The 57,671-nt window shown below is 59.7% G+C and carries 46 protein-coding genes and 1 pseudogene (2 of these 47 running past the window's edge); 28 read left to right on the top strand and 19 right to left on the bottom strand.

Features of this window, described 5'->3' with window-relative positions:
• On the bottom strand, nt 1-513 hold the start of the coding sequence (trpE, locus tag XX99_RS04605; RefSeq protein ID WP_050058218.1) for an anthranilate synthase component I. It extends 981 nt beyond the left edge of the window; only the first 513 of its 1,494 coding nucleotides appear in the window; it begins with the start codon at nt 511-513; its stop codon lies off the left edge, out of view.
• A 300-nt stretch (nt 514-813) separates the two neighbouring features.
• On the opposite strand from trpE, the gene XX99_RS04600 reads away from it, so the two are divergent.
• Both XX99_RS04600 and XX99_RS04595 read left to right on the top strand, forming a co-directional pair.
• Nucleotides 814-1,425, top strand: a complete 612-nt coding sequence (locus XX99_RS04600; protein ID WP_050058217.1) for a hypothetical protein — start codon at nt 814-816, stop codon at nt 1,423-1,425.
• Between the two features lie 186 nt (nt 1,426-1,611).
• Entirely contained in the window at nt 1,612-2,877 is a 1,266-nt protein-coding gene (locus tag XX99_RS04595; RefSeq protein ID WP_050058216.1) for a Glu/Leu/Phe/Val family dehydrogenase, read from the top strand.
• Between the two features lie 199 nt (nt 2,878-3,076).
• Here XX99_RS04595 and XX99_RS04590 read toward each other — a convergent pair whose 3' ends face one another.
• Nucleotides 3,077-4,114, bottom strand: coding sequence for a glycosyltransferase (locus tag XX99_RS04590; RefSeq protein WP_331386715.1), 1,038 nt, complete (start codon nt 4,112-4,114; stop codon nt 3,077-3,079).
• Between XX99_RS04590 and XX99_RS28485 the strand changes: the two genes are divergently transcribed.
• Both XX99_RS28485 and pgsA read left to right on the top strand, forming a co-directional pair.
• Nucleotides 4,073-4,567, top strand: coding sequence for a hypothetical protein (locus tag XX99_RS28485; RefSeq protein WP_331386714.1), 495 nt, complete (start codon nt 4,073-4,075; stop codon nt 4,565-4,567). The two genes, XX99_RS04590 and XX99_RS28485, sit on opposite strands and share 42 nt — an antisense overlap.
• 171 nt (nt 4,568-4,738) lie before the next feature.
• Entirely contained in the window at nt 4,739-5,404 is a 666-nt protein-coding gene (pgsA, locus tag XX99_RS04585; protein ID WP_050058412.1) for a CDP-diacylglycerol--glycerol-3-phosphate 3-phosphatidyltransferase, read from the top strand.
• Nucleotides 5,405-5,487: 83 nt separating this feature from the next.
• On the opposite strand, the gene XX99_RS04580 is transcribed toward pgsA, so the two are convergent.
• The 4 genes from XX99_RS04580 to aroE form a co-directional block, all read right to left on the bottom strand.
• Nucleotides 5,488-5,808, bottom strand: a complete 321-nt coding sequence (locus XX99_RS04580; RefSeq protein ID WP_050058214.1) for a VOC family protein — start codon at nt 5,806-5,808, stop codon at nt 5,488-5,490.
• Between the two features lie 262 nt (nt 5,809-6,070).
• Nucleotides 6,071-6,841, bottom strand: coding sequence for a GvpL/GvpF family gas vesicle protein (locus tag XX99_RS04575; RefSeq protein ID WP_050058213.1), 771 nt, complete (start codon nt 6,839-6,841; stop codon nt 6,071-6,073).
• 357 nt (nt 6,842-7,198) lie between these two features.
• Nucleotides 7,199-7,795, bottom strand: coding sequence for a hypothetical protein (locus XX99_RS04570; RefSeq protein WP_050058212.1), 597 nt, complete (start codon nt 7,793-7,795; stop codon nt 7,199-7,201).
• 79 nt (nt 7,796-7,874) lie between these two features.
• Nucleotides 7,875-9,485: a shikimate dehydrogenase gene (gene aroE / locus XX99_RS04565; protein WP_082125253.1), complete on the bottom strand. Its 1,611-nt coding sequence runs from the start codon at nt 9,483-9,485 to the stop codon at nt 7,875-7,877.
• A gap of 127 nt (nt 9,486-9,612) precedes the next feature.
• On the opposite strand from aroE, the gene XX99_RS04560 reads away from it, so the two are divergent.
• Both XX99_RS04560 and XX99_RS04555 read left to right on the top strand, forming a co-directional pair.
• Nucleotides 9,613-11,664, top strand: coding sequence for a M3 family metallopeptidase (locus XX99_RS04560; protein ID WP_050058211.1), 2,052 nt, complete (start codon nt 9,613-9,615; stop codon nt 11,662-11,664).
• A 12-nt stretch (nt 11,665-11,676) separates the two neighbouring features.
• Complete coding sequence (locus XX99_RS04555) at nt 11,677-12,501, top strand: SDR family NAD(P)-dependent oxidoreductase (RefSeq protein ID WP_050058210.1); 825 nt, start codon at nt 11,677-11,679, stop codon at nt 12,499-12,501.
• Nucleotides 12,502-12,512: 11 nt separating this feature from the next.
• On the opposite strand, the gene XX99_RS04550 is transcribed toward XX99_RS04555, so the two are convergent.
• Complete coding sequence (locus XX99_RS04550) at nt 12,513-14,180, bottom strand: alginate lyase family protein (RefSeq protein WP_184085142.1); 1,668 nt, start codon at nt 14,178-14,180, stop codon at nt 12,513-12,515.
• A 217-nt stretch (nt 14,181-14,397) separates the two neighbouring features.
• Here XX99_RS04550 and XX99_RS04545 point away from each other — a divergent pair, with 217 nt between their 5' ends.
• The gene (locus XX99_RS04545) at nt 14,398-16,644 is read left to right on the top strand and encodes a beta-glucosidase family protein (protein WP_231581152.1); all 2,247 of its coding nucleotides are present in this window, start codon (nt 14,398-14,400) and stop codon (nt 16,642-16,644) included.
• A gap of 63 nt (nt 16,645-16,707) precedes the next feature.
• On the opposite strand, the gene XX99_RS04540 is transcribed toward XX99_RS04545, so the two are convergent.
• A complete protein-coding gene (locus XX99_RS04540; protein ID WP_050058207.1) occupies nt 16,708-16,908 on the bottom strand; it encodes a hypothetical protein in 201 nt (66 codons plus the stop codon).
• 219 nt (nt 16,909-17,127) lie between these two features.
• On the opposite strand from XX99_RS04540, the gene XX99_RS04535 reads away from it, so the two are divergent.
• The 8 genes from XX99_RS04535 (at nt 17,128) to XX99_RS04500 (ending at nt 28,439) form a co-directional block, all read left to right on the top strand.
• Complete coding sequence (locus XX99_RS04535; protein WP_050058206.1) at nt 17,128-17,751, top strand: hypothetical protein; 624 nt, start codon at nt 17,128-17,130, stop codon at nt 17,749-17,751.
• A 1-nt stretch (nt 17,752) separates the two neighbouring features.
• Nucleotides 17,753-18,226 carry a FixH family protein gene (locus XX99_RS04530; RefSeq protein WP_050058205.1) on the top strand — a complete coding sequence of 158 codons (474 nt, stop codon included), beginning with the start codon at nt 17,753-17,755 and terminating at the stop codon, nt 18,224-18,226.
• 5 nt (nt 18,227-18,231) lie between these two features.
• Nucleotides 18,232-19,737: a 4Fe-4S binding protein gene (locus XX99_RS04525; protein WP_197081828.1), complete on the top strand. Its 1,506-nt coding sequence runs from the start codon at nt 18,232-18,234 to the stop codon at nt 19,735-19,737.
• Between the two features lie 20 nt (nt 19,738-19,757).
• Nucleotides 19,758-20,342, top strand: a complete 585-nt coding sequence (locus tag XX99_RS04520; protein WP_050058204.1) for a hypothetical protein — start codon at nt 19,758-19,760, stop codon at nt 20,340-20,342.
• A 76-nt stretch (nt 20,343-20,418) separates the two neighbouring features.
• A complete protein-coding gene (locus XX99_RS04515; RefSeq protein ID WP_184085144.1) occupies nt 20,419-23,949 on the top strand; it encodes a CRTAC1 family protein in 3,531 nt (1,176 codons plus the stop codon).
• A complete protein-coding gene (locus tag XX99_RS04510) occupies nt 23,946-25,742 on the top strand; it encodes a CRTAC1 family protein (protein WP_050058202.1) in 1,797 nt (598 codons plus the stop codon). The genes XX99_RS04515 and XX99_RS04510 overlap by 4 nt, the downstream gene beginning before the upstream one ends.
• A complete protein-coding gene (locus XX99_RS04505) occupies nt 25,739-26,605 on the top strand; it encodes an RnfABCDGE type electron transport complex subunit D (RefSeq protein WP_050058201.1) in 867 nt (288 codons plus the stop codon). Before XX99_RS04510 ends, XX99_RS04505 begins: the two co-directional genes overlap by 4 nt.
• Before the next feature lie 157 nt (nt 26,606-26,762).
• Nucleotides 26,763-28,439 (top strand): CRTAC1 family protein, encoded by a 1,677-nt coding sequence (locus tag XX99_RS04500; protein ID WP_156185794.1) that lies wholly within the window; start codon nt 26,763-26,765, stop codon nt 28,437-28,439.
• Here XX99_RS04500 and XX99_RS04495 read toward each other — a convergent pair.
• The 9 genes and pseudogenes from XX99_RS04495 to tsaD form a co-directional block, all read right to left on the bottom strand.
• Nucleotides 28,411-29,847: an NAD(P)/FAD-dependent oxidoreductase gene (locus XX99_RS04495; RefSeq protein WP_231581151.1), complete on the bottom strand. Its 1,437-nt coding sequence runs from the start codon at nt 29,845-29,847 to the stop codon at nt 28,411-28,413. The two genes, XX99_RS04500 and XX99_RS04495, sit on opposite strands and share 29 nt — an antisense overlap.
• A 42-nt stretch (nt 29,848-29,889) precedes the next feature.
• A pseudogene (locus XX99_RS28525) lies at nt 29,890-29,970 on the bottom strand (NAD(P)-binding protein); the annotation flags it as partial.
• Nucleotides 29,971-29,990: 20 nt separating this feature from the next.
• Nucleotides 29,991-30,953 (bottom strand): hypothetical protein, encoded by a 963-nt coding sequence (locus tag XX99_RS04485; RefSeq protein ID WP_197081827.1) that lies wholly within the window; start codon nt 30,951-30,953, stop codon nt 29,991-29,993.
• 8 nt (nt 30,954-30,961) lie between these two features.
• Nucleotides 30,962-32,281, bottom strand: coding sequence for an asparagine synthase-related protein (locus tag XX99_RS04480; protein WP_050058197.1), 1,320 nt, complete (start codon nt 32,279-32,281; stop codon nt 30,962-30,964).
• 229 nt (nt 32,282-32,510) lie between these two features.
• A complete protein-coding gene (locus XX99_RS04475; RefSeq protein WP_050058196.1) occupies nt 32,511-33,914 on the bottom strand; it encodes an NAD(P)/FAD-dependent oxidoreductase in 1,404 nt (467 codons plus the stop codon).
• Between the two features lie 157 nt (nt 33,915-34,071).
• A complete protein-coding gene (locus tag XX99_RS04470; protein WP_184085146.1) occupies nt 34,072-35,487 on the bottom strand; it encodes a DUF3300 domain-containing protein in 1,416 nt (471 codons plus the stop codon).
• A 305-nt stretch (nt 35,488-35,792) separates the two neighbouring features.
• A complete protein-coding gene (locus tag XX99_RS04465; RefSeq protein WP_050058194.1) occupies nt 35,793-35,993 on the bottom strand; it encodes a hypothetical protein in 201 nt (66 codons plus the stop codon).
• Between the two features lie 57 nt (nt 35,994-36,050).
• Nucleotides 36,051-36,983, bottom strand: a complete 933-nt coding sequence (gene trxB, locus XX99_RS04460) for a thioredoxin-disulfide reductase (RefSeq protein ID WP_050058193.1) — start codon at nt 36,981-36,983, stop codon at nt 36,051-36,053.
• Between the two features lie 416 nt (nt 36,984-37,399).
• Nucleotides 37,400-38,599, bottom strand: coding sequence for a tRNA (adenosine(37)-N6)-threonylcarbamoyltransferase complex transferase subunit TsaD (tsaD, locus tag XX99_RS04455; RefSeq protein WP_231581149.1), 1,200 nt, complete (start codon nt 38,597-38,599; stop codon nt 37,400-37,402).
• 51 nt (nt 38,600-38,650) lie between these two features.
• Here tsaD and XX99_RS04450 point away from each other — a divergent pair, with 51 nt between their 5' ends.
• On the top strand, nt 38,651-40,048 hold the full coding sequence (locus XX99_RS04450) for a CCA tRNA nucleotidyltransferase (RefSeq protein WP_050058192.1): 1,398 nt from the start codon (nt 38,651-38,653) through the stop codon (nt 40,046-40,048).
• A gap of 174 nt (nt 40,049-40,222) precedes the next feature.
• Here the strand turns inward: XX99_RS04450 and XX99_RS04445 are convergent, their stop codons facing one another.
• The gene (locus tag XX99_RS04445; protein ID WP_050058191.1) at nt 40,223-41,101 is read right to left on the bottom strand and encodes a hypothetical protein; all 879 of its coding nucleotides are present in this window, start codon (nt 41,099-41,101) and stop codon (nt 40,223-40,225) included.
• A gap of 300 nt (nt 41,102-41,401) precedes the next feature.
• The gene (locus XX99_RS04440) at nt 41,402-42,013 is read right to left on the bottom strand and encodes a superoxide dismutase (RefSeq protein ID WP_050058190.1); all 612 of its coding nucleotides are present in this window, start codon (nt 42,011-42,013) and stop codon (nt 41,402-41,404) included.
• Nucleotides 42,014-42,409: 396 nt separating this feature from the next.
• Here XX99_RS04440 and XX99_RS04435 point away from each other — a divergent pair, with 396 nt between their 5' ends.
• From XX99_RS04435 to XX99_RS04380, 12 genes are all read left to right on the top strand, one after another.
• A complete protein-coding gene (locus XX99_RS04435; protein ID WP_231581147.1) occupies nt 42,410-43,801 on the top strand; it encodes a glucoamylase family protein in 1,392 nt (463 codons plus the stop codon).
• 282 nt (nt 43,802-44,083) lie between these two features.
• Nucleotides 44,084-46,510 (top strand): glycoside hydrolase family 15 protein, encoded by a 2,427-nt coding sequence (locus tag XX99_RS04430; RefSeq protein WP_050058189.1) that lies wholly within the window; start codon nt 44,084-44,086, stop codon nt 46,508-46,510.
• Nucleotides 46,511-46,615: 105 nt separating this feature from the next.
• The gene (gene tkt, locus XX99_RS04425; RefSeq protein WP_050058188.1) at nt 46,616-48,634 is read left to right on the top strand and encodes a transketolase; all 2,019 of its coding nucleotides are present in this window, start codon (nt 46,616-46,618) and stop codon (nt 48,632-48,634) included.
• 4 nt (nt 48,635-48,638) lie between these two features.
• Nucleotides 48,639-49,109, top strand: a complete 471-nt coding sequence (gene rpiB / locus XX99_RS04420) for a ribose 5-phosphate isomerase B (RefSeq protein WP_050058187.1) — start codon at nt 48,639-48,641, stop codon at nt 49,107-49,109.
• Nucleotides 49,110-49,165: 56 nt separating this feature from the next.
• On the top strand, nt 49,166-49,789 hold the full coding sequence (locus tag XX99_RS04415) for an HAD family hydrolase (protein ID WP_050058186.1): 624 nt from the start codon (nt 49,166-49,168) through the stop codon (nt 49,787-49,789).
• A 130-nt stretch (nt 49,790-49,919) separates the two neighbouring features.
• Nucleotides 49,920-51,461: a glucose-6-phosphate dehydrogenase gene (gene zwf / locus XX99_RS04410; RefSeq protein WP_050058185.1), complete on the top strand. Its 1,542-nt coding sequence runs from the start codon at nt 49,920-49,922 to the stop codon at nt 51,459-51,461.
• Between the two features lie 9 nt (nt 51,462-51,470).
• Complete coding sequence (gene pgl / locus XX99_RS04405; RefSeq protein ID WP_050058184.1) at nt 51,471-52,268, top strand: 6-phosphogluconolactonase; 798 nt, start codon at nt 51,471-51,473, stop codon at nt 52,266-52,268.
• Complete coding sequence (glk, locus tag XX99_RS04400) at nt 52,265-53,287, top strand: glucokinase (RefSeq protein WP_050058183.1); 1,023 nt, start codon at nt 52,265-52,267, stop codon at nt 53,285-53,287. Before pgl ends, glk begins: the two co-directional genes overlap by 4 nt.
• Nucleotides 53,288-53,355: 68 nt before the next feature.
• Nucleotides 53,356-53,712 (top strand): copper resistance CopC family protein, encoded by a 357-nt coding sequence (locus XX99_RS04395; RefSeq protein ID WP_050058182.1) that lies wholly within the window; start codon nt 53,356-53,358, stop codon nt 53,710-53,712.
• Between the two features lie 15 nt (nt 53,713-53,727).
• Nucleotides 53,728-55,347, top strand: coding sequence for a copper resistance D family protein (locus XX99_RS04390; RefSeq protein WP_050058181.1), 1,620 nt, complete (start codon nt 53,728-53,730; stop codon nt 55,345-55,347).
• Between the two features lie 442 nt (nt 55,348-55,789).
• Nucleotides 55,790-57,310 carry a metallophosphoesterase gene (locus XX99_RS04385; RefSeq protein ID WP_050058180.1) on the top strand — a complete coding sequence of 507 codons (1,521 nt, stop codon included), beginning with the start codon at nt 55,790-55,792 and terminating at the stop codon, nt 57,308-57,310.
• A 103-nt stretch (nt 57,311-57,413) separates the two neighbouring features.
• Nucleotides 57,414-57,671, top strand: the 5' portion of a protein-coding gene (locus XX99_RS04380) for a M1 family metallopeptidase (RefSeq protein WP_050058179.1). Its footprint extends 2,340 nt past the window's final position; 258 of the gene's 2,598 nt are visible here — the first part of the coding sequence; the start codon lies at nt 57,414-57,416; the stop codon falls past the right edge of the window.

Here is a 57,671-nt window from a genome sequence, read left to right as displayed (position 1 = left end):
GATCTCTTTCTTGACGTGATCGAAGGCCAATACTTCGTTGAAGAACATGAGCGATGCATCGGGCATGCCGAGGTCGTCCTTGGTCTCTTCGGGCAGCTCCTCGATCTGGCGCACCACGTCATAGGCGAAGAAGCCGACCGCCCCGGCCGTGAACGGCGGTAACCCGGAGAGCCTGGCCGGCGTGTGACCTTCGATCTCTTCTTTCCACAGCGCAAAGATATCGCCCTCGACCTTCCGCGTCTTGCCGCCCTCGGTGATTTCAATCGACGATCCGCGGGACACCATCTTGCGATAGGGGCGGATGCCGATGAAGGTATAGCGGCCCACGTTTTCGCCGCCCTCGACCGATTCGAGGATGAAGCACTCTGGCTCATCGGCGGCCAGCCGCAGGAAGGCGGTGACCGGCGTCTCCAGATCGGCGGTGAGCGTCCGATAGAGCGGAACCAGAGAGTGGGTACGGGCCAGTTTCAGGAATTGTGCGCGCGCGGGAAGAGCTGTGGCATTCGATTGCATGACTTAGCTCATGGTAAACCGCACGGCGGACTTAATTTTCGCCTCACGAAAATCAGAAGCCGCCGCGAGCCATCGAAATCCGTGGGGAGCAAATGCCACCTTCGTACCAGAGACGATAACCCCTTTGGATGCTCCGCGATCTTGCGGACGCTGAATTTTGGAGCCTATACTCGGTGAGTTTGGCTGGATTCTATCTGGAAGAAGAGGGTCGAGCCGCAGCTTTCAGGCGAATGCAGGGCTTATCCGCCGGTCTGTCACGACGAGCGGATGGGTGAATGAGAGACGCTTCACGAGACGTTGATGTTTTGGGATCGCTTCATGCTACTTACCTACTCGAAGGGCAACTGGGGCAGACCCATTCATGGTCATGCACGACGAGTAACCTATCAAAAGGCGCCTACTATGCTTCGGCACAAACGAATTGCGATATCAGCTTTCCTTGCTTGTTTCTATTGCGTTGTTGCTCTGGCTCAGGATCAACATTCACTGACACCGGAAGGATTCAGCTTTGATGGGGCTTGGTCATGCGAGGGAAAGTTTCCATCAAACGGAGCAACTCATACATCGAAATATACTGGGCGCACCTTTGAATCAGGTGCGTGGGTAGAGCTGGATGAGGTAGATATTCAGCCCAAGGGTTATGTCGGTCACTACGTATGGCAATTTGACAAGAAGAACAATCAAATAGTCTCCATCGATGCCAACCGTTCAGGCTACACGGTATATACGAGTCCAGGCTGGAACGGCAACAAGCTGACATTCACTAGCACCGCCGCAAGTTCTTCCCCCGAAACAGTGAGTAGGTTTATTTTCGAGACCAAAGACGCGGATCAATTTACGGTGACCTATGAAATGAGCCGCAATATGAGTTTTGTGCCAGGGGACTCCCTTATTTGCCATAAGGCCAAATAGGAGCGCTCCTTGCGAGTGATTCGCAACCGAGGCATCCGGCTCATGGGGCAGCACAAATGAGCTATGGCTGTTGTGGTGGTATAGGAACATTCGGCCGATCCGGGCTGCATACTCGCGAGGCAGAATGGGTCCCGGGAGCTTGACGGAAAGACGACCCGAGAGCGGGCGAAGGAGTAAACGAATTTTATGGCAACCATTTCACTCGAGCAGGAGATTAATCCCTGGGAAGCACAGGCTGCTCGATTCGACTTTGCGGCAAGAAAACTTAATTTGGATGAGGGCTTGTGGCGCGTGTTGCGCTATCCCTCGCGGGAAATCATCGTTCACTTTCCGGTGACGATGGATGACGGCCGGATCGAGATGTTTACCGGCTTTCGCGTGCTGCACTCGCAGGCCCGCGGACCGGGCAAGGGCGGCATCCGCTATACGCCGGAGGTCACGCTCGACGAAGTGCGGGCGCTGGCCAGCTGGATGACCTGGAAGTGCGCGGTCGTGAACATTCCCTTCGGCGGAGCCAAAGGCGGAGTGATCTGCGACCCCAAGAAGATGTCGCAGGGCGAGTTGGAGCGCATGACCCGTCGCTACACCGCCGAGATCATCGAGTTCATTGGGCCGGAAAAAGACGTTCCCGCGCCCGACGTAAATACCAACGAGCAGGTGATGGCATGGATCATGGATACCTACTCCATGCACATGCGCCAGACTGTGACCAGTGTGGTGACCGGCAAGCCGCTCAACATCGGAGGATCGCGCGGACGCCGTGAGGCCACCGGCCGCGGCATCAGCGTGGTCTGCGATGAGGCGCTCAAGCATCTGCACATTCAGCGCGAAGGCTGCAGGGTCATCATTCAGGGTTTCGGCAACGTCGGCTCCAACGCGGCGAAGCTGATGGCCGACAAGGGATACAAGATCATCGGCATCGCCGAATACGATGGCGGCCTGGTCAATCCCAACGGCATCGATGTCTGCGCCTTGATCGACTATCGCCAGCGTAACGGCTCGGTCCTCGGATTCAAAGGCGCCGAGGCTGCAGATCCAGTCGAGATGCTCACCCAAGAGTGCGAAATTCTGATTCCGGCGGCTACGGAGAACGTCATCACCAGCCGCAATGCCGAGCGGATACAGGCCCGCATCGTCTGCGAAGGCGCGAACGGCCCCACCACTGCCGTGGCCGATGAAATCCTCGCCGACAAGCGGGTCTTCATCATCCCCGACATTCTGGCCAACGCCGGTGGCGTCACCGCTTCCTACTTCGAGTGGGTGCAGGATCGCCAGGGCTACTTCTGGAAAGAAGACAACGTCAACGAGCAGCTGGCTACGATTCTGGCCGAGAGCTTCGACGACGTGGTCCGCTACTCCGAAGCGCACGACGTCAACAACCGCATCGCGGCTTATATGCTGGCCATCGATCGCGTAGCCTTCACCATCAAGCAGCGCGGCATCTACGCGTAGCAGAATTCACGGTCCGGGAGAGGCCTTCTCCCGGACCGTGAATCTGGACTTTGACCCCGGAACGGTAAATTCAGGTTTCTAGAGCATTTTTTCTATTAATGTTTCCTTTTGGAGATTCGCTAAGTGCACCTTTTCTTAACGAAAAAGCTGCGTAAAGTGCCTGTCCTCGGTCTACACCTATAGAAAAATGCTCTAGTTTTTACCGTGCCGCCTCGAGTACCGGCGCCGGTGAAGCTGCGTGTGCTTGCCGGTCGGAGACCAGAGCTTCGATCAGTCGCGGCAACTCTCGGGAAGGATCGAGTGCGGCAAACTCCTCGGCAAGCTTCTTTGCGTTCGAGCGATACGACGGCTCCGCGAAAACCTTCTCGACCGCTTCTCGCACTTCTTCCGCCGTCGGGTTATCGGTGTGAAGATAAATGCCGCTCCCGGTCCACGCAATGCGCGCGCCATTCTCAGGCTTGTCTTCGAGCAGACCCGCAGCAATGATCGGTACTCCGAAGCTCAGCGACTGCGTCACCGTGCCGTAGCCGCCAAAGGTCACCACCGCATCCACATGGGGAAGGATCTCGCGGAAGTTGAGGAACGGTTCGGCCACCGTGTTCTTGCTCAGAGGCCCGGGAATGTTCTCGACAGGTTTGCCGCCGGTCGTCACCAGGATCAATACGTCGTCGCGGTCGCCGAGCGCCTGGATTGTCGGAGATACAAGCTGCCCCAGATCGCCGTTGGCGATCGTGCCCTGGCTGACCAGAACCACCTTCCGGCCGGCCTTTTTCGCCTCTGCCAGCTGCGGAGGCAAGGCGCCCGCACCCTCCGGCAGAAGCGCTCCAATAAAGTGCAGGTTCTCGTGTACTTCACGCAGCGGATACTCGAAGCTCGGCACGCAGGGCTGAAGGATCAGATCCGCAACCAGAGCCACTGATTCGAGAAGCGGTGCTGGCAGTTCGCGGGTTCCGAGGTTTTGAAGGACCTCATTGGCCATCTCTTCGACGGCATGGGTCACCGCCTCGTCGAACTGTTGCGCTATTTCGCGGTACTGCTTTCGCTGCTCTTCACTGGTAGCCGGCAGTAGCCCCGGACCGAACGGCGCTCCATCTTCGCGTTGCAGCGGAAGGCCAAGCACCCCGAGGTAGACGCTCGCTGGACGTGAAGAGCGCGGCCCGAGCAGCAGAGGGAGCACTCCGGAAAAGGCCGTGTCATGGATAACGACATCGGAGGGAAACTCTTCCAGGATGCTCATCAATCCACGGTATTGGGACGCCATCGGGCGAACGAAAGCCATGGTGAAGTCGTGACGCATCTTTTCCGGTCCGGGCGGATAGTTTTTCCTTTCCGGAAAGGCGGCATCGACATCCCGCAGGTCAAAATCGACGTCGGCGGGGAGCGGAAAAAACCTAAATCCGGCAGCCTCGATCTTCTCCCGAAAGAGCACGCCTGCGTAAAAACCGATTTCATGCCCCTTCTTCCGCAGGAGGTGCGCGGCAACCAGCAGTGGGTTAACGTGCCCGGTAGCCGGAAAGCATGCAAACAGTATCTTCATTCGGTTCCTTTTCTCATTAAAGCCACGCTGGGGGAGGGCGACTCACATCAGCACAATGCCCGGCGAGGAGAATTAATTCCCTCCTATCGAAGTTTTTATGTGAAATTGCAGACCTTGCCGTCACCAGAGCAGCAAATCGGAATCACACGTTAGCTGCTTATGCTCGTGCCACCAGGCCGGCGTTGCCCCGCGCGGGAGAGAAATTGGTCTCGCATCCGGTTGAGGTTTATCTCGTTGATGAAGCCGAGATGACAGCGGCTGGTGCATAATGGCCGTAAGGCCCGGTTCTGTCCGCCGCTTCCGGGGCTCTCGAGTCAGGATCCCGTGAATCTCCCCAACTCCATCACGATGAGCCGGATCTTTTCGGTGCCGCTGCTGATCTGGATGCTGTCGCCTCACTTTCCGCACGGCGGGTGGCACGGCGAGCAGGAAATCCTCACTTCCCTGTTCTTCATCCTGGTGTCGATCTCCGACGGCGTTGACGGCTATCTCGCCCGGCGGCGGGGCCAGATTACGACCATGGGCATGCTGCTCGATCCGCTGGCGGACAAGCTGCTCATCACCTCCGCCTACATCGCCCTGGTGCAGTACAACCCGCACGTCGTAAAGCCCTGGATTGCGGTCCTGGTGATCGGCAGGGAGTTCCTGGTGAGCGGCCTGCGATCGATTGCATCCACCGAGGGCTTCACCATCGCTGCCAGCGATTTAGGCAAGCTGAAGACGGTGATCCAGATCGTCTCGGTCGTCGCTGCCATCCTGGCGCACGGCTGGTACGAATGGCGCTTCGGCTGGTTCATCATGCCGGTCGACCTGATCGCTGTGGTTGGGATCTACTTCATGGCGCTGGTTTCGACCATCTCAGCGGTCGATTACTTCGTCGCCTTCTGGCGCAAGATTGAGAAGGCTTCCAGCGGCCGGCGGAAGCACGACAACGATTTTGTCCTCTCTCGCGGTAAAAAAGACCTGCCCGCAGCCAAGAACCTTACTTAGCTTCCGGCAAGATTCCGCTGGCCGGCTGCCTCATCACCGTGAGGCCCGATCCCGTGATGTTCGATCCCAAGAGGCCCCGATCCTCAGCCACGTTTCTCGGCGATGTTGTAAATGAGGCCGAACGGGTCTCGAATGTAGCAGCGTGGAATTGCGGGATCTTCGGCTTCGATGGTTGCGCCTGCCGCTAGCAGCGAATCCTTGGCCGCTTGTAGATCCGGAACGAAAAACTCGAAGACCGGCCCCAGGGCGGGCGCGCGATCGAGGTACAGCCGGAAGGCTCCGGCTTCAAGGCCGATCATGTTGGGCTGGCACATGAAGACCGTGAGGCCCAGCTGGCTCTCGTAAAAGCTGGCGGCGGCTTCAATGTCAGGAGTCTGGAGGAGAATGTCGCGCGATGCCGGCATGAGTTGGGATTCCTCGCCTGAGAGCGCTTTCACCTTCGCCCGCTGTCAAACGCATCGCCCAGCAGACCTCTCGAAGAAATCTCGAATTTTTGTAGAAGGGATTTCGAGCTTCTCTGCGTCTTTTTCTACCCTGAACCGCGTCTGTTGTGTGAGAGGTTCGCTCGGGCAACTCTTCCAGAGATCTCCCGAATCGGCCCTCCTGAAGGAAGCCCCGGTGGTTCGTGGGTCCACCGGGGCTTTTCTACGTCAGAACGTCAATCGCTTAAGCAGAAACCGCGTGGCTGTGAGCCTGCTGCTGTTGCTGCGCCCGCGTCAGGCGATGCACAAAGTGATACGGCGGCCAGGGGCCGGAGAGCTGCATCTGGCAATCCTTCATGGATTGGCTCGCGCTCGAATATTTGTTCTGGTACCGCTCCACACCCTTGTGATCGATCAGATGCGCGATATCCAGCAGCATCTTTCCCGAATCGGTGCGTTTGCAGCTTATTTCTTCCGCCAATGGGGCAAACATCCGGTGCATCTGGACGGAGACGGCACGAGCCTTGGTCGAGCGCTCGCGCTGCAAGGTGGCGGTTTCGCGAAGGTTGGTCAGGTATTCCCGGCCGACGGCAGGGATGGTTTCCGTAGTAAAACGTCGAATCTGCTCACGACAGCAGTCGTCAAGCGTGACCTTCAGATGCATCTCGGCCTTGCCGCGTAACCGTTCAATATTGGTCACAAACTGGCGCTGGTTGGATCGAATCGAGCGCCGTAGAGAATCATCATCGGCAAAAACCGTGCCAAAACGGAAGGGAAGAACGGTCGACATCTTGAAGCAGTCCGCGATGACCCGCGCGTGGTCCATGGCTGCCTTCTGATTGAGATTGTCGATAGGAGAGTGCTCACTCACGATTACTGCTAAATCACTGGCTGGATAGAGAAAGACTTGATTTCCCTGGATGCCCGCAACTGATTCCATTGGAATGGGTTTGCGATGACGTAACAACTCAGGGAAGGCTTGCTTTTCGGTTATGCAGTAGGCGTACCATGCCATAGAAGATCGCTCCATTGCGGGCCTGTAAAGGATTGGACTTGCGGCGTTGCGGAGAATGACTGCATAGGTATCGAGGTGCTCATTGGCGCATTCGAATCTTTGGGGGTCGAACCGCTTTGAACTGGAACGTATGCTAGCCCCGCAAAACAACAACTGGCAACGTCCGATCGCTTTTGCACAGCTTGGTTAGCTTCGTCTAGGCGTGTTTGTGTTTACAGGATTGAAGAGCTTGTTGCTGCTGTCAAATTTTTGACAAATTTGACACTTTATAAAACTAAGGTAACCTCTTCGAGGGATTGTCTGGGAATCAGGCATTCCCAGCCTCCGCACAAGCGTCATGAGGCTCGCGAGCGTCGATCAGCGGACTGTGTGAGCCAGCAGAAAACCGACCATCAGAACGAGAACGATCAACAGCACACCCAGCACTGCGCCCGCGATGCGAAGCAGTTGACCAAGCGACTTTACTTCCTCCACCAGCTTCCCGTGCTCGAAGTTGCTCCGGTGTACCTCTTCCTGAATCTGCGCGATCCGATCTCCCAGGCGCTTCACTTCGACCGATTGTTCCTGCGCTGACGATAAGATCTCGCGATGGCTGATTTGGATACCGGCAATTTCTTCGCGAATCTCTTTTGACAGACCCGCATTCTGGGCGTGCCCCATTCCGACCATGTCGAGCAGCGGCAGCAGTCGGGAGTCGAGAAGCGGCAAGAGCCGGGAGAGGTAAGGAAGAACCGACTTCAGCTGGCCGAGAACCTTCCACGTGCTGCCTGAGTCGGAGCCGCTGGACTTCTGGATGGCCAGCGTCGGCGGAGCCGATTTCTTATCGGAAGCCAGCTCGATCAGGCGGTCGACCGCAGAGACTTGGGCTGAAGACGACGCCTGCGCCGGCCGGTTTTTCGATTCCTCGGGCGTTTCGGGGAGATGTTCGAGCCTGGTCGCCTGTTCCTTAGCCATCGGGTGTGTGCCTGACTCCAACTATAGTGTCTTCTGTTTCTTGTGATGCATGAAGACCGAGTGCCGGCCGCGATCAAGATCAGTGCTTGGCGCCGTTCTCTTCCGCAGCCCTTTGCCGCAGGGCGTGGACGACGACCCGCAGCATCTCCTCTTCCGGAGCCGGTTTGCCCGTCCAGATCTCGAACTGGCGCGCCCCCTGGTGGACGAACATCTCGACCCCGGTAATGACCGGAATGCTCTTCTCCCGCGCCATCCGGACCAGCGGGGTGTCGATGGGGTTGTAGACCAGGTCGAAGACGATGCGGGCGTTGAGCTCCTTCGCTTCGAGGATGTTGTGGGTCTTCACGCCATGCATTCCCGCCGGCGTGGCGTTGATGATGACGTCGAAGTTCGTTTTGGCCAGCTGATCGCGCTTGAAGGTCTTGGCTTTGGCCTGCCGCGCCAGCTTCTGCGCCGCCTCCGGGGTGCGATTGAGGATGAAGACCTCCGCGCCCTTATCTTTGAGCCCGAAGACAGCGGCGCGGGCAGCGCCGCCTGCGCCCATGACCAGAATCTTTGCGCCCTTGAGCTGGAGACGGCGCTCCAGCGGACGAACGACCGCGGCCACGTCGGTATTGAATCCGTAGAGCTTGCCATCCTGAGAGCGAACCACCGTATTGCAGGCACCCACCTTCTCGGAGAGCGGGTCGGTGCGCTCCAGGTGCTTCAGTATCTCTTCCTTGAAGGGCATGGTGACGGCCAGGCCGTTGATGGGCACCTCGCGCACCAGGGTGAGCAGATCGCCGATCTTGCTGGTCTGCAAAGCGAGAAAGACCGCGTTGACCGTCTCGCGGCGGAAGGCGGTGTTCATCATGACCGGCGACAGCGAATGCCGGACTGGATTGCCGACCACGCCGAAAACTTTGGTCGCTGCATCCAGCTGATCGATCCGGAAGGTCTCTTCCAGTGTGCGCGCGGTGATCTGGCCGGGGCCGGTTTCTTCGCCGGCGTTGGCTGCGGCGAAGGTGAAGACGCTGCCGGCACGCAGGCCGAGTACACGGCTGATGACGCCCTGCTCGCCCATGCAGATGCCGATGACGCTGGCCAGGTCCCGGGTGCGCTCCAGAAAGCGCATCATGGTAACGTTGTCCGCCAGGGTTTTGGCGGTGGAGACGATTTTGATGAATTCCGGCTCGAAGGGGCTGATCCGCTCGAAGATGCCGTCCAGATCTTTGGTTATCGTGAAGTCGTGATAGCTGATGACCAGCGCCGGACCAGCGGCGCGCAGCTTGTCGAGCTGACCTTTCTTCATAGCCTCGGCCGTTTGCAACTCGATGTCGACGAGCTGACAGCCGGCGGCGGCGGCTTTCTCCAGAATTTCGAGCTCTGCGGCGATGGTTCCCTTGAAGTGGCCTCCCGTCGATACGCGTCGACAGGTGGCGATGGCGGTTACTTCGCTGCGCTCGTAGAGGAACTGCTTGATTTTGGGCAGAGCCAGCAGCGGCTGGGCCAGATAATCGAGGCGGAATTCGAGAAAAGTATTTTCGCGCGCCGTCTCTTCGGCCTTTTCGATCATCTCGGCAGGGCTTGCGGCGGCGATGGCAACACAGACTTTTCCGATACGCGATCGGATGAACTGCGGAGAGGAAACACTGGCCACCCGGTCCTGTGGGGCCTGCACTGATGGCACGTCTTGTTTGGTGGCTTTCATGGTTGCAATTGCGGCATCTTACCGGGTGCAGAGTGCGGATGCAACCTCAGTACAGCAAATCCTTTTCGCGGCGTACCGTAAGGACTGAAATCGAGTTCCTGCGATACCCTGCAGAAAGGTGACCCCGATGTCTGATATCCAGACCGATCTCGCTACACAGCCCGGCCTTCAACAACTTACTGTCTCTTACCACCCCTGGAATTCGGAAGGATCTTCGTCCGGCCCGATCTCTCCCGAGAGCCTGGAGGCATGGGTCAATGCGCGGCTGGCGCGCCACCAACTGGCCATCGACCGGCTTTTGGCGGAGAAAGGTCCGCGCACCGCCGAAAACACGCTGCGCGCTTATGACGATGCGGTCGCCGAGCTTTCCGCCACCGGCTCGCAGACCGGTCTGATGGACAGCGTGCATCCGGACAAGGCGATTCGCGACATGGCGCAGGCGCTGACCCAGAAGATTTCCCAGGCCGGCGTTCAACTCGGCCTGAATCAGCAGGTCTACCAGGCGCTGAACCAGATCGATCCCGAGAGCCTGGACGCACCGACCCGCCATTATCTGGAGCGGACCCTGCTGCAATACCGGCTGGCCGGCGTGGACAAGGATGAGGCGACGCGCGCGCGCATCCAGGAGCTGCAGGACAAGGCCACCGTGCTGGCTCTGACCTTCAGCCGCAATGTGCAGGAGAACGTGAACACCGTGACGGTCGACGACCCCAGCGAACTGGCGGGCCTGCCCGAGGATTACCTGAAAGCCCACCAGCCCGGCGAGGACGGCAAGATTACGCTGACCACGGATTTTCCCGACTACCTGCCGGTGATGACCTTCGCCCGCTCGGCCAGCCTGCGTCACCGGATGTTTCTGGCCTACAACACCCGCGCCTATCCGCAGAATCGCCAGAACCTGATCGATCTCCTCGCCATCCGCAAAGAGATGGCGGAGATTCTCGGATTCTCTACCTGGGCGGACCTGGCCACAGCCGACCAGATGATGGAGTCGGCGGCGAACATGCAGGCTTTTCTCGATGAGCTCGATGTCGCCAGCAAAGCTGGAGCGGAAAAAGAATTCGCCATGATCCTAGAGTTCGCCCAGGCCCAGCAGCCGGGGCTCAAGGCCATCGACGCCGCGAGCCGGGGATTCTGGCTTGAGCTTTACCGCCGCTCGGCCTTCGACTTCGATTCGCAGTCGGTTCGGCCTTATTTTCCTTATGAACGCGTGGAGCAGGGTGTTTTGTCGACGGCTGCACGGCTCTTCCAGGTCGAGTTCCGCCCGGTTCCGGATGCACTGACATGGCACGAAGACGTGGTGACCTACGACGTCTACGACCGCGATACAGCTATCGGGCGCTTCTACCTGGACATGCATCCGCGCGAGGGCAAGGACAAATGGTTCTCCGCGCATCCGCTGATTCCTGGCATCCTCGATCATCCCTCTGGACGGCAGATTCCCGAAGCGGCGCTAATTTGTAACTTTCCAGGTGGCAAATCCGGCGAGCCCGGGCTCATGCAGCACTCCGACGTGGTGACCTACTTCCACGAATTCGGGCACCTGATGCACGCTCTGCTGGGTGGTCATCAACGGTGGGCCGGCATCAGCGGCATTGCGACGGAGGGAGATTTCGTCGAGGTTCCCTCGCAGATGCTGGAGGAGTTCTTCCGCGATCCTCGTTTACTCGCGACCTTCGCGCATCATCATGAAACCGGCGAGCCTATTCCGGCAGAGCTGGTGATGCGCATGAACCGCGCCGGAGCTTTCGGCCGCGCCGACTGGGTGCGCACGCAGCTCTTCTACACCACGTATTCGCTGCAGACCCACCTGCAAGACCCAGCCTCGCTCGATCCCGATGGACTGCTGCAGGCGCTCTATATGCGCTTCCTGCCTTATACCTGGGTCGAGGGCAACCGCATGTATGCGAGCTTCACGCATCTGGTCGGGTACTCGTCAAACTACTACACCTATCTGTATGACAAGGTGATCGCGCTGGATTTCTTCTCGCAGTTCGCGCGCACCAATCTGCTCGACGATCCGATTTCGATGAAGTACCGGCGCACGGTATTGGAACCAGGAGGATCGGTGCCGGGCAAACAGATCGTCATGCACTTCCTCGGCCGCAAGCAATCGGCCGATGCCTTCGTGAACTGGGTTGGAGAAGAATTTCAGGCAGCAGCTTCCGTATACGAATAAGGAGAACGTTTGATGGCAGCTTCCGAAATACTGCGTAAGGCATACGCAGGCAAGTGGGCTTTAGTTACCGGCGCCAGCGCCGGAATTGGCGATGCGCTCGCGGTCGAGCTGGCCGCTTCCGGGACGAACCTGATTCTGACCGCGCGCCGCGGCGACCGGCTGGAGGCGCTGAGCTCGCGGCTCAAGACCGAGCACCAGATTCAAACCATGGTCATTCCCGACGACCTGGCCGATCCGGCAGCGCCGCAGCGCTTGTTCGACGCGACCGAGGGCAAGGGGATCGCCGTGGACATCCTGGTCAACAACGCGGGATTCGGCTACTACGGTGAATTCAAAAACGGCGATCTGGGATTTCAGCGCAAGATGGTGGACCTGAACTGCGCGGCGGTCGTCGAGCTGACCGGCCTGCTGGTTCCGCGCATGATCGAGCGACGGCGCGGCGATATCATGATCGTCGCATCGACCGCCGCCTATCAGCCGGTGGCCTACATGGCGACTTATGCGGCCACTAAAGTCTTTGATCGCTACTTCTCCGAGGCTCTCGCCGAAGAGGTAACACGGTATGGGCTTCGCGTGAGCGCGCTCTGCCCCGGCCCTACTGAATCGGAGTTTGGAGAGGTTGCGGGCGTGCGTATCGGAGATAACCGGAAGTATCAGTCGGCGCAGGAAGTGGCGCGACTGGGGCTGGAGGGAATGGCGGCCGGCAAGCGCTGGGTAATCCCCTACGCTGGCGGGCGCTTCCAGGTCTTCATGCAGCGTTTCGTTCCCCGCCGCATGGTGACCAGCGCAGCCGAGCGCATGTTCCGTCCTGATTCGGTGAAGAAAGCGGCGAAGTAGCCGGGGGGCGTCTACCGGTTCGAAGTCCGGTAGACGCTGGAGCGTGTCCAGTAGGTTTGGTTATCCCAGTTGATGTGGTCGCCGTCGATGGTGACCAGCCCGGCGATGGGCTTGCCGCTCCAGTCAGTCGACAGCTTGCCTTGATGGTCCACCTGGCCGCTGGCATTTCCCCACTTTCCACATGCGATGTGGATGGCGCGGTTCTGCTGACGGATGGAGCAAGGCTGCGTTCGATCGCTGCCGGCATACCATTTGCCGGAAAGATTGAGCGACGCCGAGCCGGGACGCTCTTTCACCCGCTCGCACCGCTCCCAGAAGGTGACATTCGACCAATCGATCTGACTGCGGTCCTGGTTGAGGATGCCGGTGACGCTCTCCCAGCCCGGCGCGGCAATGTTGTCCTTCCCGTACGCTCTTCCCAAAGAGGCATCCCCGTTTTCATTCGTGAGCGTGAGGTAGGCTCCGCTATCGACGATGGAGGCGTGAACTGCGGGATCTCCCTGGCCGCACCATGACCCGAGAAATGCTGCGAAGCGCGACTTTTCGGAGGGGAACTGCGCCTCCATGGCTGCCCGCACGCGGCTCCGCAGGTCGGCTTCGAATGCGGCCTGTTCGGGAGTAGGAGACGGCGGCGGAATCTGCGGCTCCGGTGGTGCGCCGCCCCACTGCCAGAAGCGCACCCACGGCGCCTTTGCGATCATCGCGGAGAGCTGCGGATCGGGGAATCGCTTGACGTAGGGAACGGCCCAGCCGATGTCGAGGCCGGACGGCGGGTCATCCACTTCCTGTTTCGCGCCGGTGCGTTTCGCGATGATTGAAGGATCGGCAAGCGCGGCTTCATCGAACTTGACCAGCCGGTGAATGGCCCCTCCGCTCATGCCGTACATGTCGATGCCGTTCGCCTCGCCAAGCTCGGCCAGCATGATGAGCGGTCCCAATGCGTAGAGCTGGTAATGGAGCGCCATACCGGCGCGGTTCATTTCGGCGGCGAGCGAGCCATCGGGTTTGATGGACTCGATGCCCTGGCGACACGCAGCAACGCCCCAGAGGAACGCATCGCGATTATTGCCGGCGACGCCCTGCGCGGCCACAGCCAGCCCGGCCCAGTACAGGTGATTGTTGTAGGCGTCGCTGCCGGGGTGGGTCCATTGCACGTCAAAGTAATCCTGCACGCGTGAGGAGACACGGGCAAACCATCGTTGTATCTCCGCATCCTGCTGCGGAGTTCCCACGCCGCTGTTGCGCACCTTGAGATAAGGGATCGCGGCACCGCTCAGCATCCAGTTCTGCAGGTAGACGCCGTTTATCTGCGGCATCTTTCCGTCCCATGCATCGGCTTTGGCCGCTGCGTCGAGCAGTGTATACACACAGGCGGCGGCCGCCTTGCTTCCTTTAGCGAGATAGTTGTCGGCTGCCAGCCCCGCGTATTGTCCGAGATGCGAGAGGCCTTCGGAGGCGGCATTGAAAGCGGCAAGCTTTGCGGGATCGATAACGGAGTACTGCTCATCCGTGTAGTAGCCCTCGGCGCTCAGAGTATTTGCAAAAGCGGGCGGGGCCGGGCAGGTGTAAGGTGCGTCGGTCGCATTCACCTTGACATCGTCCCAGGCAGAACGCAGCTTCTGCGCATTCGCAGCGGCAGTAAAGAGAACAAGACTCAACAGGACCGGCAGCTTTCTCATCGCCGACATCTTACCGCGGTCCATCTCACTGCGCTAACACGCTTTCAGAGTGCCATTGGTGGCTTGACTAAATCGTTTGACCTTGACGGTCGTTATCCGGGGTAAGTACGATTTTTTCGAACTGCCGGCGCATAGAATTCCGTGGATCTCCGCGGCGCTCGACGGGACGGCCCTCAGGAGAAACATGATATCGCCGAAGCTCAGGAAGCCACTCAGCATGGTGGCATTCGCCGCCGCACTCTGCACCGCGCCCGTACTTTCACTTTCTGCCCAAGATCACAATTCAAAGACACAGCATCATCCCTGGGACAACAAGTCTCTCTCGCCCGATGAGCGCGCGGATATGGTCGTCAAGGAGATGACGCTGGATGAAAAAATTCAGCTGGTGCATGGCGCGGGCTGGGGTGTTCTGCGCGCGGGCGATCCGGTCGATCCGCATTCGAATTTCGCCGCGAGCTATGTTCCCGGTATCGAGCGGCTGGGCATTCCGGGGATAGATCTGGCCGACTCCGCAGTGGGCGCGCGCATGGCCGCCTATCAGAGCCGCTACGCGACGCTGCTGCCCTCCACGCTAGGCGCGGCGGCGAGCTGGGATCCAGAGGGTGCACAGCTCTATGGCGACGTGATTGGGCGCGAGCTGCGCGCATGGGGCACCAACATGTCGATCGGCGGCGGCGTGGACCTGATGCGCGAGCCGCGCAATGGGCGCAACTTCGAGTACGCGGGCGAAGATCCTCTGCTGGCCGGCACCATGACCGGCAACCTGATGAAAGGCCTGCAGGCCGAGCACGTGATGGGCGATATCAAGCACTACGCCTTCAACGACCAGGAGACAGGGCGCGATATCGGAAACGCCATCATCGGCCATCGCGCGGCGCGGGAGAGCGATCTGCTCGCCTTCCAGATCGCCATCGCCATCTCCGACCCGGCCGGCGTGATGTGCTCTTACAACCGCGTCAACGGAGATTACGCCTGCGAGAACGACTGGCTGCTGAATCAGGTTCTCAAAAAGGATTTCCATTTCAAGGGCTGGGTGCTCTCCGATTGGGGCGGCACACATAGCGCGGCGAAGGCCGCGCTTGCCGGTCTCGACCAGGAGATGCCGGAAGACATCTACTTCGGCGAGCCGCTGAAGCAGGCGGTGCAAAAGGGCGAGGTGCCGATGTTGCGCCTGGATGACATGGACCACCGCATTCTGCGCAGCATGTTTGCCACTGGCGTGATCGACTTCTCGCCGTATCCGCGCTCGGTGGTCGATCCTTTCAAGGGCCGCGACGATGCGCAGCACATTGCCGAAGAGAGCATCGTGCTGCTGAAGAACGCCAACAACCTGCTGCCGCTGAATGCCTCCAGCATTCATTCCATCGCGCTTATCGGATCGCATGCCGATGTGGGCGTTCTCTCTGGCGGCGGCTCGGCGCAGGTCGACGCACCCGGCGGAAATGCAATCGATCCTCATACCGGCTCGGCGCACTGGGGAGAGACTGTCTATTTCCCCTCGTCGCCGCTGCGGTATATCCGCGAGCACGCGCCGAACGCCAAGGTGGAATTCAACGCGGGCGACGACAAATCGGCTGCCGCCGCCTTCGCGAAATCGGCGGAGGTAGCCATCGTCTTCGTGCATCAGCCGATGCACGAGGGCATGGACGCGAAGACGCTCTCTCTGCCTGACAATCAGGATGCGCTGGTGAGCGCGGTGGCCGAGGCGAATCCGCACACCATCGTGGTGCTCGAGACAGGCGGCCCGGTCTCGATGCCGTGGGCCGAGAATGTCCAGGGCATCTTCGCAGCATGGTATCCAGGCATCGGCGGGGCGCAGGCGCTTGCCAACCTGCTCTTCGGCGACGTCAATCCATCCGGCAAGCTGCCGGCAACCTTCGCCAAGCGCGACGAGGACCTGCCGCATCCCGTAATCGCGGGCATGGACTTGAAGCCGCTGCCGCTTGAGGTGGAGACAAACATGGGCGGCCATCGCATCCGTCACAACGAGATGCGTCTGCCCGCCTTCGACGTGAACTATACGGAAGGCGCCAAGATTGGATACAAGTGGTATGAAGCGCAGCACATTCAACCGCTGTTCTGGTTTGGTTTCGGGTTGTCTTACACCACGTATGAATACTCAAACCTGAAGGTGGAAGACCACGGCCGCGAAGTTACGCTCACGGTGAAAAACACAGGCTCACGCGCCGGTGCGGAGATCGCCGAGGTCTACGCCGAGCTTCCCGCAGCCGCGAACGAAAACTACAAACGCCTGGTGGCCTTCGATCGCATCCCGCTCGCACCGGGCGAGTCGAAGACCGTCACCATGAAGATCGATCCGACCTTGCTGTCGATCTATAAAGAAGCGAAGAACGGGGACGAAGCGAAGGACGGCTGGGATCTGCTTCCCGGCGAATACAAGTTTGTCGCCGGTCCCTCGTCCAGCACCACACCTCTTACCGCCACGCTTCATATCGGCAAGTAGCGCGGGCCAGGCGGCGTCCTCTTTGCAGAGGATGCCGCTGGTGCGCGTCGGTCTCGGGCGCTTCTATTTCACAGAAGCGTGCTGCGACTTCTCGTGCGCGTCCTTGGAGTGTTCGTGAGCCTTTGCCGAATGCTCGTGGGCCTGCTGGGAGTGCTTGTGCCCTTCCTCGTGGTTGCCCTGCTCGTGGTGTTCCGCTGCTGCGTGGTGTGCCTTGGCAGCGTGTTCGTGGTGCTCGGCTGCTTTGCGATGCGATTCGTGTGCCATAAAGCTCCTTTGACGCCGGGAAGATTCCCGCCCACGAGACTCTGCCTGCCGGGAAGGCCCTGACCTCACAGCCCCGTAAATTTGCAAATAAATTCGCCAGGTCAAAAAATCTCCATCTTTCGATTGATAAGGTGGCCGATCCAAGGGATGAAGACCGGCATTTCCCTGCTGCGTATATTGGGTCTTCCCTCTATTCTGGCTTTTAAGAGGTATCGATCGATGGCCGCAAGTCACAGTATTCCCAATGTCGCCCTGGCTCCTTCCTCCGGCTCCAGCTTTTATCAGAAGCTCAATTCGCAATGGCATGAGCGCGCCTTGCAGGTCTTCATGGCCATCGTTCTGGCGCATTGGGGTGAGCATCTGGTTCAGGCTTACCAGATTTATGTGATGGGCTGGCCGCGTCCCAAGGCGAACGGCATTGTGGGTCTGTGGTATCCGTGGCTCATCAAGTCCGAAACGCTGCATTACGGCTATGCGCTGGTCATGCTCATCGGGCTGTGGGTGCTGCGCAGAGGATTCACAGGCATCAGCCGCAAGTGGTGGACGACTGCTCTGGTCATCCAGTTCTGGCACCACATCGAGCATTTCCTGCTGATTCTGCAGGCGACGATCCATCACAATTTCTGGGGGAAGCCGGTTCCGTGCAGCGTGCTGCAGCTCTTTTTCCCGCGCGTGGAGCTTCACCTCTTCTACAACTCGATCGTTTTCATCCCCATGGTCATCGGCATGTACTACCACATGTTTCCGCCCGCCAATGAAAGGCAGCATGCGGCGGCGTGCACCTGCTCCTGGCATAAGGACGAAGAGGCCGCTGCCGCCAGTCCTGCCAGCAATCTAGGATAAGTTGGACAAGCTGTTCAAACAAAGCAGCACGGATGCAGATGTAAGCGCCCCGTCGAAACCTTCCCTGACGAAAGCGCGCAGGCAGAGGATGGTCAATGCGAGCCTTCTTCTGCTGGCAGAGGCATTGGCGATGACCGCCTGCCATCGCACCCGTCCGATCGATGATGCGGGGATCTCCATCCAACAGCGGATCACGCCTCAGCCTCCCCGCGTTGGACCGGCCAGCGTGGCGATCCAACTATCGGACGCGGCCGCGAGGCCGGTAGAGGCAGTCAGGATCACCGTCGAGGCCGATATGTCGCATCCCGGGATGAGCCCGGTCTTTGCTGAGGCCAGGAAAGAAAAGCCCGGCGATTACCTTGCCACCCTTAACCTGAATATGGGCGGCGACTGGGTGGTGCTGACGCACGTCGAGCTTCCCGGCGGCAAGAAGCTGGAACGCCAGATGGACCTGAGAGGCGTCGCCAGCCGCTGATTGCAATGCCTGCAACCATTCCCAATCCGAGCCGCTCCGGCGGGCACTTTGATGATCCCTTCGGACGGGATGACGAGCCGGACAATCACGGCTTCGACCTGCTGCGCGTGCCGCTGATCGGCAGCTTTCTCTCCTGGCGGCACTCCCGCACTGTTCTGCAGATTCCGGTGCTTCTCGTCAGCGTGGCGATGATCGTACACGGACTCCTCGGCCCATCGCTCGCCCCGAAAAACCTGGCAACTGTGCTGGGGTGGGTTCACTTCCGCGGCGCGCTGGTGCTGGTGCTGCTCTGCGCGGGCAACTTCTTTTGCCTGGCCTGCCCTTTCATGCTGGTGCGCAATGCGATGCGCCGCTTCATTCAGCCGCGATTCAACTGGCCGCGCCCTCTGCGCAACAAGTGGATTCCCGTCGGGCTCTTCGCCCTCATCCTCTTCAGCTACGAACTCTTCAGCATGTGGTCTTCGCCGTGGATCACGGCCTGGGTCATCGTGGGATACTTTGCCGCCGTGCTGGTGATCGACGGACTCTTCAAGCATGCGGCCTTCTGCAAGTTTGTCTGCCCGATCGGCCAGTTCAATTTCATCGCGGCGACCGTATCGCCGACCGAGGTTGCGGTGCGCGATCACGAGGTCTGCGATAGCTGCCGCACGAACGATTGCATTCGCGGCCGCCGCGAGCCGGCGGCGGATCTGGTGATCCTGCAGCGCGGCTGCGAGCTGGCGCTCTTCCAGCCGGCGAAGGTGGGCAACATGGACTGCACCTTTTGCCTCGATTGCGTGCATGCATGCCCCCACGACAATGTCGGCATCCTGAGCCGTCTTCCCGCAAGCGAGCTGATGACCGATCCGCAGCGCTCCGGCATCGGCTTTTTCTCACGCCGCAAGGACATCGCTGCGCTCACCGTCGTCTTCTGCTTCGGCGCGCTCATGAACGCCTTCGGCATGGTCAGCCCGGTCTATGCGGCCGAGAGCTGGCTGAGCATCAAGCTCCACATCCACCAGGAAGCACCGATCCTCGGCCTGCTCTTCGCTTTCTTCCTCGTTGTCGAGCCCGCAGTGTTGCTGGGCCTGGCAGGATGGGTCACCCTCGCCTGGGCAGGCGTGCGGCGAGCCTGGCTCCCGTTGATCGTCCGCTACACCTATGCGCTGGTCCCGCTCGGCTTCGGAATGTGGCTGGCACATTACGGCTACCACTTCTTTACGGGGCTCTACACCATCGTGCCGGTCACCCAGAGCGCCTTCGTCGACCTGGGCTGGCCCATCCTCGGCGATCCGCGCTGGACGCTCGTGGGCCTGCCCCAGGCCATCGTCCAGCCGATTGAATTCGGCTTTCTCCTGCTCGGCCTCGCCGGGTCTTTGAGCATCGTCTGGAGGCTGGCGGAAGACGACTCGGAAGATCATGCGTTGCGCGTCTTCACTCCCTGGGCCACGGTGTGCGTACTGCTCTTCCTGGCCTCCCTCTGGCTCATGACCCAACCGATGGATATGCGCGCCACCATCATGGCCGGATGATAGTTCGACAGTTCAGACCAATGAAGATGACCTTCCAATCCGCATGCGCGCTCCTCTGGCACAAAAGCCTCTGGCTCACCGTGATCGTTCTTTGCAGCAGCGTTCCAGCCTGGGCGCACGTCGGACCACCCTTCCCCATCATGCAGAACCGCACGGTGGGCCCTTACAAGGTCGATGTCTGGAGCAATCCCGACGTCGGGACCGGCTCCTTCTTCATCACCATCGATCCGCCGCCGGGGAAATCCGTTCCCAGCGATATCAAGGTCGAGATCGCGGTCCAGCCGGTCAGCAAACGGCTCGCCGAAGCCCGCTACGGAGCATGGCGCGAGAAGCTTCGCGATCGTGTGGAGTACAAGACCGAAGTCCCCTTCGACAAGGAAGAGCAATGGCACGTCCGCCTGATCCTCACCAGCACGCTGGGCAGCGGCGAGACCTCGACCGATGTCCCCGTCACGCCCACACTGCTGGGACGCTGGGGTCTGCTGCTCTTCGCGCTGCCCTTTGTGGGTGTTGGTTTCCTGTGGATTAAAGCCATGAGCGTGAAGCGTGAGCAGCGCCGCAAGAAGAGGCTGAGAAAGATGCAGGCTGCCGGCCGTGAGAGCTGAATTCTCCAGCATGGCTGGTAAAAGCTACGAGTTTCATTGCGAGGTCTTCCTGATAAGCGCCAAAATGGAAGACTGGATGAAAACCCAAGGCCTCCTGCCCCGCCACGTTGTGCGCATACCCCGCTCTCTTCGCTACCTGATTGCGCTGGTCTCATGCGCGGTGGTCACCATTGCTGGCTGCCACCGCGGCGGCAAGCTGCCCGATCAGAATTCGGAAGCCTACAGAGATGTAGTTTCGGATTTCTATGTCGGCCTCGCGGCGCTCCAGGTGGGTGATGATGTGCGCGCCGAAAGCACTCTGTCGAACGCGGCAAAGAACGTGCCGGAGGAGCCGGCGATCTGGGTCAACTGGGGCATCCTCGCGCTGCGTCAGCGCAACTTCGACGCCGCAGCCGAGCGGCTGAATCGCGCTCTGCAGCTTGCTTCGCGCAACGATCAGATTTACTACCTGCTCGGCGTTCTGGAGAGCGATCGCGGCAACTCGCAGGCGGCCATCACCAATTTAGGCCTCGCTGCGGGCTTGAACCCAAAGAACGTGTGGGCGACCTACGCGTTGGCATCGGAGATCGAGCGGCAGGGCGCCCCGGATAGCGACCTGCAGTATCAACACGTCCTGCAGCACATCCTCGTGATCTATCCCAAGAACCTTGCCGCCACTCTCGATCTGGCGCGCATCTCCGCGAAGATGGGCAACGATCCGCTGCTTCACGCCATGGTGAAGGACATCGAGGCACAGTCGACGGGATGGCCGCCCGCGATCCAGCAACAGTTGACTGCGCTGCAGGCTGCGTCGACCGCGCCTGATACTCATCCCGCAGCAACACGCACCATCTTTCTGCGCAACGTGCTCATGCAGCTGCCGCAGTTTCGCGCCAGCCTCGCGCTGCTTAAACCCGCACCCGGTGAAGAGGCACAGCCACTCACGCATTTCCTGAAGCTGCCCTCGCCCGCATCCACGCCAGCGCCGGCGGATCGCAGCATGACCTTCGCAGCCCAGCCGATAGCGAATTCCGGAAATAATCGATGGGATTGGATCGGAGCCATCTCGCTCACCGGCGAAGGCGCGCCGGTGGTTGCAACTGCGAATTCGCAGAAGGTTCAGCTTAGCTCCGGCGCTGAGTTCCCGTTTCCCGGCGGATCGAAACCAGCTCCGCTTTCTCCCGAGAGCATTCTCTCTATCGATTTCAACTATGACTTCAAGATGGACCTGGTGCTGGCCGGCTCCGACGGCCTGCGCTTCATGCGGCAGGACAGCCCCACGGCCTTCACCGATGTGACCGCGGCGACGAAGCTTCCGAAATCTATTCTGGATGCCAGCTACACCGGCGCATGGGCCGTAGACATCGAAGCCGACGGCGATCTCGACATCGTGCTTGGCACAGCCAGCGGCCTGCCGACTGTTCTTCGCAACAATGGCGATGGAACCTTCCAGCCCATTCATCCCTTTGCGGGGATCTCAGGGATACGCCAGTTCGTGTGGGCCGACCTCAACGGCGATGGCAACCCCGATGCTTCGCTGATCGATGGAGAGGGACGGCTGCATGTTTTTCTCAACCAGCGCTCGGGCAACTTCGCGGCGCAAGCCGTTCCTGACAGTGTGTCGGAAGCTCGCGCGATCACGGCTGCCGATATCGATCGCGATGGCGTTCTGGACCTCGTCGTGGTTCAACCTAGCGGCACAATCACGCGCCTCTCAGCCACGGAAGCCGCACCAGGCTGGAGCACAAGCAATATCGCGCAAATACCGGATCCCACCGCCAGTCTCTCCGGCGCAGTGCGGCTCCGCGCTGCCGACATAGACAACAACGGCGCAATTGATCTCATCCTTATGCAGGTGACGTCCTCTCCGCTCTCGACTTCTGCAGGAGCTCTGGTGTGGCTCGCCGACGAGAGCGGGAGCTTCAGCCTGATGAAGGCTCCCGTAGGTCCGGCCCGGGTGTTCGATATCTCCGACATCAGCGCAGATGGGCACATGGTATTGCTTGGGCTGACTGCGGACGGACAGCCACAGAAGGCAGTTGCTCAGGGAACGAAAAATTATCACTGGCAGATCATCCGGCCACGTGCCAGGCAATCGACCGGCGATCAGCGCATCAATTCGTTCGGTATCGGCGGGGAAATCGAAATTCGCTCGGCGCTGCTTACGCAGAAGCAGCCCATCGATGGTCCGCAACTACATTTCGGTCTCGGCGAGCACAGCAGTTCCGACGTTGCCCGCATCGTGTGGCCGAACGGCTCGGTGCGCGCGGAGTTTGCGTTGAAGGCCGATCAGCAGGTCCTGACCGAACAGCGGCTGAAGGGCTCCTGCCCGTTTCTCTTCGCATGGAACGGTACACGGATGGATTTCGTGAAGGATGCCGTTCCGTGGGGGTCGGCCCTCGGGCTGCGCATCAATGCGCTCGGCACCGCCAGCATCGCAGCCACCGAGGAGTGGTACAAGATTCGCGGCGACCAACTCGTCCCGCACGATGGCTACTACGATCTGCGCATCACCGGCGAGCTCTGGGAGACCTATTACTACGATCACCTCGCGCTCATGGCTATCGACCATCCGGCGGGTACTGACATCTTCACCGATGAGCGCTTTGTGGTCCCTGCCGTTAAGCCCGCCATAACGACAGTCAGCACGCCCCAACCAATCGCTCACGCCGTCGACGACAAAGGCAACGATGCCACCGCAACCTTGCGCGACTTAGATGGCAAATATCTCGATAACTTCGGACGCGGCCAGTATCAGGGCGTCACGCGCGATCATTATGTCGAGATCGATCTCGGGAATAACATCCCAACCGAAGGTCCTCTATATCTGATTGCCAAGGGATGGCTGCATCCGTCGGATTCCTCGATCAATGTGGCCATCAGCCAGGGAAGCCACGAGATGCCGCGTCCGCTCAGCCTTGAAACAATGGATAGCCAGGGCCATTGGCACGTTGCGCGCGCGAACCTTGGCTTTCCTGCCGGACGCAAGAAGATTTGCCTCATCGATCTCACCGGCCTCTTTCCGAAGGACGCGCCTCACAAGCTGCGGCTCCGCACGAATCTTGAAGTTTATTGGGATCAGATCCAATGGGCGCGCGGATTGCCGGACACCGCAATCAAGGTCACTCGGATCGATCCATCTTCGGCCGATCTCCACTATCGGGGCTATTCGGTGATTCACCAGGCGAATCCATCGTCGCCCGAAGTTCCCGACTACAACCATCTCGCCGCAACCACGCAGATCTGGCGCGACCTGCCCGGCTACTACACGCGTTACGGAGATGTGCGCGCATTGCTCGCGCAGACCGACGACCGCTACGTGATCATGAACGCCGGCGATGAAATGTCGCTGCGTTTTCCCGCGCTTGCACCGCCTCATGCCGGATGGGTGCGCGATTATGTGATTGCCGGGGATGGATGGATCAAAGACGGCGACTATAACTCGACGTATTCTGCAACGATCCAGCCGCTGCCCTATCACGCGCGCAAGCTTTACGACACGCCGCCCGGTCGCTTGGAAACGGAATGGGTTTATCGTCACCATCCTGAAGACTGGCAAAATTACCAGACGCGATATGTCACATCAGACAGCTTCGAAAAAGCATTGAGGAGTTCCGCTGTTCAATGAAACATGGTCCTACGACACGTGTACTGTTAACTCTTTTCTTCCTTGGTCTCATCGCTACGCCGATCGTCATCAAGCGCATCTCCGCGCGAAAAAAGGCAGCCGAAGCTTCCTTCGACTCGAGTTCTGCACTCGCTCGTCACGGCTTTTATCTTCGCGAAGTCTCGCATGAGGCGGGCGTCAACTTCACCAATGAAGCCCCAACGCTCGATCCCAAGCTCACGCCGATCATGCCCGAAGTTGCGTCCATGGGCGCATCGGTTTCCGTCGTCGACTACGACCGCGATGGCTGGCCCGACTTCTACGTGACCAACAGCCGCGAAGGAAGCAGGAACGCGCTTTACCACAACAACCACGATGGGACGTTCACTGATGTAGCCCCGCAACTGGGGATAGCCGACGTGAATCAGTCCGGTACTGGTGTCTCCATGGGCGCCGTCTGGGGAGACTACGACAACGACGGTTACGAAGACCTTTACCTGATCAAATGGGGCCGGCCCGAGCTCTTTCACAATGACCAGGGCCATGGCTTCACGCGCGTTTCCGAACAAGCGAGTCTACCCAAGTGGATCAACGCGAACACCGCGGTATGGTTCGATTATGACGGCGATGGAAAGCTCGACCTGTTTGTCGGAGGCTACTACAACGAGAACATCGATCTCTGGCACCTTGCCAACACGAAGATGATGCCTGAGAGCTTCGAATATGCCCAGAATGGCGGAAGAAAATATCTCTTCCACAACTTAGGCGGCGGCAAGTTCGAAGAAGTCAGCGCCAAGCTGGGCATCGATAGCAGACGCTGGGCGCTGGCATCGGGCGCGGCCGACTTGCGCGGCACCGGCCATCCCGACCTGTTCGTCGCCAATGATTACGGCGTCTCTGAGCTCTATCTCAACGACGGCAAAAGATTTCACGAAGCAGGAAAAGAGACCGGCATCGGCTTCGCTCCGAAGAGCGGTATGGATGTGGCCTTTGGCGATATATTCAACCAGGGCAAGTATTCCGTGTATGTCTCGAATATCTCCGAAGACGGCGTTCTTATTCAGGGAAATAATCTATGGACTCCGAAGGATGGGACATCCGGAGCCGCGATCAAATACGAAAACCTCGCTCGCGACTTAGGCGTCGAGCTGGGCGGATGGAGCTTCGGAGCGCAGTTTGGAGATCTGAACAACGACGGCAATCTCGATCTGTATCTCACCAACGGCAACATCTCGCTCGATCATAATAAGAGCTATTGGTACGACTTCGCGAAGGTGGCCGGCGGCAATCATTCCATTATCGAAGACGCGAAGAACTGGCCGTCGATGGAAGGCCGCAGCCTCTCCGGTTATCAGCAGAAACGTGTCTGGCTCAATGATGGAGCAGGCAAGTTCGTCGACGTAGCGCAGGCCGTGGGCGTCACCGACACCTATGACGGACGTGCCGTGGCTCTGGTCGACTTGTGGAATCGCGGCGTTCTCGATGTGCTGGTTGCGAACGAGCGCGGGCCGTTGCTGATCTACAAAAACACAGTCACGTCGGAAAACAAGTGGATCGAGTTTCAGTTGGAAGGCACGGCGAGTAATCGCAGCGCGATTGGAGCGCAGGTCGCGCTCTATTGGGATGGGCAGGAGCAGATACAGGAAGTCTCCGGAGGCTCCGGCTTTGCCGCGCAGAACGACCGGCGTTTACACTTTGGTTTGGGCAAAGTGCCAAGGATTGATAAGGCTGTCATTCGCTGGCCCTCCGGAAAAGTTCAAACCATCGAGAATCCCACGCCGGATAAGCTGTATTCGATCAAGGAGCCAGCATGAGCCAGCAGGCGATCGCAGTTCCGTTGGCAGCAAAGCCGCCGCAGTGGAAGACGTGGCTCTCACTGGAGAACCGCTATATCCCGCCTGTCTTCATCACGCTCATCCTGCTGATCGGCCATTTCACCTACGGTATCCTCGAGAGCTATCCGAAAACGCTGCTGGCCATCGGCACCGCGATTGCCACCGAGTTGATTCTCGGCCGGATTTTTCTGGGCAAGTGGCCCAACCTCGCCAGCGCATATATCAGCGGAATCAGTGTCGGCATCCTGATCCGCTCGCCCGGCTTCTGGCCTTACGCACTCTGCGCCGCGATCGCCATCACTTCGAAGTATGTGCTGCGCTTTAACGGCCGTCATCTCTGGAACCCCTCGAACTTCGGCATCTGCGTGATGCTCTTTCTGGCCTCGGAATCCGTAGCGACTCTGAGCATTCAGTGGGGCAACAACATCTGGCCGATGGTGGTCATCTGGATTCTGGGCTCGGCTATTCTATGGCGCGCGCGTCGTCTCCAGATCAGCGCCACCTATGTCATCTCGTTTTTGGCGCTCGCGTTTGTGCGCGCATGGATCACTCACGATCCGTGGCAGTCGGAGATTGCGCCTATCACCGGCCCCGAATACCAGCTCTTCATCTTCTTCATGATTACCGATCCAAGAACGACTCTGCGCTCGCGGACAGGCCAATGCATGGTGGCCTTCGCGGTAGCTGTTGTGGAAATGTTCTTACGGCTCGATCAGAGCGTCTATGCTCCGCTCTACGCTTTGTTCCTCGTCGGCCCTCCGGCATTGTTCATCGAGACGTGGATGAACAAGCGGCGTACGCAGGCCGCCTTGCATCCGCAACAAGACATCACCCGCTCTTAGAAGAAGGACTCTCATCGTGCCGCAATACCGCATCTGCTGCCTGCTTCTTTTGGCACCCATCTTACTCACAGGCTGCAAACAAAAACCCACATCTCCAGTGGAACAGCCTTCAGCTTCCAGTTCTGCTGCACAGAATGCTCCAGCGGCCGCAGCTCCTGTGCAGAAGCCGACGTCCGTATCCGATATAGCGCGCCCCTCGGGGCCGATTCACTTCACCGATGTGACGGCAGAGGCGGCCATTCGCTTCCGGCATAACAGCGGCGCCTTCGGGAAGAAGTATCTCCCCGAGACCATGGGCAGCGGCGCATGCTTCATCGACTATGACAACGATGGATATCAGGACATCCTATTCGTCAACTCCAAGGATTGGCCTGAGCATGCGGCACACAAGTCCTATGCCGCGCTCTATCACAACAACCATGACGGCACTTTTACCGATGTAACTCGCCAGGCTCATCTTGACGTCGAGATTTATGGCATGGGCTGCACCGTCGGCGATTACGACAACGACGGATATGATGACCTCTACATCACGGCCATCGATGGCAGCCACCTTTTTCATAACTTGAAGAACGGGACCTTCGCCGACGTCACAGCGAAGGCCGGCGTCAGCTCACCAGGATTTGCAACTAGCGCGGTTTGGTTCGACTACGACAACGACGGCAAGCTGGACCTGTTTGTCGCTCACTATGTCGACTGGTCCATCGAGAAAGATCAAAGCTGTTCGCTCGACGGAAAAAACAAGTCCTATTGCACGCCCGAGCTATATAAGGGCCAGAGCGCAACGCTCTATCACAACGAAGGCAATGGACGATTCAAGGATGTGACTAAGGCCGCGGGACTTTACGATCCCACCAGTAAGTCGCTCGGCGTCGCATTGCTCGACTATGACGACGACGGATGGCTTGACCTCTTCGTCACCAACGATACGCAGGCCAACAAGCTTTACCACAACAATCACAACGGAACCTTTACCGAAGTTGGATTCGCATCCGGAGTAGCCTTCAGCGATGCAGGAAAAGCGCGCGCGGGCATGGGCGTTGACGCTGCGGACTACGATGGCTCAGGACGCCAAAGCCTGGTTGCCGGAAACTTCACCAACGAAAGCATGGCCCTGTTTCACAACGATGGACAGGGACTCTTCTCCGATCAGGCGATTGCCGCCGGGATCGGTCCTCCCTCCGCGAAATCCCTGACCTTCAGCAGCTTCTTCTTCGATTACGATCTGGATGGATTACGAGATATCTTTGCGCTCAACGGACATGTTGCGGACGACATCGCTGTCTTGCAACCATCGCTGAGTTATGCGCAACCTCCGCTGCTCTTTCACAATCTGGGTCGCGGCAAGTTCGAAGATGTCTCGCAGAAAGTGGGAGCTGCCTTGCGACAAGCCGTCGTGGGGCGCGGCGCGGCCTACGCTGACTACGACCTCGATGGCGATCTCGATCTGCTGCTCACCACCAGCAGTGGTCCGGCGCGCCTGTTACGCAACGATAACGGCAATCAGAACGACATGCTTCGCATCAGGACAGTGGGAACACGCTCCAATCGAGATGGGATCGGGGCTAAAGTCACGATCACAACGTCCAAGGGCAGACGCCTCTTCGCAATGGTGAAATCGGGCTCCAGCTATCTGTCGCAAAGCGAGCTGCCGTTAACCGTCGGCCTGGGCAAGCCGGATCCCGGCAATGTTGTGACGATCGCAATTGCGTGGCCCAGCGGCCATAAGGAAACGATCGACGGTGTGAAGCCGAATCAATTTCTCACTATTCAAGAGGGCAAGGGGATTGTTGCTGCCCAACCGATTATGTTCGCGCAAACTCAGAAGAAGTAAGCTCTGCAAAACCGCAGCGATGCAATAGCTGAAGAATATCTTCACGCGTGGCTCCGAGCTTATGCGCCGAGTGAAGCAAATCCTCCGCATCGACGGGATACCAGTTTCGGCGTGAACGATCTCCCAGTCCGGCGACGTTGATCGGCTCAATGGCTCTCACGATATCGCGTGCCAGCTCTGCCGACTCTTCCTGTGTGCGCAGACGAAGAGCCTGCTCAATCAGCTGGCGCGAAGCGGGTCCGAATGTGAGGTGGTCATGCAATAAGAAAGACGTCGCGAGCTTCGTCTTATCCAAACGGCGCGCTGTCTCTGAAAAACTGGCTGTAGCGAAATAAAGCAGCGACAACGATACGAATACGGGAAAATCGCTCATGTTTCTGTAGAGCGCGCCGATCAGCCGCGAGGCAGCCACTAACTCCGCGTCTGTATCGACCGCGTATCGTTGTAGAGCTTCGCCAAATTTCTCGGTTCCCCAATCTCGCTCGATACTATCTGCCAATCTAGAAATGCCCAGCAGGGTAAGCGGAAAGCCGGTCGAGAGGAGTGGATCGACAAAGCCCGCCGCCGAAGGCAGCATCGCCCACTTACTTCCTACGATGGCGGATGTTCGGAAGCTGAGCCTCGGCACATAGGTGAACGGCCGCTCAGGAATTGCCGAGCAAAACTGCCCCTGTAGCGCGGGAATCAGTTTCAATAGCCGGTTCCAGCCTATAGCGCCCTCGTGCAGAGCGAGTCTTGTCGCGACCTCATCTGTCGCCGCAACACCGGCGCTGGTCACGCCATTGTTGAATTGCAGCACCCATATCCATCCACCATCGAAGACGTGATGGACTGCGGCATCGTCAATTGGATACGGCGGAGTTTCAGCGGTTCGGCTGGCGCTCCCGTCGGCAAGGCGTCTTATTCCCGTGAAGTGATTGAAGAGAGCTTGTGTCGCGGGCATGCCAGGCAATTCACGCTCGCCAAGTCCGAGTGTGCGATGGAGAAAGCCGCGGGGACCTGTGGCATCGATAACAAACTTTGCGTGAAAGACAGCCGGCTCCTCCCGATGCTTTCCTTCGAGCTTTACCGTATCGCCGCAGTCGATGAAACGATGCAGGCTGACTTCGTCGACATAGTCCACGCCGCACTCTTGAGCCTGGCGAAGAAGAAAGTGATCGAAGTCCGCGCGATACCAATGCGTATCGGCGATCTCGTCGTGAGGACTTGCTGCAACCAGCAGTTGATCTTGCCGGTCGGCTGATGGCCTGCTCGCTTCGCCGAGAACGTGATGGTGAAAGGTAAATCCGCGTTTCAACCCGCACGCTAACTCAGGATAAGTTCGCTGCCAGCTTCCCCACTTGGAGAGCGGGGCCACCATGGGCAAGTTATACCGCATGGCCAGCTCTTCCAACATCAGGTTCGCCAAGGGAGTTGAGGATTCTCCAATGACCACGCGAGGATGCGTACCCTTCTCGATCAAAACAACTGACCGTCCGAGCCTGCGCGCGATCATCGCCAGCAAAGAGCCAGCGAATCCTGAGCCGACAATGGCGATGTCGTAACAGTCGCTCAGTTATGGCCTCCACAAACATTGCAGTGAATCGATGGAAGATCCGTCTGCTGTAGATTCATCGTTTGCAACCGCGCGATTCTCGCGGGATGACACTTCAGGCATTCCATTCCAGGCTGCGCATCCCACAGGTCAACGAAGACGCGGCCGCGTCGAAGCCCGATGCCGTAGCTCATTGCCAACTCCACCTGGGCAAGGCGCGGCGCAGTGAATTCTCCCAGCGAGGCGAGCGTTTCCATCGCTCCATTCCCGCCGCGCGTGGGAATGAGCGAAACAGCGGTTGCTCCGCAATCGAATGCAAAGTCCAGGGATCGTTGCGCCCAATACAGTGAGTCTTCCGGCCGCATGAATGGAGGCTGAACGAGAACGAAGGAACGCAAATCTATGTGATTCTCGCCAAGGAAGGCGGCCGCGGCTGCAAACTCTTCCAGCGTCATTCGCTTGTTCAGTTGTTTCAGGACTTCGGGATGCGCAGTCTCCAGACCCATCGCCACTTCGAGCCTGCCGTGGAGCATATCCCGGAAGGCGAGGCATTTGTCCCCGACTAAGGAAGGGTGGCACTCGACGATGACGCGGTCGAAGCTGTTGAATCGCTCCGCAATTGCGGCGTAGTCAGCGACAGGGATGGCATGCGGATCGAAGAAACTTCCGCTGTTATAAAGCTTGATCGTGCGCGCATGAGGAAGCCGTTCGAGTGCATAGTCGATCTGCGCTGGAATCGCGCCCGGCCGTACGGCGCTGGACAGAGTATTCCGCCACAGATCGCACATCACGCAACGCCACGGGCATTCGCGATTGGTAAGAAACACTGTTGCCACCGGTTGGATCGTCCCAACTGCGGCCGCTTCGTCTTCAACATGGAATGCGTAGGGCTGCAGCGGATTCAAGCTCGCACGCGATGTCCGCTGCGCCACAATCCATCGATCGCGCTCCGCTGCTGTCGCTGGGTAAGACGCATCCATCGCGCTTCTCACCGGTAGAGAGAAAGGAATTGCCCGCGGTACACGGACTCCTGCATGGGCAGGAGGCTGCGCAGAGCATCGACCGGCAGCGCTCCATGTTGAAAGCGGCGTTTGGGGAAGATAGGCATCTTGAGGCCGGTAACCGCAGCAACCCCTCGCGACACTACCTCGCCTTTCAGCTCGTAAAGCCGCTCGACACTGTAGTCCGTCAGCCGGATGAACGGTATCGCCTCGGCAACAGCAATCACATTAGGACGAGTATAAGGACTTAGCCCGGAAAATCCATAGTGGTGCGCGGGTGCATAAGTTCGCGTGTAGGATCGGCTCAGCCCTCCGCTGTAAGTCAGCGAGTGCTTGATCTTGCCGACTCCCCATCCTTCCTGGTAGAGCATCTGGTTGTGCACCACGCTGCGAATGGTCAACTCGGGATTTTCCTCGATGGGATAGTCTTTCAGGTTTTCGTCGCCGCCATCGCCATCCAAAAGGTATCGCCACTTCGGATAACGCTCGCGGATCCCCTTGCACAGGGCCAACGCCATGGTCGCCGACTCGACATCGAGGAGCTTATAGTCTTCGGTGATGCGAATCGTCTCTTCGACATTGAGTGACGCGGCATCCGCCTCGATCGGCTCCAGGAACAGGCCAAGACCCAGCGCCCCGAGAAATGCGCGCGCCTGCTGCATATCTGGACCATCGCCCAGATCGAGAGTGAAGGCCTTCAGGCGGCTCGGACTCATGCCGAGTTTGCGCATCACGTGGTAGGCGACGAGAAAGACGCTTCCGCTGTCGATTCCGCCGGAGAAGCAGACCCCAATAGGTTCAGCTTCCGGAACTCGTCGCACCCATTGCGAGATTTCTTCGGCAAGGGCCGAGATATACGCGCGGCCAATCTCATCTAAGTCCGTCGAAAGGCTGTTTGCCCGCGGCGAGAAGAAGCGCGTGTACGTTGGATCGGGATCGGGACAACCTATGAGTTGAATCTCGACTACATAGTGTGCGGGAACCATCCGGGTATAACTCGGATGAAATTGTCCTTCGAGCCCTTCGGACTTCAGCCAGTTGTAGATCGCATCGATGCGAGGGGAGACGATCAGGACCGGCCCCTCGGAGCGCTTCGCCAGGAAGTAGCGCATGGGGCGATCAAGGGAGCGGGCCATACGAACGGTCTTGCCGTCGCGCGCGATCAACGCGAACGATCCCTCGATACGCCTTACCGCATCCGGCGCGCCGCTCAGCACCGCGGCTCTAGCTTCTTCGACGGTCTGGTTCAGAATCTGATTGGCTTTCGGCTCGGTAAGATCGACGACCCGCTCGACGTATGGTTGCACGACAGTCCCCTGGAGAGAATTTCCCGCCTCCAGTCTATCCAAATTCCATCGAGCCCAGCTGAAAGTCGATTCGATGTTGATCGATCAAAGCTAGTCTTCTGAATTACTCATGCATGTGATCTTGAAGCGATTCTGGTACAGAGCTGGCTCAAGGGAAACTGCAGGTCCCTCCACTTCGCTTCGCTACGGTCGGGATGACAACTTTATGCTCGAAGCCATGACTCAGAGACTACGACACCTTGGCGCGGTCCCGATCTCGCTCGCCCGGAGACGCCGCATCGAACGCCGTGGAGACCATGTCCGGATGGACGCCTCTTTGCTCGGACCACCCAGGCAGGTCGTGGCTCCCCGTGATCAGGCGCGCACCCCGCGTGAAAGTGAAGTAATTCCAAACCCACTCGAAGAAGACAGCAACCCGGTTGCGGAACCCGATCAGGAAAAAGATATGGACAGTCAGCCACGTAAGCCACGCGAGGAAGCCGCTCCAGTGCGCCTTAAACGGCCACTCCACCTTGGCGACGGCGGCCAGACGGCCGATCGTGGCCATATCTCCCTTGTCGAAATAGCGGAACGGAGTTCGCGGTTTTCTCGCCAGATCCTGGGAGATCATCTTGGCCACGTGATCGCCCATCTGCATGGCAGGCTGCGCCACTCCCGGAACCTGCTTCCCATCCTGTTCGAAGTGGGCCAGATCGCCGCAGACGAAGATATCAGGATGCCCCGCGGGATTCAGCGTGCTATCCACCAGTACGCAGCCGCGCCGGTCCGTCTCGAAGCCAAGCAGATGGCCAAGCGGGGATGCCTGGACGCCTGCGGCCCACAGCGTCACGACTGAGTCAATCCTCTGACCGCCGGCGACTACGTATCCAGGCTGGATATCGGTGACCTGCAGCGCGGTGTGAACCTCTACTCCCAGCCCGTTCAGCTGCTTCACCGCTTTCTCCGACAGGTCTTCCGGATAAGCGGCCAGAATGCGCTTTCCGCCCTCGATGAGCAGCACACGCGCCGTCGTCGGATTGATATGCCGGAAGTCATGCCGCATATAAAGCTTGGCGATGTCCGAGATGGCGCCAGCCAGCTCTACTCCGGTCGGGCCGCCGCCGATCACTACGAAATTCAATGGCGGATGAGCGCCGGTCTCCAGCATCTGGCGCTCGGCCAGTTCGAAGGCCAGCAGCACGCGGCGGCGAATTTCGATCGCGTCTTCCACCGTCTTCAATCCCGGAGCGTATTGCGCCCACTCGTCGCGCCCGAAATACGAGTGGGTCGCGCCGGTGGCAACCATCAGGTAGTCGTAATCCATCTCCGCGCCGCTCTTCAGCTGCACCCGGCGGGCGTTGAGGTCGAAGCTGATCGCTTCGTCCATTAGAACTTCCACATTCTGCTTGCCGCGAACGATGGAACGGATCGGCGATGCGATATTTGCCGGAGACAGCACGGCAAGGGCAACCTGATAGAGCAACGGCTGAAACGTGAAGTGATTGCGCCGGTCGATCAAGGTCACGTCGATGGGCAATTTCGCAGCCGCCACCGCTGCATGAGTGCCGGCAAACCCGCCACCCAAAATCAGCAGGCGCGGACGCCGTCCCTCGCCTATTGCCGGAATCTCTATCGCTTTCGAAGTCACCGTCATTGTTTCCCCTTACTACTAAAGATGCTCGTGGAGCGCGTCTTGTTACAGGATAGTATCCGCGGCCGATAGGAGGCACTCTTCACCGAATTGGCATAACAAAAAAGGGGATGGAGCCAAGGCCCCATCCCCTCTGTAACTGATTGCGATTGCGTTGGATTTACTTCCCGTGGTGTTCGCCGCCGCCATGCTCCCCACCGCCGTGTTCGCCGCCCGACGGTCTTGCTGCCGGATGCGCCTGCTGACCACCAGCGGGCCGGCCTGCCGCCGGACGTCCCTGCTGTCCGCCGGGCTGGCCGGCCGGGCGGTTGAAGTTGCCGCCACCAGGTCTTGCAGCATTATTGGCTCCCGGAGCTCCTCCAGGACGGTTGAAGTTGCCGGGGGTTGTTCCGGGGCGGTTGAAGTTTGCTCCGCCTGGACGGGCAGCCGTATTCGCCCCCGGACGGTTAAAGCCATTCGCTCCCTGCGCTCCTGGACGATTGAAGCCGTTCGCGCCGGGGCGATTGTAGCCTGCCGCACCGGGACGGTTGAAGCCGCCGGCGCCGCCAGGCCGATTGAAGCCCGCTGCACGATAGTTCGGCGCATGCATGGCTACATTCCGGTTATAGGCACGAGCACCCGGATTGCGATCGAAGCGGCCGTAGTACCCGTGATTGACCACCGTCACGCTGCGCGAGATGTAGACGTTGCGCTGGAAGACGACGGAGTGCGATCCCCAGCCTACTCCCCAGTTATGCCATCCCCATCCGAAGCGATTCCATCCGCCGATGGCGATGCCGATACCGAAGCCGATGGCCAGGCCTACACCGATGGCAACACCGATCGGCGGAGCGGGGACATAGTATCCAGGCCACGCTACCACCGGGCCGCCGTAGACCACCCACGGATTGTAGTAAGGAACATAGACCACAGCCGGATTGGCCGGCGCGATCACGATATTGCTGGGCTGGTACTGGACTGCGATCTGCTGCGAGCTGCGCAGATTGCCGGTGTCATAAGCGCGCTGGCGCATGGTCTGCACCGCGCCCATCACGTCCTGCGGCTGGTTGTAATAGGCGTTGCCCAGCTGGCTGGTCCAGTCGAGGTTTTTGTCCAGATTCGCCAGGACCGAGGGAAACGCGATCAGAGCCTTCACACTGGGATCCCACTGCATTCCATCCGCCATCTGCCCGATCTGATCGGGAGGAGCTCCCTGGTGCGACTGCACGAAGCGATCGGCGTCCACAACCTGGGTCGGGAAGGTCGAGGCGGCAAGAATCTGTGCGACGAGAGCGTCGGGATAGAGCGCAATCGGAGCTACCAGCTGATTTAGCTGATCGGGACCGAGGGCTCCGTAATTTTGCGGAGGAGCACCGCCCTGATCTACAGGCCCACCCTGGTCGGCCGGCGCCCCGGTCTGATCCGGCGGAGGAGGAGGCACATCCTGCGCCAGCACATCGGCCACGCCGAGCGGAATCATGAGATACATCAGCGCGCAGGCAATGGCGCGCTGTCCAAACTTGAGCACGTCTCCCAGCGCGAGCGGATTGTCTGGCGTAGCTTTCGAGATTGAATCTTGCGGTTGCTTAACCTTCATATTGAGCCTCATTCTTTCGGCAAAAAAACTTTCGGCAGGTTGGTCGAACCGGCGTTCCATTCACTCCGTCACCCGACCGCCTGCACCAAACGATTACAGACACTCTGACACGCAATTGGAGGCTGGAGTTGCGTGCCGGTCCATCTTTCTGAGGGTAAGACATGTAGCCTTAGGGATTCTAAGCGCAAAGAAAAACAAATATTGATATCGCGGAAGGTTGAAACCAGACATACCAGACATGGATATACAAACATGCGCATAAGAACGAAATCCCTTCCTATGCGCATGCCGCAAACGCAATCGTTTTAAATCTCGGGGAAGAAATCAAAGAATGCGTCGATGCTCTGGCGCAACTGCGCCTCGATCTGCTCGCGAGTTCCTTCGAGCAGGTGCATCGTAACGCGGGCGTTATTCCCGTTCTTAAGTTCGACAGGCGCTTCGCCTACGCCGGCCACTTCCTCGGCAGGAAGCAGGCGCAGACCGTATACCAGAGCTAGATTGGCCATGAAATCCTCATCTCGTTGCGCCTGCGATCATACAAAGCCGCCGGTCTGGCGACAACCTCAGTGGCCATGCTCTTCCAGATACTTCTCGACTTCAAGCGCGGCCATGCAGCCGGAACCGGCAGCGGTAATCGCCTGGCGATAGCGCCGATCCTGCACGTCGCCGCAGGCATAAACGCCGGGAACGCGCGTATGCACCTGGTCCTTGGTGAGCACATAGCCATCCGCATCGAGATCGATCTGGCCGGCAAACATCTTCGCGTTCGGCTCGTGACCGATACCGAGAAACAAGCCGCTGATCGCCAGCGTCGATTGCGCTCCCGTCGCAGTATCGCGCAGCCGCACACCTGCGACTTCCTTTTGCTCTACGCCGAGGACCTCTTCGACCGCAGTGTTCGACATGAACGCGATTTTGGGATGGGCGATGGCGCGCTCCAGCATGATCTTCGAAGCGCGGAAGTGGTCGCGCCGATGCAGCAACGTGACCTTGTTGGCAAAGCGGGTCAGGAAGAGCGCCTCTTCCATCGCGGAATCGCCGCCGCCGACCACGGCGATCTCCTTGCCCGAGAAAAAGAAGCCGTCGCAGGTGGCGCAGGAGCTCACGCCATGCCCGATCAACGCCTGCTCCGAGGGCAGACCCAGCCAGCGCGCCGAGGCTCCGCTGGCGATGATTAAGGTGCGGGTATGGATCGTCTCGCTGCCCAGGTTCAGCACGAAGGGGCGCTTGGAAAGATCGGCCGAGACGAGATGGCCCATGCGGAAGGTGGTTCCGAAACGGCTCGCCTGCTGCTTCATGTTTTCAATGAGTTGCGGACCCTGAATGCCCTCCGGCCAGCCGGGGAAGTTCTCCACCAACGTGGTGATGGAGAGCTGTCCTCCGGGCTCGTGCCCTTCGAGAACAAGCGGTTTCAGGTTCGCGCGTGCAGCATAGATGGCGGCGGTAAGGCCGGCGCAGCCGGAGCCGAGGATGACGGTATCGTGGATTTCTGACATGGCGTGGACTTTCCGAATTGTACCCGGACTGCGCGTCCGGCGATCTACGCCTGTGGCGCAATCTGCTGGGCTCGCTTCCTGGGGTCGCTCGATCTTAGATTCACATCCACGAAACAGGATGCAGGACTGGCCGTCCAAGCCTTCGCAGGACTCGCCGTCCAGGCCTTCCGCGGGACTCGCCGTCCAGGCCTTCCGCGCCTTTGGTGCACTTCTTGATGCTTCGCCCTGGCGTCCGTGGCTATCAATCTTCAGGGTGCCCCACATCTCGATTTTGATGTGGGATCACGAAACCCAAAGCGCCGGAGGCGCGCTCGCCTGGACGGCCAGTCCTGCCCCATGTCTCGCTTTTGAGACATGGGATTCCACAATCGCCGTTACTTCTACGGATCGAGCGCCAAGGCGCAGGCGCGGCCCGCTTATCTGCCCAGGCTAAGCGTGGGATCGGCGGAGAGCTCATCGGCGGCAATTTCCTTGCTCAAGAATTTCGGCCATGCCGCGGCGGCGATCATGGCTGCGTTGTCGGTCGAGAGCGCCAGCGAAGGAAAGGCTATTGGCAATCCGCGATCGGCGGCCTCCGCCGTGAAACGCACCCGCAGCTCGCGATTTGCGGCCACGCCTCCCGAAACGAGCAGGCTGGTCGCGCCCAATTGCTCGGCCGCGCGGAAGGTCTTGCGGCGCAGATCGTCCACTACCGCTCTCTGAAAGGAAGCGATCAGGTCTAACGCTTGTTGATCGCAAAGAGCCAGGGCATCCGAAGGCCTGGCATCGGGGATGGCCGCCAGCACACTTCGCCTGTGTTCGATGCTCTCGGCCATGGCATGCAGCTGCGTGTAGCGAAGCACCGCCGTCTTGATGCCGCTGAAGGAGAAGAGCGTGCTCGCTGCAGGATCTGCTGCTGACCGGCCGGCCGCGGCGGGGCCATCGCGGCGATGCGCCTTCGCCTTAATCTGGGCAAAGGAAAACGGCACGGCCGAGGGGTTGCCATGCGCTGCGAGGGCATCGATCCACGGACCGCCCGGATATCCTAGCCCCAGCAGCTTGGCCACCTTGTCGAAGGCCTCGCCGGCCGCGTCGTCGACGGTGCGGCCCACGTTGCGATAGCTCCAGCTCTCGCCGCGCTTCCGCACCAGATACAGATGGGTATGGCCGCCGGAAACGACCAGCGCCAGAGCCGGCAAGGGCAGAGGCGGCTGTTCGGACTTTGCCGCCAGCTCCGCCTGCTCCAACAGGACGGCATGAATGTGTCCTTCGAGATGGTTCACGGCAATCAGCGGCTTGTTCAGCGCGAATGCCAGCGCCTTGGCATAGCTGATGCCCACCAGCAGCGCGCCCGCAAGGCCGGGGCCGGAGGTGACGGCAATCGCATCGAGATCGCCGAAGCCTGCGCCGGCTTCTTCCATTGCTGCGCGTACCACGGGAACGATATTGCGCAGATGCTCGCGCGAAGCCAGCTCGGGAACCACACCGCCGTAGGGCGAATGCGTCGGGATCTGCGAGGCGACCACGTTCGAGCGCATCTCGGCTCCGCCGCGCACCACCGCAGCTGCGGTTTCGTCGCAGGAGCTTTCAATGCCGAGAATCAGGCCGCTGGAACCAGCCGTGTTAGGAGTTATCACATCTCTATAGTAAAGAGGCAGGAGTAAAGAGACAGGAGTCGATCATTGAGTTTGCAGAGGGAGACGACATCGGCGCAATCAGCGGCCGCGCAGATCGTAGACCGCCTGCGCGCCTCGGGCTATGAGGCCTACTTCGTCGGCGGATGCGTGCGCGACCTGCTGCTGGGGCGTGCGCCTGCCGATTTCGACGTGGCGACGAATGCTCATCCCGATGCCGTGCTGAAGCTCTTTCCCCGCACCTTCGCGGTTGGCGCGCACTTTGGCGTCATCCTGGTGGCCGACGAGGCCTACACGGGCGAGATCGGGGGCCAGCAGATCATGACCGAGGTCGCCACCTTCCGCAGCGACGGAGCCTATTCCGACGGCCGGCGGCCCGAGTCCGTCCGTTTCTCCGAGAGCCCACAGGAGGATGTCCTCCGGCGCGACTTCACCATCAACGGCATGCTCCTCGACCCGCAGATATGGAAAGATTCGGGCGATCTCGACTCGTCGGTGCTGGATTTCGTCGGCGGCCGCGCCGATCTCGATGCCCGTCTGGTGCGGGCCATCGGCGACCCTCAGCAGCGCTTCGAAGAAGACAAGCTGCGCATGCTGCGAGCGGTCCGCTTTGCCGCGCGCTTCGACTTCGCCATTGCGCCTCAGACCGAAGCCGCGATTCGCAGCCTCGCCGCGAAGATCGGCCAGGTGAGCCACGAGCGCGTTCGCGACGAGCTGACGCGGATGCTCACCGAAGGCCGCGCCCGCCGCGCCTTCGAGCTGCTGGATAAAACCGGATTGCTCAAGGAAGTGTTGCCGGAGATCGATCGACTTCACGGCGTAGAACAGCCGCCCGAATACCATCCCGAGGGCGATGTGTGGATTCACACCCTGATGCTGTTGGAGCAATTACCCGAAGGCGCTTCCGCCGCGCTGGCCTGGGGCACGCTGCTGCACGATGTCGGCAAGCCCGCCACCTTCAAGCCCGCGCCCGCTTCCGGTCCAGGACGCATTCGCTTCAATGGGCATGCCGAGGTCGGTGTGCGCATTGCCGAAGATATCTGCCGCCGGCTGCGCTTTTCTAACGAGGAGGCCGAGCAGATCGCCTTGCTTGTCGCGAATCACATGCGCTTTGGCGATGTGATGAAGATGAAGGAGTCGACCTTGAAGCGGTTCTTCCGGCTCCGCGATTTTCCGGAGCATCTGGCGCTCCATCGCATGGACTCGCGCGCCAGCCACGGGGACCTCACGCTCTATGACTACGCCAAAGAGCGCTACGAGGCCATCCCTCAGGAAGAGGTTCGCCCCAGCCTGCTGGTCACCGGCCGCGATTTGATCGCCGCCGGCTACAAGCCCGGGCCGGAGTTCAAAGAACTCATGGCTCTCGCCGAAGACGCGCAGCTCGAGGGCCGAATCCACACGAAGAAAGAGGGGCTGAATCTGGTGCGGGAAGCGGCGAAACGGACGTCGTAATCCGCCGCACACTCGCATGTTGAATGTGAAACGCAGAATCTCGGCGATGCACTTTTAGCATCGCCAAGATTCTTCATCCTTCCATTCGTGTGGACGACTTACATCAATTGCCCTGAACGCGAAGCGACCAACGGGAGCGGAGCAAACGCGAAGCAGTCGCCTGGACGGCGAGTCCTATTGCGGTTGCACTTGTGGATAGCCGTTCTGTGGCGCCGGGTACTGTGGAGCTCCGTTGGGAGGCTGCGCGCCCTGCTGCTGTGGCTGCTGTCCATCCGGAGGAGGCGGCGCTGTGCCGCGTGGCGGTGTCGGCTTCGGGCGATCGATCAGCTTGAAGCCGTCGCGCACCACAAAGAAGTTCTGCTCCGGCAGGTCGGATTCGAGCAGGCCGCCATCGCGTCCGTAGTAAAGCTCCACGCTGATGGGGTTCTGCTCGCCCACGGTCACCGTCATGTGCAATACATCCACCTGCGCGTTGGCCAACCGGCCGCGCACACTCGATCCGCGGTTGTAGCTGGTCGGAACCAGGAGACCCTGCTCCTTGGGTATAAGAACCCACGAGGTGGGAGGGCTCTGCAGGCCTATCTGCACCAGCAGAACGTAAGCGGCGGGATCGAGATCCGGCAGCAGCACCAGGTGCTGATGGCGGTCAACGGTGTTCTGCGACTGCTTGCCCTGCGCGTTGATCTCGATCTGGAACTGGCGTCCGGTGGAGTCGGCATGGGCGCTGAATGTTACCGGGCTGCCATTGACCGTGCCGTTGATCTGGTCGCTCACCAGGTTCAGCGAATGGTCGAGATGCTGGGTATTCGTAAAGCTGTAGCTGAATTTGGACAGGCTCATCTTGCCCTGCGAGGTGACGGCAAACCCCGAGGGCGTAACCTCGACGGTTCGGTCAGCCGAGCCGACGGACTTATCCCCCTGATAAATCAAGTAGTGCGAGGAACCGGCAGGAAGCTGAACCTGAGTTTGGGCCGGAGCAATTCCGGATTGGGCCGGAGCAATTACAGGAAGCACGAACAGGCCAAGCAGCAGAAAATTGGCGGGAAAGCGCATTTCGTATCGAAACCTCTTTCTATTCAGACGCGTTTTTCGGAAAGAAGCTTCGGTGGAAAGTGCAGGGTGCAGGGTTTAGGGTTCAGGGGATAGAAAAACAGGGTGCAGGGTATAGAAGCTTCACCCTAAAACCTGTTCCCTACACCCTGCTTTTGTTAGCAGGGTTTAGGGTTCCGGGGATAGAAAAACAGGGTGTAGGGGTCAGGGGGCAGAGTATAGAAGCTACACCCTAAAACCTGTTCCCTACACCCTGCTTTTGTTAGCTACACCCTAAAACCTGTTCCCTACACCCTGCTTTTGTTAGCCTTTGGCCTGGTCGAAGCGCTTGTTGATCTCTTCCCAATTCACGGTGTTCCACCATGCGGCCAGGTAATCGGGGCGTTTGTTCTGGTATTTCAGGTAATAGGCGTGCTCCCAGATGTCGTTTCCGAGGATGGGGAACTTGCCCTGGAGCAGCGGATTGTCCTGGTTCGGGGTGGTCACGACGGCCAGCTTGCCGCCATCCCAGACCAGCCAGCCCCAGCCGGAGCCGAACTGCTTCGCCGTGGTCTCGTTGAACTGCTTCTTGAAGGCCTCGAAGTCGCCGAAGTCCTTGCGAATCTGCTCTGCGATCTTGCCCGTCGGCTCGCCGCCGCCGCCCGGCTTCATGATGGACCAGAACATGGTGTGGTTCACATGTCCGCCGCCGTTGTTGCGCACCACCGTGCGCACGTCCTCGGGAATGTTATTCAGGTTGCGAAGGAGATCTTCCGGAGTGTGCTTCGCCAGATCGGGATGCTTTTCCACCGCGCCATTAAGATTATTCACATAGGTCTGGTGGTGCTTGTCGTGGTGCAGCTTCATGGTCTCGGTGTCGATATGCGGTTCGAGTGCGGCGTAGTCGTAGGGAAGTGGTGCGAGTTCGTAAGCCACAGTAGTTCTCCTTCGGGTAGTGGTTAGGAAATCTTTGATCGAGACACGGATTCGTGGTGAATCCAATGTGTGTGCGTCCTCGATCATAATGGATGCGGCAACTTCACGCGCGGTGCAGGCCAGGCCGAAGAAGAGGCGAACATTCGTATCACGCAAGAAAGTTTTCTTCGACAATTCAAGAAAATAGACCGGCCTCGGAAACCCGGGCAGGGTTCAAATCCGCCGCTGAGTCGACTTCAGAGCCAAATGCGCGTCCAATAGGGATTGGCTTTTGTCACTTCAATGCGCCACGAAGAACGTAGCGTTTTGCTCCGCACGCGCATCTCTTAAGAAACGATCGCTTTGGCTCGCTCAAAAATAACTCGCACAGAAATTACTCGCAGAGAACTCCTGCGCGTGGCCGGAGCATCCGGCGCACTGGCCATCGGCGCTCCCGCTGCAGCTCTGGCGGCGGGCTTTCAGAATCAGGCGCAGACGCCGCCGGTAAAACCGGGGCAGGAACCCAAGACCGAGGCGCAGGCCGCGGAGAATTATCCCCGCACGCCCGGCGTCTTCATCAATCGGCCGCTCACTCAGATTTCGAAAGACGCCGAAGCGCTGCTCGATGACCTCGAGGGCCGCGCCTGCGATTTTTTCTACAACGAAGCCAGCCCCAAGACCGGCCTGGTGCGCGACCGGGCCCCGGCGGTGGGAAGATCCTTGAGCCGGGTGGCGAGCATCGCGGCGACCGGCTTCGGGCTCAGCGCCCTGTGCATCGCGGCCAAGCGCAACTATCTCTCTCCCAGCCTGTGCGAGCAGCGCGTGGAGAAGACGCTCGCGTTTCTGCTTGAAGATTGCCCGCACGAGCACGGCTTCCTCTACCACTTCATCGACATCGAGAGCGGGCAGCGCATGTTCGGCAGCGAGCTGTCTTCGATCGATACGGCGCTGCTGCTGTGCGGCGTGCTTCTGTGCCGTCAATATTTCGCCGGCAACACCCGCATCGAGGCGCTGGCTACTACTTTTTACCGCCGCATCGATTGGGAGTGGATGCTGAACGAGGGCACCACGCTCTCCATGGGCTGGCTGCCCGATCAGGGTTTCCTCAAGCACCGCTGGGACATCTACTCCGAGCTGACGACCATGTACCTGATGGCCATCGGCTCGCCCACGCACCCCATCTCCGCCGATACCTGGAACGCCCTGCAGCGTCCGGTGGTGAACTACGGCGGAATTCAGTACATCAGCGGAGTGGCGCCGCTGTTCATCCATCAGTATGCGCATGCCTGGTGCGATTATCGCGATCAGCGCGACCTGCACACCAATTACTTCACCAATTCCATCGCCGCCACGCGCGTTCATCAGCTCTGGTGCATGGTGCTGGGTCAGAAGTTCAACTGGATCGATCAGGACATGTGGGGAATCTCGGCCTCCGATGCACGCGACGGCTATCGGGTATGGGGAGGACCGCCGACCATGGGCAATCCTGACGGCACGCTCGTCCCCTGCGCCGCAGCCGGTTCACTGCCCTTCCTGCCCGCCGAGTGCTCTCACGTTCTGTTGAGCATGCGCGAGAAGATGGGCAGCAAGGTGTGGACACGCTACGGCTTCGTCGACGCTTTCAATCCCAAAACCAATTGGTTTGCGGAAGACATTCTCGGTATTGACCAGGGCATCAGCATCATCATGGCGGAAAATCTTCGCACCGGCTTCTCCTGGCAGTACTTCATGAAAAATCGGGAGATCACGCACGCCATGAGCGAGGTGCAGTTCCATCCCGACCCGGACGCAAATACACAGGTCCTGTAACCTCTCCCGATATTGGCTTGACCGGAGAGAGGGCGCAAGCCAGGTGTAGAATCGCGTCGGCTCGCGCAGGCGGCGTTTCCCAGCGATCTTCCTTCTCCGACTTCCTCCATGAATCCTGATTCCAAGTTGCGGAATCATAGAAGTGAAGTTTCGCTAGCCCTCTGTTGTGCCAGTACTTTCCCGGCAGTCCCCGGCCTCGTATTTGTGCTTTCACAATCGTACGGTAGAGTTTAGCTTTGTCTCCTCATCACCACACCGTTCTCTCAGGATGGAACTCTCGCAATGACCGATCTCGCTCCCCAATATCACTGGCTGGATCAGCAGGGTCCGGCCTTCGGCGCGCCCGGACTTGAGGCTCGCTGGACCTCGAGTGCCAAGTCAACGGTAGGAACGGCCTATGCCGCCTCCAGCCGCGCATGGTTCACCATCTCTCACGGGATCCTCAACGAGATTTACTATCCCACCATCGATAAGCCGCAGATCCGCGATATGGAGCTGCTGATTACTGACGGCGAGACCTTCTTTCACGAAGAAAAGCGCGATCTCGACCACGTGTTTTCCTACATCGACTCCGATTCGCTGGCCGTCCGCATCGTCTCGAGCGACCGCGAGGGGCGCTACAAGCTGACCAAGGAGATCATCAGCGACCCGCACTATCCGGTCGTGCTCATACGCGTTCGCATGGAGGGTGACGACCAGATACTGCCGCGGCTCAAGCTTTATGCGCTGCTCTCCCCGCACATCGACGGAGGCGGCGCAGGCAATTCCGCCCGGGTTGCCGATGTGGCCGGCAAGCACGTACTGGTCGCGTGGAAAAAGCACACCGCCCTGACCCTGGCCGCCGACTGCGGCTTCCGCCGCGCCAGCTGCGGCTATGTGGGCACCAGCGATGGCTGGCAGGATCTCCGCCATGATCTGACCATGGATTGGGAGTTCGGCTCGGCGCTTGACGGCAATGTCGCCGTGATGGGACAGATCGATCCTAACCACACCCGCGAGTTCACGCTGGCCATCGGCTTCGGCGAAGGCCCCCATGCAGCGCTCTCGACCACCATGGGCGCACTCTCTACGCCCTTCGATAAGCACCTCACCCGCTTCATCGAGCAGTGGCATCGCGCCGAGAGCCCGCGCGAGCTGGCCATCAACGCCGCAGATGGCGGCCGGCTGATGCAGATCAGCCACAACGTCATCCTGGCCCACGAAGACAAGACCTACGCCGGAGCCTTCATCGCCTCTGCATCGATCCCCTGGGGCTATTCCAAGGGAGACGACGACCTGGGAGGCTACCACCTGGTCTGGACTCGCGACATGGTGCAGAGCGCAACTGCGCTCCTGGCCTGCGGCCGTGTGGATACGGCCAGGCGCGCCCTGGTTTATCTCGCCTGCACGCAAAAGCCGGATGGCAGCTTCGCGCAAAATTTCTGGATCGATGGAACTCCCTACTGGAGCGGCATTCAGCTCGACGAGGTCGCCTTCCCCATCATGCTGGCCTGGCGCCTGTGGAAGCTCGATGGCCTGGGCAAGTTCGACGTCTTCCCCTTTGTCGAGCGCGCTGCCGGTTTCCTGGTCAGGTATGCGCCCGTAACCCAGCAGGAGCGCTGGGAGGAGAACTCCGGCTACTCGCCTTCGACCCTGGCCGCGGTCATCGCCGGGCTGATCTGCGCAGCGGAGCTGGCGCACGCCCACGGCTCTCCGGAGCTGGGCAAGTTCCTGGAGCAGCATGCCGACTGGATCGAATCGCACCTCGAAGAGTGGACGGTGACCGACGACGGCCTGCTGCATCCCGATGTCAAGCGCCACTACATGCGCATCAGGCCGCCACAATGCGGGGAGCCCTACGCAAGACCAGACTGCGACCGCCAGATGGTGGGGCTCAACAATCGGGAGCCGGGCGAACGGTACGAATTCGAGGCGCGTGAGCTCATCGATGCGGGGTTTCTGGAGCTGGTGCGCTACGGCGTTCGCGCCGCGGACGATCCGCTCATCGTCGATTCGCTCAAAGTGGTCGACCATATCCTAAAAATCAATACGCCTCAGGGTCCCTGCTGGCGCCGCTACAACCACGACGGCTATGGCCAGCAAAAAAACGGCGGTCCTTACAATGGCTATGGTCAGGGACGCGCGTGGCCGCTGCTTACCGGTGAGCGCGCTCACTATGAGCTGGCCGCGGGCAAGGACATCAGCTCGCTGATCAAAACCTACGAAAACTTCGCCTCCGAGGGAGGCATGTTCCCGGAGCAGATCTGGGACGAGCCGGACAAGGCCGGCCTGGTGCTCGGCGGACCTGCTGGATCGGCGATGCCGCTGGTATGGGCGCACGCCGAATATCTCAAGCTGCTGCGCTCCGTTTACGACGGCCGCGTCTTCGATCGCATCGCCGCGGTGGAAGATCGTTACGCCAAAAAAGCCAAGCGCGAGCGCAACCCGGCTAAGGTTGAAATTTACAAATTGCGACGGCCCATCTCTCACATTCCCGCGGGACACACGCTGCGCATCGTCGCGGCGCATCACTTCCGTGTGGTCTGGAGCGCGGATAATTGGAGCACCAGCACGGCGGCGGAAAGCACAACCGTGGGCTGGGCGGGCTCTTTTGCCGACCTTCCCACCTCCGGCGAGCATGCCGGACAGCTATCATTTACTCTTTTCTGGCCGGAAGAAAATCGCTGGGAAGGCCGCAATTTCGAAGTTCAAGTGCAGCTCGCAGGCTGAAACTCCCTGCGATTTCAGATCATCCAAGCCTGAGAATATCTGCAAGACGGGCTGCGGATTTAGGATTGACTCGGGGAACCCCTCAAACCGAAAGGTAAAGTTTTTATGAGCGAACTGGATCAGATTTCTATCAATGCCCTCCGATTTCTAGCCGTCGATGCCGTCGATAAGGCCAAGAGCGGCCACCCCGGTGCTCCGCTGGGCGATGCGCCGATCGCGTATCTCCTGTTTCACAAGTACATGCACCACAACCCCAAGAACTCGCACTGGCCCAACCGCGACCGCTTTGTCCTTTCGAACGGCCATGCCTCGGCCCTGCAGTATGGCGCCCTGCATCTCTCCGGCTACGACGTGACTATCGAGGACCTGCAGCAATTCCGCCAGTGGGAGTCGAGAACCCCCGGTCACCCCGAGCGCGGCGACACGGACGGCGTGGAAGTGACCACCGGGCCGCTCGGACAGGGTTTCGCCATGGCCGTCGGTCTCGCCATTGCCGAAAAGCATCTGGCTGCGATCTACAACCAGCCGGGCTTTGACGTCGTCGATCACTACACCTACGGCATCTGCGGCGATGGCGATCTGATGGAAGGCATCTCGCACGAAGCTGCATCGCTGGCCGGAACCCTCAAGCTGGGCAAGCTGATCTTCTTCTATGACGACAACCAGATCTCGCTGGACGGCCCGACCGAGCTCTCTTTCACCGAAGACGTGGAAAAGCGTTTCGAGGCTTATCACTGGCATGTCCAGAAGGTGGCCGACGGCAACGACCTGGACGCCATCTCCAAGGCCATCGAAGCTGCCAAGGCGGTAACGGACAAGCCCTCGCTCATTGCGGTACGCACGGTAATCGGCTTCGGCAGCCCCATCGCAGGCACCAACAAGGTTCACGGCGAAGCCCTGAAGCCGGAAGAAGCGATCGAGACCAAGAAAAACCTGGGATGGCCGTCGGACAAGTTCTTCTACGTGCCGGACGAAGCCCGCAAGAACTGGAACACGATCATCGATCGCGGCGCGAAGGAAGAAAAAGAGTGGAATGACCTCTACGCGCAGTACAAGAGCAAATTCCCCGAGCTGGCCGCGCAATTTGAGCGCACGCTGGCCGGCAAGCTCAAGGAAGGATGGGAAAAATCTCTTCCCGTCTTCCCCACCACCAAGCCCGTAGCCACCCGCAACGCCGGCAACGTGGTGATGAACGCCTTCGCCAAGGATGTTCCGGAGCTGATCGGCGGCGCGGCCGACCTGACCGCTTCGACCAAGACCATCCTGAAGGACGGCGGCAACTTCCATCTCGATCCCAAGGGCCGGAACATCTGGTTCGGCGTGCGCGAGTTCGGCATGTGCGCGGCAGTCAACGGCATGGCGGCGCACGGCGGCCTGATTCCCTACGGATCGACCTTCTTCACCTTCTCCGATTACTGCAAGTCCGCATTGCGCATGGCGGCCATCATGCACACCCAGTCGATCTTCGTCTTTACCCACGATTCGATCGCACTCGGTGAAGATGGACCGACTCACCAGCCCATCGAGCACCTGATGATGCTGCGCGCGGTGCCGCACCTGACCGATTTCCGTCCGGCAGATGCGAACGAGACCGTCGCTGTATGGCGTCTCGCCCTCGAGCGCAAGAGCCCCTGCTTCATGGCCTTCTCTCGCCAGGACCTTCCGGTTCTGGATGCCGAGAAACACGACATCTACGGCGGCGTGAAGCACGGCGCCTACATCGTCGAAAAGGGCGGCGACTCACCGGATCTGCTGATCGTGGCAGCCGGCTCTGAGGTCTGGGCCTCACAGAGCGCAGCCATCGAGCTCGAGAAGGAAGGCCTCAAGGTTCGCGTCGTCTCGATGCCCAGCTTCCGCATCTTCGAGGAGCAAAGCGACGAGTACAAGGCGTCGATCTTCCCCGATCACCTGCCCAAGCTGGCCGTGGAAGCCGGAGCGCCGGAGGGTTGGTGGAAGTATGTCGGCCGCCACGGCGACGTGATTGGCCTGGAGCGCTTTGGCGCTTCCGCGCCTGGTCCGAAGGTTCTCGAAGAGCTGGGCTTCAGCCCGGCAGGCATCGCGAAGCGCGGCAAGGCACTGGTCGAGAAAGTAAAGAAGAGCGAAGCCGCATTGGCGGGGAAGTAAGCCGATGAAGCTGGCCATCGGAGCAGATCACGCGGGTTTCCCCCTCAAGGAGGAGATTCGCGGATATCTGGAGCGCCTCGAACATGAGGTGATCGATCTTGGCGCTTATAACGCAGAGCCCTCCGATTATGCAGACTTCGCCGAAGCCGTTGGGCGCACCCTGATTGCAGGGCGCGCCCAACGCGGCATTTTGGTCTGCGGCAGCGGAGTTGGCGTCAACGTAGCAGCCAACAAGATGCCGGGCATCCGCGCCTGCATGTGCCATGACACTTATTCGGCGCATCAGGGAGTGGAGCACGACGACATGAACGTTCTGGTGCTGGGCGCGCGCATCATCGGCCCGGCACTGGCTTTCGAGCTGGTTTCCAGCTTTCTGAATGCCCATTTTCAAAAGCACGAAGAGCGTTTCGTCCGCCGCCTCAACAAGGTCCTCGCTATTGAAGCCCGGTACATGGGCGAAACCGCAAGACACTAACTCCACCGCCCAAATTCATCTCGAATCAACCTCAACACCGTAAGACCAGGAGAGCGATGAGCGATATCAGTACGATTCTCTGGGATGTAGGCGGAGTTCTACTCACCAACGGATGGGACCACAAAGAACGCGCCGCGGTGCTGGCCCGCTTCAATGTCGACCGCGACGCCTTCGAGCAACGCCATCCGGAAGCCAACGATATCTGGGAAAAGGGACTCATCACCGTCGAGGAGTATCTCCAGCGCACGGTGTTCTTCGAGCCGCGTGACTTTACTCCTTCGGAATTTGTCGCAGCGATGAAAGCGGAGTCGCTCCTGCTCCCCGACAGCGCCATGGGAATTCTAGAAAACATCGCCACCTCCGCGGAGGTGGATCTGGGCATGCTGAATAACGAAGCCCGCGAGCTGAACGATTACCGCATCGAAGAATTCGGCCTGCGCGGATATTTCGACTTCTTTTTCAGCTCCTGCTATGTGGGACTGCGCAAGCCCAGCCCGCAGATTTATAGCCTGGCTCTGGATGTGCTGCAGTGCGAGCCGAACGAAGTGATCTTCATCGACGACCGCTCCGGCAACGCAGAAGTGGCAGCGAGCCTCGGCATACATGCGATTCAGTACGAAGGCTCGGAGAAACTTGCCGAGACGCTGGCTCATCTTGGCATTGAATTAGAAAATTTGTAACAGATTGAAAGCAATCGCAACGAAGTTGCGACCTATCGGACTTGGCAAGAGGGTGGAACGTTTGAGTCCTGGCGGCCACGCGATAATCAAAGAGTAGAGCTTTGGGACGAACCCGAAAGCAGGAGGATTCATGGCGACGACGGAAGTAAAAATCTCTCCGGAAGACATGGCGCAAGCCACAAAGAAAAACGAGCGTATCCCGGAGCCAGGTGTGGTTGTAATCTTCGGCGCGTCCGGCGACCTCACCAAGCGCAAGCTGCTGCCCGCGCTCTTCCATCTTGAACAGGCCGGCCTTCTGCCCGAGCAGCTGCGCATTGTGGGCGTTGCCCGCCGCGATCTGGGCGATGGCTTCGCCAAGGACATGAAGAGCGGCATCCTCGAATTCGGCGGCGTAAAGGAAGGCGCGGACAAGCTCGACGACTTCATGGGCAAGGTCAGCTATCACGCGATGAACTTCGACGATGACGGCGGCTACCAGAAGCTGAAAGCCCTGCTCGATAAGTACGACACGGAGTTCGGCACCAAGGGCAACCGGCTCTTCTACCTTGCCGTCGCGCCGGAATACTTCTCTGACATCATCCATCGCCTCGGCGAGCAGGGCATGGCGCATCCCGAAAAGGGTAAGGTCCGGGTCATCATCGAGAAGCCCTTCGGCCACGACCTGGCCAGCGCTCGCGAGCTGAACGACGACGTGAACAAGGTCTTCCATGAAGACCAGACCTTCCGCATCGATCATTACCTGGGCAAGGAGACGGTGCAGAACGTCCTCGTCTTCCGCTTTGCCAACGGCATCTTCGAGCCCATCTGGAATCGTAACTACGTCGATCACGTACAGATCACGGCGGCGGAAAGCATCGGCATCGAAGGCCGCGGCCCGTTCTACGAAAAAGCCGGCGCTCTGCGCGACGTGCTGCAGAACCACATGATGGAGCTGCTCTCGTTCGTCTGCATGGAGCCGCCCGTCTCCTTCGACGCTGAAGCAGTGCGGCATGAAAAGGTCAAGGTCTGGCGCGCCATCAAGCCCATCCGTCCTGAGAATACGGTTCGCGGCCAGTACGGCCCCGGAACCATCAGCGGCAAGCAGGTGAAGGGCTATCGCGAAGAAGAACGCGTCGATGCCAAGTCGCAGACCGAAACCTTTGCCGCAGTGAAGCTCGAAATCGAGAACTGGCGCTGGGCCGGAGTTCCGTTCTATCTGCGCGCCGGCAAGCGGCTGCAGAAGCGAGCCACCGAGATCACCGTGCAGTTCAAGCAGCCGCCTATGCTGCTCTTCGATCGCGTCTCCCAGGGTCCATGCGCCGAGATCCAACCCAACCTCATCACCATGCGCATCCAACCGGATGAAGGAATCTCCCTGCGCTTCGGAGCCAAGGTTCCGAATCCCGATATGACGGTGTGCCCGGTAATCATGGACTTCAACTACGCGAATGCCTTCGGCAGCAACTCGGCGAATGGCTACGAGCGCCTGTTGCTCGATGCCATGCTCGGCGATGCAACCTTGTTTGCGCACCGCGATGGCGTGGAAGCGACATGGGAGCTGTATACGCCGGTCCTGAATAACTGGGCGGCAACCGAGGTCAAGGACTTCCCCAATTACGAGAGCGGTTCCTGGGGTCCGAAGGCGGCGCATGACCTTCTCGGTCGCGACGGCCGCCAATGGCACAAGATTTAGGCGAGGAAGATGGCGAAAACAACGCAGGTCGAATACCGGGTCTACGATGGGGCGGATGCACTGAGCAGAGCGGCCGCCGAGCACTTCCTTGAAGCGGCGCAGGCCGCGGTGAACAGCCGCGGCAAGGCGCGTTTAGCCTTCTCCGGAGGCAACACGCCCAAGCGCACCTTTGAACTGCTGGCCAATCCCGCGGAGCGCTTTCTCAAAGCGATGCCGTGGGAGCAGCTTGAAATCTACTTTGTCGACGAGCGCAATGTTCCGCCCGACGATAAGGACAGCAACTACCGCATGACGCGCGAATCGCTGCTCGAGAAGGCGCCCATCAAGCCCGAGCACGTCTTCCGCATCGAAGGCGAGCTGGAGCCTGAGCTTGCGGCAGCGCGTTATGAAACAAAAATTCGTAGCCAGTTCCGCCTCGAAGGCGCAGAAGCGCCACGCTTCGATGTCCTGGCGCTGGGCATGGGCGACGACGGGCATACCGCGTCGATCTTTCCCCACACCGCCGCCATCCACGAGCTGGGACGCATCGCAGTCGCCAACCATGTCCCACAGAAAGATACCTGGCGCATCACGCTCACCTGGCCGGTGATCGTGGAAGCGCATGAAGTTTTCTTCCTGATCGGCGGCAAGGATAAAGCCGATCCGCTGGATCGCGTTCTGCTGGGGCCGTACGATCCCGAAACATTGCCTTCGCAGCTCATTCAGCCGAAGAACGGCAAGCTGCTCCTGCTGCTCGATCGCGACGCTGCATCGCTGCTGCCTGCGCCCGATGCAAACGGCCGCGGCACCCTGGAGATCACGCGATGATTCTGGCTGGAGATGTCGGCGGCACCAAGGTTCATCTGGCGCTCTATGACTTCAATCGCGGACAGCTCAGCCATGTCCGCGACGAGAAGTTTCCCGCACAGGAGCATGCCGGCCTGGAAGAGATTGTCAGAACCTTTCTCGAAGGGAGCAGCAAGCCGGAAGTCACGGCGGCATGCTTCGGCGTGCCCGGCCCGGTGCGCGGCGGGCGTCTCAAGCTCACCAATCTGCCTTGGATTCTCGATAGCCGCCAGCTCTCCATCGCTCTCGGCATCGAGCATCTCTTCCTCATTAACGATCTCGAAGCCAATGGCTATGGAATCGCAGAGCTCTCCGCGGATCAGATCTTCGAATTGAGCGCGGGCGACCCATCCGCCGTGGGCAATCGGGGATTAGTCTCTGCCGGAACCGGTCTGGGCGAGGCTCTGCTGATCTGGAATGGCAAGACGCACAAGCCCATGGCCTCGGAAGGCGGGCACTGCGACTTCGCCGCCCGCAACGAGACCGAAATCGAGCTTCTGCGCTATCTCCAAAAATCTCTGGGCGGCCGGGTCAGCTTCGAGCGCGTGGTTTCAGGCATCGGACTGAAAAACATCTACGCCTTCCTGCGCGATGAAAAGAGGCTGGAAGAGCCGGAGTGGCTCAAAGAGCGCATGCAGCACGAGGATCCGAATGCCGTCATCGGCGAACTGGGTGAATCGCGTGAGGTCGAGTTGTGCACACGCACCCTCGATATTTTCGCCGGAGCCTACGGAGCCGAATGCGGCAACATGGCGCTGAAGATTCTCGCCGCTGGCGGAATGTATCTCGGAGGCGGCATCGCGCCAAAGATCCTGAAGACCATGCAGGATGGCACATTCATGAAGGCCTTCACCGACAAAGGCCGCCTCAGCGATTTGTTGATCCACACCCCGGTGCGCATCGTTCTCGAAAGCCGGGCTGCCCTGCTTGGCGCGGCTGCTTACGCGGAAGCACGCGCCGCCGAGCTGAGCGGCGCATCGGCACGAGCGGCATCGCTTTAGCAGTAGTACGACCTTGCTGTCGCTCGCTCCGTGCGGGCGACAGCAGGAAGTAAGGAAGAAGTGAAGAGATGAAGAAGCTTTTTGTTGGTATTTCGCTCGGACTTGTATCGCTTTTTGCCGCATCCCCGCTGGCCTTGGCCCATGCCCTGCTGGTAGCTTCCACTCCCTCCATCCACGGAACCGTGCACGGCCCCGGCGTAGCCGTCGATCTCAAATTCAACTCCCGCGTCGATGGAACGCGCTCGCGCCTCATCCTGGTGCTTCCCAACGGCGGGAACCAGGTTCTGTCGCTGATGAAACAATCTGCACCTGAGGAGCTGGCCGCCCGGATCGAACTGGAGCCCGGCACTTATAGCCTGCGCTGGCAGGCGGTAGCTGCCGACGGGCACATTTCGCGCGGCGAAATTCCCTTCAAAGTGCAGTAGTCCGGTGAGGCCGACGTGATCTGGCTGACACAGGACTTCGAGCTGCTCTCCGTCCTGCTGCGCGCGCTCACGCTTTCACTTGAAGCGCTCACCGTAGGCGGCGTGCTCTTTCTGCTGCTTGTCGCAACCCCGCCCACGGCGGAAGAGCACGCACGCAAGGCTGCGAGCGGCTTCTGTGCGTGGATGGCACTCGCGCTGGCCATTGCGCAGATTCTGTCCGCCGCCGAGAGCACCGTCACGTTGATGACCGGCTCGGCTCTCTCGTTTCATGAAGTCGTGACCGCCGACTTCTTCCTCGCCGACGCCGTCATCGTTGTGGCCTCTCTGCTGCTATTTGTTCTGCTGCGCTTCAAATCCCATATCTCCCAACCTCTGGCGCCGATACTCGCGCTCGCCATCCTCGCCGGCTCCGTAGCTCTGAGCCATGCTGCTTCCCGGCTCGATCATCGTCTTCTGCTGGTGCTCTTCACGGCCGGCCATCACCTTGGCTCTGCCGCATGGATCGGCGCCATGCCCTTCCTGCTCGTCACCATGCGCCGCTCTTCAGACACGCAACGACTGCATGCGCTGGTCCGCCGCTTTTCGAATGTCGCACTGGTGAGCGTGGCCGTGCTCGTACTCGCGGGCCTCGGGATGGCATGGTTCTACGTCGGCTCGTGGAGCGGACTCTACGGAAGCTCCTACGGCATGCTGGTGCTGGCCAAGGTTTATCTTCTGCTGCTCATTCTTTCTCTCGGCGCGGGCAATTTTTTTCTGCTCAAGAAAACGCGCACCGATACCAAGCGACTGCTCACTCGTCTACGCCGCTTCAATGAAGTCGAGATCGGCCTGGGTTTCACCGCAATTCTGGTGGGCGCCTCGTTGACCGCGCAATCGCCTGCGGCCGACATGCAGCAGATGCTCACCGCGCACGAGGTCGCCCATCGCCTCGCCTGGCAAATGCCTAGCTTGACCACTCCAAGCTTTGCCCAGCTCACGCAGCGGGTTCCACTCGCCAATCAGTTGGAGAGCACGTCCTTCACCGGGGGCTCGCCTAACGACGCAATGGACCAAGCGTGGTCGGAGTACAACCACCATTGGGCGGGCATCATTGTGCTGGCCGCGGGCATCTTCGCCGCATGCGCCAGCCTGCTGCAGCGGCGCTGGCCCCTCAACTGGTTTCGCAACTGGCCGCTGCTGTTTATCGGCCTCGCCATCTTCATCCTGCTGCGCGCCGATGCTGACGCGTGGCCGCTTGGCCCGCGCTCGTTCTGGGGAAGCTTTGCCGAGGCCGAAGTGCTGGAGCATCGCATCTTCACCGTGCTCATCACTGCCTTCGCGCTCTTCGAGTGGGCCGTCGCCACCGGCCGCCTGCAAAACCGCATCGCGGCCATGGTCTTCCCCGGACTCTGCGCGCTGGGCGGCGCATTTCTGATGACCCACTCCCATTCTCTCGGCGAGATGAAGGAAGAAACGCTCGTCGAGATGAGCCATGCGCTCATCGCGCTTCTCGGATTGACCGCAGGATGGGCTCGCTGGCTGCAGCTGCGCCTCCCCGAACGCGAAAATTTCAGGCTTGCAGCCGCTCTGAATCAAATCTGGCCGATATGCCTGGCGCTGGTCGGCCTGGTGCTGATGGATTACCGCGAGTCTTAGAGATTGCTTAGCGCGGGAAAATCTCTGTGTCCTTTGTGTTCTCTGTGGTGTGCTGTTTTTTGAAAGAAGTTTTAACGCTAAGGCCACTGAGGGGTGCATTTAGCGATGCATAGAAGGATTGGCCATCCAGGCGGCTGCGCTTTCGCATGGACCAGCAGTTTTTTGGGGGAGAGACCGATGGTGCATGATGCCAAAGGGCATTCACCACAGAGGTCACGGAGAGCACGGAGGTTTCTGCTTGTGGGCTTCGCGTCTTTGTGTTTCGCATCTTCTGAAGATGTCTGGTGAATTGACGCATTCTCGACGGAACTCAAAGTCGATCCAGGAGAATAAAACACCTCCCCGGCTGTTTGGCTAGAAAGCCCCTCCCGCGGAAGCCCCGCCACGCTTACCGCAATTGCGCGATAGCATGGGCAGGAAGCGCGCAAGAAGGAAACAGAAGATGATCTCGAATCGATATTGGAAAATCCTGCGTAATGCTTTTGCACTCGCCCTGCTGCCCGCTGCCCTCATCGCTCCGCACGACCGCGCCGCTGCCCAGAGGGCCGCGCAGCAGGAGAAGCCCGGGAAGGACGTCTCCGCCCTGCTGCTCAGCGATTTTCATTTCGATCCCTTTCACGATCCAGCCAAAGCTCAGCGGCTAGCCGCTGCTCCAATAGGTGAATGGGAGAGCATCCTTGCCGCGCCCCCTTCCGCCGATCAAGCCAAAGCCTTCGCAGCGTTGCAGCAGTCCTGCCAGGCGCGAGGCGTCGATACACCTTATCCGCTGCTTCAATCGAGCCTGCAGGCCATGCGTGAGAAGGAACCCCACGCCGGTTTCATCACCGTAAGCGGCGATCTGCTCGCCCACTCCTTTGATTGCCGATATAAGACGATCTTTCCCGGCAAGTCGCAGGCGGACTACGAGCTGTTTTCCGAGAAGACGGTGAACTATCTCGTGGGCCGCGTGCAGAGTTCGTTCCCCGGAGTGCCGGTTTACGTGGCCCTCGGCAACAATGACAGTGGATGCGGCGACTATCGCATGGACGCGCACGGCGGCTTTCTGGCTGGCACAGAGAAGGCGATCCTCGCTGCTCAACCTACATCTCCCGAATCGGCAAAGACCGCAGCCGACTACGAGAACGGCGGATACTACAGCGTCCCCATGGCGGCGCCGATGCTCAACACGCGGCTCATTGCGCTGAATAACATCTTTCTCTCCAGCCGCTATGCCTCATGCTCGGGAAGCGCGGACCAAGCGGCTGTTACCTCCCAACTCACATGGCTTGAAAAGCAGCTTGCCGATGCTCGGAACAATCATCAAAAGGTCTGGGTCATGGCGCACATCCCGCCCGGCGTCGACCTCTATTCGACCTTCATTCACATGAGAAACGTTTGCGGCGGCGACGCACCCGTGATGTTTCTTTCCTCAGAGAAGATGGCAGACATTCTGCTTGACTACGCCGATGTGGTGCGATTCGTCCTGCTTGGCCATACCCACATGGACGAGATGCGCCTCCTGAAAGCCGAAGATCCCGCAGCGAAGTCCGGCCCAAGCATTGCCGTCAAGCTCGTGCCTTCGATCTCGCCGGTGAATGGAAACAATCCCGCCTTCACCGTGGCCAGCATCGATCCCGCGACTGCGACCGTGCGGGACTATGCAGTGTTCGCAGCCTCCAACCAGACCGGCATCGCGACCACATGGTCGAAGGAATACACATACTCAGACACGTATCACCAGCCGGATTTCTCACCGGCTTCGGTCCAGGCGCTGATCGACGAGTTCAATGCCGATCTCGAAGCGAAGAGCGCGGCCAGCCAGGCCTATGTGCATAATTACTTCGTTAGCGGCCCCAGCGGCGGTCCGGCAGGTACATTGAAAGCCACGGCTATGTTGAGGTCGGCGTGGCCTTTGTATGTGTGCGCCGTCGAACATAACTCGGCGAAAGGCTTCGCAGCCTGTGCCTGCTCCGGCTCGAAGTAAGTGCAGCCGGGCCAGACGAGCTGAGCTTGAGGTATGTTAAAGACGGTGTCGAGACGCCAAAGTCGATGAGGGCGTCCCGCCGATCTTAATCCTGAGGCACTCCATGTCCGTTTCTCCCGCCCCTCTCTTTCGGGGCGCTCTCTTCGCCGCTCTGGCCACCTTGTCGCTTTCCAGTTACGCTCAACGGCTTCCACAGTCGGTCCATCCCGAGCACTATCGTCTGACGCTCGCTCCCAATTTGAAGGACGCGACCTTCACTGGCAGCGAAAAGATCGACGTGCTGCTCGATCAGCCTTCCGACTCGATCACGCTCAACTCAGCAGAGATCAAATTCCAGAGCGTGACGACAGAGCTGAACGGC

It is taken from the genome of Silvibacterium bohemicum (assembly GCF_001006305.1).
Taxonomy (GTDB): Bacteria; Acidobacteriota; Terriglobia; order Terriglobales; family Acidobacteriaceae; genus Silvibacterium; species Silvibacterium bohemicum.
Note: the sequence above shows the minus strand (reverse complement) of the source record. Positions and strands in the feature narration are given on the sequence as shown.

Bases quoted from the DNA above. Each gene is read 5' to 3' on its own strand.
- XX99_RS04515 (WP_184085144.1), top strand. From the start codon at position 20,419: ATGAAAACCCAAGGCCTCCTGCCCCGCCACGTTGTGCGCATACCCCGC.
- XX99_RS04385 (WP_050058180.1), top strand. From the start codon at position 55,790: ATGATCTCGAATCGATATTGGAAAATCCTGCGTAATGCTTTTGCACTC.
- XX99_RS04445 (WP_050058191.1), bottom strand. From the start codon at position 41,101: ATGCGCTTTCCCGCCAATTTTCTGCTGCTTGGCCTGTTCGTGCTTCCT.
- XX99_RS04550 (WP_184085142.1), bottom strand. From the start codon at position 14,180: ATGAGAAAGCTGCCGGTCCTGTTGAGTCTTGTTCTCTTTACTGCCGCT.
- glk (WP_050058183.1), top strand. From the start codon at position 52,265: ATGATTCTGGCTGGAGATGTCGGCGGCACCAAGGTTCATCTGGCGCTC.
- XX99_RS04395 (WP_050058182.1), top strand. From the start codon at position 53,356: ATGAAGAAGCTTTTTGTTGGTATTTCGCTCGGACTTGTATCGCTTTTT.
- XX99_RS04485 (WP_197081827.1), bottom strand. From the start codon at position 30,953: ATGGATGCGTCTTACCCAGCGACAGCAGCGGAGCGCGATCGATGGATT.
- XX99_RS04520 (WP_050058204.1), top strand. From the start codon at position 19,758: ATGAAGATGACCTTCCAATCCGCATGCGCGCTCCTCTGGCACAAAAGC.
- XX99_RS04415 (WP_050058186.1), top strand. From the start codon at position 49,166: ATGAGCGATATCAGTACGATTCTCTGGGATGTAGGCGGAGTTCTACTC.
- XX99_RS04430 (WP_050058189.1), top strand. From the start codon at position 44,084: ATGACCGATCTCGCTCCCCAATATCACTGGCTGGATCAGCAGGGTCCG.
- XX99_RS04510 (WP_050058202.1), top strand. From the start codon at position 23,946: ATGAAACATGGTCCTACGACACGTGTACTGTTAACTCTTTTCTTCCTT.
- XX99_RS04575 (WP_050058213.1), bottom strand. From the start codon at position 6,841: ATGGCATGGTACGCCTACTGCATAACCGAAAAGCAAGCCTTCCCTGAG.
- XX99_RS04535 (WP_050058206.1), top strand. From the start codon at position 17,128: ATGGCCGCAAGTCACAGTATTCCCAATGTCGCCCTGGCTCCTTCCTCC.
- XX99_RS04560 (WP_050058211.1), top strand. From the start codon at position 9,613: ATGTCTGATATCCAGACCGATCTCGCTACACAGCCCGGCCTTCAACAA.
- tkt (WP_050058188.1), top strand. From the start codon at position 46,616: ATGAGCGAACTGGATCAGATTTCTATCAATGCCCTCCGATTTCTAGCC.
- trxB (WP_050058193.1), bottom strand. From the start codon at position 36,983: ATGTCAGAAATCCACGATACCGTCATCCTCGGCTCCGGCTGCGCCGGC.
- XX99_RS04590 (WP_331386715.1), bottom strand. From the start codon at position 4,114: ATGAGCATCCTGGAAGAGTTTCCCTCCGATGTCGTTATCCATGACACG.
- XX99_RS04505 (WP_050058201.1), top strand. From the start codon at position 25,739: ATGAGCCAGCAGGCGATCGCAGTTCCGTTGGCAGCAAAGCCGCCGCAG.
- XX99_RS04600 (WP_050058217.1), top strand. From the start codon at position 814: ATGTTTTGGGATCGCTTCATGCTACTTACCTACTCGAAGGGCAACTGG.
- aroE (WP_082125253.1), bottom strand. From the start codon at position 9,485: ATGAAAGCCACCAAACAAGACGTGCCATCAGTGCAGGCCCCACAGGAC.
- XX99_RS04470 (WP_184085146.1), bottom strand. From the start codon at position 35,487: ATGAAGGTTAAGCAACCGCAAGATTCAATCTCGAAAGCTACGCCAGAC.
- rpiB (WP_050058187.1), top strand. From the start codon at position 48,639: ATGAAGCTGGCCATCGGAGCAGATCACGCGGGTTTCCCCCTCAAGGAG.
- pgl (WP_050058184.1), top strand. From the start codon at position 51,471: ATGGCGAAAACAACGCAGGTCGAATACCGGGTCTACGATGGGGCGGAT.
- XX99_RS28485 (WP_331386714.1), top strand. From the start codon at position 4,073: ATGGATAACGACATCGGAGGGAAACTCTTCCAGGATGCTCATCAATCC.
- XX99_RS04580 (WP_050058214.1), bottom strand. From the start codon at position 5,808: ATGCCGGCATCGCGCGACATTCTCCTCCAGACTCCTGACATTGAAGCC.
- XX99_RS04540 (WP_050058207.1), bottom strand. From the start codon at position 16,908: ATGGCACACGAATCGCATCGCAAAGCAGCCGAGCACCACGAACACGCT.
- XX99_RS04595 (WP_050058216.1), top strand. From the start codon at position 1,612: ATGGCAACCATTTCACTCGAGCAGGAGATTAATCCCTGGGAAGCACAG.
- XX99_RS04570 (WP_050058212.1), bottom strand. From the start codon at position 7,795: ATGGCTAAGGAACAGGCGACCAGGCTCGAACATCTCCCCGAAACGCCC.
- XX99_RS04555 (WP_050058210.1), top strand. From the start codon at position 11,677: ATGGCAGCTTCCGAAATACTGCGTAAGGCATACGCAGGCAAGTGGGCT.
- XX99_RS04525 (WP_197081828.1), top strand. From the start codon at position 18,232: ATGCCTGCAACCATTCCCAATCCGAGCCGCTCCGGCGGGCACTTTGAT.
- XX99_RS04465 (WP_050058194.1), bottom strand. From the start codon at position 35,993: ATGGCCAATCTAGCTCTGGTATACGGTCTGCGCCTGCTTCCTGCCGAG.
- XX99_RS04545 (WP_231581152.1), top strand. From the start codon at position 14,398: ATGGTGGCATTCGCCGCCGCACTCTGCACCGCGCCCGTACTTTCACTT.
- zwf (WP_050058185.1), top strand. From the start codon at position 49,920: ATGGCGACGACGGAAGTAAAAATCTCTCCGGAAGACATGGCGCAAGCC.
- XX99_RS04475 (WP_050058196.1), bottom strand. From the start codon at position 33,914: ATGACGGTGACTTCGAAAGCGATAGAGATTCCGGCAATAGGCGAGGGA.